Annotated in this window: 46 protein-coding genes and 2 tRNA genes; 12 read left to right on the top strand and 36 right to left on the bottom strand. The window is 60.1% G+C overall.

Annotation, left to right across the window (positions count from 1 at the left end; translation table 11 throughout):
- Window positions 1-110: 110 nt before the first annotated feature.
- The 9 genes from AC07OT_RS30010 to AC07OT_RS29970 form a co-directional block, all read right to left on the bottom strand.
- A complete protein-coding gene (locus AC07OT_RS30010; RefSeq protein ID WP_495109781.1) occupies window positions 111-2,516 on the bottom strand; it encodes a TonB-dependent siderophore receptor in 2,406 nt (801 codons plus the stop codon).
- 122 nt (window positions 2,517-2,638) lie between these two features.
- Complete coding sequence (locus AC07OT_RS30005; protein ID WP_495109780.1) at window positions 2,639-4,249, bottom strand: gamma-glutamyltransferase family protein; 1,611 nt, start codon at window positions 4,247-4,249, stop codon at window positions 2,639-2,641.
- 22 nt (window positions 4,250-4,271) lie between these two features.
- Window positions 4,272-5,051, bottom strand: a complete 780-nt coding sequence (locus AC07OT_RS30000; protein ID WP_053129053.1) for an amino acid ABC transporter ATP-binding protein — start codon at window positions 5,049-5,051, stop codon at window positions 4,272-4,274.
- Between the two features lie 2 nt (window positions 5,052-5,053).
- Window positions 5,054-5,830 carry an amino acid ABC transporter permease gene (locus tag AC07OT_RS29995; RefSeq protein WP_015884889.1) on the bottom strand — a complete coding sequence of 259 codons (777 nt, stop codon included), beginning with the start codon at window positions 5,828-5,830 and terminating at the stop codon, window positions 5,054-5,056.
- Between the two features lie 12 nt (window positions 5,831-5,842).
- Entirely contained in the window at window positions 5,843-6,649 is an 807-nt protein-coding gene (locus AC07OT_RS29990; protein WP_495103189.1) for an ABC transporter substrate-binding protein, read from the bottom strand.
- 64 nt (window positions 6,650-6,713) lie between these two features.
- Window positions 6,714-7,382: a GntR family transcriptional regulator gene (locus tag AC07OT_RS29985; RefSeq protein ID WP_065927276.1), complete on the bottom strand. Its 669-nt coding sequence runs from the start codon at window positions 7,380-7,382 to the stop codon at window positions 6,714-6,716.
- Between the two features lie 255 nt (window positions 7,383-7,637).
- Entirely contained in the window at window positions 7,638-8,075 is a 438-nt protein-coding gene (locus AC07OT_RS29980; RefSeq protein WP_495109779.1) for a hypothetical protein, read from the bottom strand.
- Window positions 8,076-8,132: 57 nt separating this feature from the next.
- Complete coding sequence (locus AC07OT_RS29975) at window positions 8,133-9,416, bottom strand: HAMP domain-containing sensor histidine kinase (RefSeq protein WP_495109778.1); 1,284 nt, start codon at window positions 9,414-9,416, stop codon at window positions 8,133-8,135.
- Complete coding sequence (locus tag AC07OT_RS29970; RefSeq protein WP_065940329.1) at window positions 9,413-10,096, bottom strand: response regulator transcription factor; 684 nt, start codon at window positions 10,094-10,096, stop codon at window positions 9,413-9,415. Before AC07OT_RS29970 ends, AC07OT_RS29975 begins: the two co-directional genes overlap by 4 nt.
- Window positions 10,097-10,292: 196 nt before the next feature.
- Here AC07OT_RS29970 and bamA point away from each other — a divergent pair, with 196 nt between their 5' ends.
- Window positions 10,293-12,659 carry an outer membrane protein assembly factor BamA gene (gene bamA, locus AC07OT_RS29965; RefSeq protein WP_495109777.1) on the top strand — a complete coding sequence of 789 codons (2,367 nt, stop codon included), beginning with the start codon at window positions 10,293-10,295 and terminating at the stop codon, window positions 12,657-12,659.
- Window positions 12,660-12,848: 189 nt separating this feature from the next.
- Here the strand turns inward: bamA and AC07OT_RS29960 are convergent, their stop codons facing one another.
- From AC07OT_RS29960 to thrS, 10 genes are all read right to left on the bottom strand, one after another.
- A complete protein-coding gene (locus AC07OT_RS29960; RefSeq protein ID WP_495103187.1) occupies window positions 12,849-13,409 on the bottom strand; it encodes a cytochrome b in 561 nt (186 codons plus the stop codon).
- A 204-nt stretch (window positions 13,410-13,613) separates the two neighbouring features.
- Window positions 13,614-13,690, bottom strand: a tRNA-Pro gene (locus AC07OT_RS29955).
- Window positions 13,691-13,780: 90 nt separating this feature from the next.
- Window positions 13,781-14,137: a MerR family transcriptional regulator gene (locus AC07OT_RS29950; RefSeq protein ID WP_003174972.1), complete on the bottom strand. Its 357-nt coding sequence runs from the start codon at window positions 14,135-14,137 to the stop codon at window positions 13,781-13,783.
- Window positions 14,118-14,420 (bottom strand): integration host factor subunit alpha, encoded by a 303-nt coding sequence (gene ihfA, locus AC07OT_RS29945; RefSeq protein WP_002553164.1) that lies wholly within the window; start codon window positions 14,418-14,420, stop codon window positions 14,118-14,120. The genes AC07OT_RS29950 and ihfA overlap by 20 nt, the downstream gene beginning before the upstream one ends.
- 3 nt (window positions 14,421-14,423) lie before the next feature.
- The gene (gene pheT / locus AC07OT_RS29940) at window positions 14,424-16,802 is read right to left on the bottom strand and encodes a phenylalanine--tRNA ligase subunit beta (RefSeq protein ID WP_495109776.1); all 2,379 of its coding nucleotides are present in this window, start codon (window positions 16,800-16,802) and stop codon (window positions 14,424-14,426) included.
- A 26-nt stretch (window positions 16,803-16,828) separates the two neighbouring features.
- The gene (gene pheS, locus AC07OT_RS29935) at window positions 16,829-17,845 is read right to left on the bottom strand and encodes a phenylalanine--tRNA ligase subunit alpha (protein ID WP_017737822.1); all 1,017 of its coding nucleotides are present in this window, start codon (window positions 17,843-17,845) and stop codon (window positions 16,829-16,831) included.
- Between the two features lie 109 nt (window positions 17,846-17,954).
- Window positions 17,955-18,311, bottom strand: a complete 357-nt coding sequence (gene rplT, locus AC07OT_RS29930) for a 50S ribosomal protein L20 (protein ID WP_003174975.1) — start codon at window positions 18,309-18,311, stop codon at window positions 17,955-17,957.
- Window positions 18,312-18,341: 30 nt separating this feature from the next.
- The gene (rpmI, locus tag AC07OT_RS29925; protein ID WP_002553160.1) at window positions 18,342-18,536 is read right to left on the bottom strand and encodes a 50S ribosomal protein L35; all 195 of its coding nucleotides are present in this window, start codon (window positions 18,534-18,536) and stop codon (window positions 18,342-18,344) included.
- A 60-nt stretch (window positions 18,537-18,596) separates the two neighbouring features.
- Window positions 18,597-19,148 (bottom strand): translation initiation factor IF-3, encoded by a 552-nt coding sequence (infC, locus tag AC07OT_RS29920; protein ID WP_015884933.1) that lies wholly within the window; start codon window positions 19,146-19,148, stop codon window positions 18,597-18,599.
- On the bottom strand, window positions 19,148-21,070 hold the full coding sequence (thrS, locus tag AC07OT_RS29915) for a threonine--tRNA ligase (RefSeq protein WP_048719014.1): 1,923 nt from the start codon (window positions 21,068-21,070) through the stop codon (window positions 19,148-19,150). Before thrS ends, infC begins: the two co-directional genes overlap by 1 nt.
- Before the next feature lie 367 nt (window positions 21,071-21,437).
- Between thrS and AC07OT_RS29910 the strand changes: the two genes are divergently transcribed.
- A complete protein-coding gene (locus tag AC07OT_RS29910; RefSeq protein ID WP_027604109.1) occupies window positions 21,438-21,752 on the top strand; it encodes a hypothetical protein in 315 nt (104 codons plus the stop codon).
- A 289-nt stretch (window positions 21,753-22,041) separates the two neighbouring features.
- Window positions 22,042-22,254: a cold-shock protein gene (locus AC07OT_RS29905; RefSeq protein WP_003234260.1), complete on the top strand. Its 213-nt coding sequence runs from the start codon at window positions 22,042-22,044 to the stop codon at window positions 22,252-22,254.
- 73 nt (window positions 22,255-22,327) lie between these two features.
- Here AC07OT_RS29905 and AC07OT_RS29900 read toward each other — a convergent pair whose 3' ends face one another.
- Together AC07OT_RS29900 and AC07OT_RS29895 are read right to left on the bottom strand one after the other, a co-directional pair.
- Window positions 22,328-22,648: an I78 family peptidase inhibitor gene (locus AC07OT_RS29900; RefSeq protein ID WP_027604108.1), complete on the bottom strand. Its 321-nt coding sequence runs from the start codon at window positions 22,646-22,648 to the stop codon at window positions 22,328-22,330.
- Between the two features lie 143 nt (window positions 22,649-22,791).
- Window positions 22,792-23,097 carry a hypothetical protein gene (locus tag AC07OT_RS29895; RefSeq protein WP_065927262.1) on the bottom strand — a complete coding sequence of 102 codons (306 nt, stop codon included), beginning with the start codon at window positions 23,095-23,097 and terminating at the stop codon, window positions 22,792-22,794.
- Window positions 23,098-23,251: 154 nt separating this feature from the next.
- Here AC07OT_RS29895 and AC07OT_RS29890 point away from each other — a divergent pair, with 154 nt between their 5' ends.
- Window positions 23,252-23,464: a hypothetical protein gene (locus AC07OT_RS29890; protein ID WP_065940349.1), complete on the top strand. Its 213-nt coding sequence runs from the start codon at window positions 23,252-23,254 to the stop codon at window positions 23,462-23,464.
- A 26-nt stretch (window positions 23,465-23,490) separates the two neighbouring features.
- On the opposite strand, the gene AC07OT_RS29885 is transcribed toward AC07OT_RS29890, so the two are convergent.
- Genes AC07OT_RS29885 through AC07OT_RS29855 form a run of 7 tightly spaced genes read right to left on the bottom strand, consistent with a single transcriptional unit; the run spans window position 23,491 to window position 30,458 of the window.
- Entirely contained in the window at window positions 23,491-24,519 is a 1,029-nt protein-coding gene (locus tag AC07OT_RS29885) for a nucleoside hydrolase (protein WP_027604105.1), read from the bottom strand.
- Window positions 24,520-24,545: 26 nt separating this feature from the next.
- On the bottom strand, window positions 24,546-24,950 hold the full coding sequence (gene rbsD, locus AC07OT_RS29880; protein ID WP_065940351.1) for a D-ribose pyranase: 405 nt from the start codon (window positions 24,948-24,950) through the stop codon (window positions 24,546-24,548).
- Entirely contained in the window at window positions 24,947-25,864 is a 918-nt protein-coding gene (gene rbsK, locus AC07OT_RS29875) for a ribokinase (RefSeq protein ID WP_495109775.1), read from the bottom strand. The genes rbsD and rbsK overlap by 4 nt, the downstream gene beginning before the upstream one ends.
- Window positions 25,865-25,887: 23 nt before the next feature.
- Complete coding sequence (locus AC07OT_RS29870; protein WP_495109774.1) at window positions 25,888-26,910, bottom strand: LacI family DNA-binding transcriptional regulator; 1,023 nt, start codon at window positions 26,908-26,910, stop codon at window positions 25,888-25,890.
- Between the two features lie 3 nt (window positions 26,911-26,913).
- Window positions 26,914-27,891 (bottom strand): ABC transporter permease, encoded by a 978-nt coding sequence (locus tag AC07OT_RS29865; protein WP_065927257.1) that lies wholly within the window; start codon window positions 27,889-27,891, stop codon window positions 26,914-26,916.
- Window positions 27,888-29,441: a sugar ABC transporter ATP-binding protein gene (locus tag AC07OT_RS29860; RefSeq protein WP_141155572.1), complete on the bottom strand. Its 1,554-nt coding sequence runs from the start codon at window positions 29,439-29,441 to the stop codon at window positions 27,888-27,890. The genes AC07OT_RS29865 and AC07OT_RS29860 overlap by 4 nt, the downstream gene beginning before the upstream one ends.
- 57 nt (window positions 29,442-29,498) lie before the next feature.
- Window positions 29,499-30,458, bottom strand: coding sequence for a sugar ABC transporter substrate-binding protein (locus tag AC07OT_RS29855; protein WP_141155573.1), 960 nt, complete (start codon window positions 30,456-30,458; stop codon window positions 29,499-29,501).
- Between the two features lie 552 nt (window positions 30,459-31,010).
- On the opposite strand from AC07OT_RS29855, the gene AC07OT_RS29850 reads away from it, so the two are divergent.
- From AC07OT_RS29850 to AC07OT_RS29840, 3 genes are all read left to right on the top strand, one after another.
- Window positions 31,011-32,099, top strand: coding sequence for an asparaginase (locus AC07OT_RS29850; RefSeq protein WP_010209102.1), 1,089 nt, complete (start codon window positions 31,011-31,013; stop codon window positions 32,097-32,099).
- 191 nt (window positions 32,100-32,290) lie between these two features.
- The gene (locus AC07OT_RS29845) at window positions 32,291-32,542 is read left to right on the top strand and encodes a DUF1654 domain-containing protein (RefSeq protein ID WP_174562738.1); all 252 of its coding nucleotides are present in this window, start codon (window positions 32,291-32,293) and stop codon (window positions 32,540-32,542) included.
- A gap of 4 nt (window positions 32,543-32,546) precedes the next feature.
- Entirely contained in the window at window positions 32,547-33,236 is a 690-nt protein-coding gene (locus tag AC07OT_RS29840; protein WP_115486936.1) for an endonuclease, read from the top strand.
- A 30-nt stretch (window positions 33,237-33,266) separates the two neighbouring features.
- Here the strand turns inward: AC07OT_RS29840 and AC07OT_RS29835 are convergent, their stop codons facing one another.
- Window positions 33,267-33,632, bottom strand: coding sequence for an SPOR domain-containing protein (locus tag AC07OT_RS29835; RefSeq protein WP_193603556.1), 366 nt, complete (start codon window positions 33,630-33,632; stop codon window positions 33,267-33,269).
- A gap of 263 nt (window positions 33,633-33,895) precedes the next feature.
- On the opposite strand from AC07OT_RS29835, the gene csrA reads away from it, so the two are divergent.
- The 3 genes from csrA (at window position 33,896) to AC07OT_RS29820 (ending at window position 34,945) form a co-directional block, all read left to right on the top strand.
- A complete protein-coding gene (csrA, locus tag AC07OT_RS29830; protein ID WP_003192511.1) occupies window positions 33,896-34,090 on the top strand; it encodes a carbon storage regulator CsrA in 195 nt (64 codons plus the stop codon).
- Between the two features lie 211 nt (window positions 34,091-34,301).
- A complete protein-coding gene (locus AC07OT_RS29825; protein ID WP_115486934.1) occupies window positions 34,302-34,547 on the top strand; it encodes a hypothetical protein in 246 nt (81 codons plus the stop codon).
- 101 nt (window positions 34,548-34,648) lie between these two features.
- Window positions 34,649-34,945 carry a DUF1652 domain-containing protein gene (locus AC07OT_RS29820; RefSeq protein WP_253491470.1) on the top strand — a complete coding sequence of 99 codons (297 nt, stop codon included), beginning with the start codon at window positions 34,649-34,651 and terminating at the stop codon, window positions 34,943-34,945.
- Window positions 34,946-34,964: 19 nt separating this feature from the next.
- Here the strand turns inward: AC07OT_RS29820 and AC07OT_RS29815 are convergent, their stop codons facing one another.
- The 5 genes from AC07OT_RS29815 to AC07OT_RS29795 form a co-directional block, all read right to left on the bottom strand.
- Complete coding sequence (locus AC07OT_RS29815) at window positions 34,965-35,642, bottom strand: HAD-IA family hydrolase (protein WP_495109773.1); 678 nt, start codon at window positions 35,640-35,642, stop codon at window positions 34,965-34,967.
- Between the two features lie 133 nt (window positions 35,643-35,775).
- Window positions 35,776-36,222, bottom strand: a complete 447-nt coding sequence (locus tag AC07OT_RS29810; protein WP_065927252.1) for an anti-virulence regulator CigR family protein — start codon at window positions 36,220-36,222, stop codon at window positions 35,776-35,778.
- Between the two features lie 63 nt (window positions 36,223-36,285).
- Window positions 36,286-36,891 (bottom strand): pyroglutamyl-peptidase I, encoded by a 606-nt coding sequence (gene pcp, locus AC07OT_RS29805; protein ID WP_495109772.1) that lies wholly within the window; start codon window positions 36,889-36,891, stop codon window positions 36,286-36,288.
- A gap of 7 nt (window positions 36,892-36,898) precedes the next feature.
- Window positions 36,899-37,849: a DUF979 domain-containing protein gene (locus tag AC07OT_RS29800; RefSeq protein ID WP_065927250.1), complete on the bottom strand. Its 951-nt coding sequence runs from the start codon at window positions 37,847-37,849 to the stop codon at window positions 36,899-36,901.
- A complete protein-coding gene (locus AC07OT_RS29795) occupies window positions 37,846-38,562 on the bottom strand; it encodes a DUF969 domain-containing protein (protein ID WP_495109771.1) in 717 nt (238 codons plus the stop codon). The genes AC07OT_RS29800 and AC07OT_RS29795 overlap by 4 nt, the downstream gene beginning before the upstream one ends.
- Before the next feature lie 348 nt (window positions 38,563-38,910).
- On the opposite strand from AC07OT_RS29795, the gene AC07OT_RS29790 reads away from it, so the two are divergent.
- On the top strand, window positions 38,911-40,338 hold the full coding sequence (locus AC07OT_RS29790; RefSeq protein ID WP_495109770.1) for a DHA2 family efflux MFS transporter permease subunit: 1,428 nt from the start codon (window positions 38,911-38,913) through the stop codon (window positions 40,336-40,338).
- Window positions 40,339-40,379: 41 nt separating this feature from the next.
- Here the strand turns inward: AC07OT_RS29790 and AC07OT_RS29785 are convergent, their stop codons facing one another.
- The gene (locus AC07OT_RS29785) at window positions 40,380-40,814 is read right to left on the bottom strand and encodes a hypothetical protein (protein WP_495109769.1); all 435 of its coding nucleotides are present in this window, start codon (window positions 40,812-40,814) and stop codon (window positions 40,380-40,382) included.
- A gap of 157 nt (window positions 40,815-40,971) precedes the next feature.
- Window positions 40,972-41,048: transfer RNA gene (locus AC07OT_RS29780), tRNA-Val, on the bottom strand.
- Between the two features lie 184 nt (window positions 41,049-41,232).
- Here AC07OT_RS29780 and AC07OT_RS29775 point away from each other — a divergent pair.
- The gene (locus AC07OT_RS29775; protein ID WP_115486921.1) at window positions 41,233-42,516 is read left to right on the top strand and encodes an NAD(P)/FAD-dependent oxidoreductase; all 1,284 of its coding nucleotides are present in this window, start codon (window positions 41,233-41,235) and stop codon (window positions 42,514-42,516) included.
- Window positions 42,517-42,747 lie beyond the last annotated feature (231 nt).

Genomic DNA, 42,747 nt, shown 5'->3' with positions numbered 1-42,747 from the left:
GGGGCTGCTGCGCAGCCCAACGCGGGGCAAGCCCGCTCACCACAGTTACAGTGTTCCTCCTTAACTGACTGGCATTGCGGCAAGCCCCCTCCCACCTTTTTAATCCGCGTCTAGAAGTCGACGGTGGCAGACAGCAGGTAGGTGCGAGGGGTCGACAGGGTCAGCCCCGGCTCGCTGTCATCCGACGCGCCGGCCGAACTCCAGTAGCGCTTGTCGGCGACGTTCTCCACGTTCGCCCGCAGGGTGATGTGCTTGTCATCGACCTTGAACGCGTAGCGGGCGCCGACGTCGATGCGGTTCCAGGCGTCGATTTCCTTGACGTTGGACTGGTCCAGGTATTGAGAACTGGAGTGGATGCCCCGGCTGGTCAGGGTCAGGCCTTGGAGGGTCGGTACGTCCCACTCGGCACCGAGGTTGACGTTGTACTTGGGCGTGGCCGGCGCGCGGTTGCCGTCCCAGGCGCCATTGGTGGTGTCCTTCAATTTACTGTCGATGTACATCACGCCGCCGAGCAGGCGCACGCCCTTGAGGGGTTCACCGAACACGCTCAGCTCCGCACCGGTGTTCTGGCGTTTGCCATTGGGACCGAACAGCCGCGACGTGGCGTTGGTCTCGTAGGCCGGTTGCTTGATGCGGAACACCGCGGCGGTCACGGCGAAGGCGCCGGCGTCGTACTTGGCGCCCACTTCCACCTGGCGGCTGATAAACGGCGGGAAGATCTGGTCTTCGTTGCGCGACGTGGACGGGGCGATCTTGCCCTGGCTCAACCCTTCCATGTAGTTGGCGTACAGCGACAGCTTGTCGGTGGCTTTGAACAGCAGGCCGCCCGAAGGCGAGATCTTTTCTTCGTCGTAGTTGGTGTCGCCTTTGATGCCGTCGCTCCAGTCGTCCACGATCACGCGCTGCCAGCGCGCACCGAGGGTGAGCAATAGGCGGTCATCGAAGAAACCCAGCGTGTCGGACAAGGCCACGCCACTGAACTTGTTCTCGGTATAAACCTTCGCATCCTGGCGCGTGGCCACCGACGGCGTCGGGGTTTGCACGGGGTTGTAGAGATTGCTCGATGCGTTGGCATAACGCGCACCGCCGTTGGTGAAGTCCATATAGAAGTAGCTGGCGGCCAGGTTGACCTCATGGCTCACCGGCCCGGTGTGGAACCAGTTACGCACGCCGGCCGTGGCGGTACGGACGTTTTCATCGCGGGTGAAGTCCCGAGGCTGCACGGTGAAATCACCGGCCGCATTGGCCACCGAAACAGCATGGCGCAGGAACTCGTGGTTGCTTTTGCGCGCGCCCACACCGCCGTAGAGCATCACCGAATCGCTGAGGTCATATTCGGCATTCAGCGTACCGAAGGTGTCCTTGGTGCGGGCCTTGCTCCAGGACTGCGCATAGTTGCGGCGCACATCGTTGGCACTGGGCACCGGCGCGGCAGCCGCGACTTGCACGCGCTCCTGCGGCGCATCGGTGTCACGCTCGGTGCGGCCGATATCGGTGGAAAGGCGCAGGCGCTCGCCACGAAAATCCAGGCCCAGCACGGCCATCTCACGGTCGACGCTCTGGTGGTCCCATTCGGTATCGCCGGACTGCTTCACGCCGTTGAAGCGCAGGCCGAACTTGTTGTCCTCACCAAAGCGTCGGCCCACATCCACGGCGCCACCGGCCTGGCTGTCGGAGGCCCAGGTGCCGGTGAACGAGGTGATGTCCTTGTCGGTGGCGCGCTTGGGCACCACGTTGATCCCGCCGCCCACGCTGCCGCGCGGCGAGATGCCGTTGATCAACTGGGTGGGGCCTTTGAAGATGTCGACGCGGTCGGCCATCTCCATGTCGATGGTGTAGGTCGGCAGCACGCCGTAAAGGCCGTTGTACGACACATCACTGTTGAACAGGCTGAAGCCGCGAATGGTGAACTGCTCATACCGCCCGCCGGCCGGGTTGGTGGCGCGTACCGACGGGTCGCTGGCGATCAGGTCGCCGAGGGTGCGCGCCTGCTGGTTTTTCACCGCGTCCTGGGTGTAGGTGGTCATGCTGAACGGGGTTTCCATGAAGTCCCGGGTGCCCAGCAGGCCTTGCGAGCCACGCCGCGCCACCTGGCCACCGGCGTAGGTGTCGCCGTCGTACAGGCCGGTGGTACCGAGAATCGACGTGGGCGCCAGCTCCAGGCTGCCGCCCTCCGGCACCGGCACCAGCATGTAGGCTTGCTCACCCATGGGCTGCAATTGCAGGCCGGAGCCTTGCAGCAAGCGGGCAAACCCTTCTTCCACGCCATATTCGCCGGATAAACCGCTGCTGCTGCGCCCGCTGACCAGCGCCGGGTCCACCGACAGGTTGACCCCCGACAGCCCGGCAAAACGGGTCAACGCCGCACTCAGGCTGCCGGCCGGCACCTGGTAGCTGCGGCGCGCGGCGCTGTCTTCGGCATAGCTGACGGGGACGAACAAGGGGCTGGCGCTGAGGCTCAGCATCAGGCTCAGTTTGAGCAACGGGCGCAAGCGCAAGGGGTGGACTGCGGGCATTGGAAGAAGCTCTCGATTTTGTTCACTTGCCTGGAATGACAGGCGAGGTGAAAAAAGGGGACAGGCTTCGACCAACTTTTTTCAAAATGGCAGGGCAATGGCGACGCCATGCCCTGCCCTGGTTACCATACCGCGATATGCGAATCCGCACGCGGTTCGGTGCCGCCGCACAGCACGCCGCTGACCGGGTCGCGCAGGATGATCTGCCCACGGCCGTAGTCGGTGAGGTCGCTGGCGATCTGCACCTGGTGACCACGCCGGGCCAGGGCATTGGCCAGGTCGCGGGAGGCGCCCTGCTCGATGCCGACCTTCATGTCGCCCAGCCATTGCCAGCGCGGTGCATCCAGTGCGGCCTGGGGGTTGAGGCCGAAGTCCACCAGGTTCATCACCATCTGTACGTGACCCTGGGGCTGCATATAGCCGCCCATCACGCCGAACGGGCCCAGGGCCTGGCCGTCCTTGGTGAGGAAACCGGGGATGATGGTGTGGAAGGTTTTCTTGCCCGCCGCCAGGCAGTTGGCGTGGCTCGGGTCGAGGCTGAATTCCTGCCCACGGTTCTGCAACGCAATGCCGCTGTCGGGCAGTACCACGCCGGAGCCGAAGCCGTGGTAGTTGCTCTGGATGAACGAGACCATATTGCCTTCGGCGTCCGCCGTGGCCAGGTACACCGTGCCGCTGGCGTGCGGGTCACCGGGCTTGGGCGCCTGTGCCTGCTCGCCGATCTGGCTGCGACGGCGCGCGCTGTAGTCGTCGCTGAGCAGGTCGGCCACTGCCACGCGCATGTGCAGCGGGTCGGTGATGTAGTGCAGGCCGTCGCTGTAGGCGAGCTTCATGGCCTCGAGCTGGCGGTGCCAGGTCTGTTGGCTGTCGCGGTGATCGAAGGTGAAGCCTTCGAGGATGTTCAGCGCCATCAGCGCCACCAGGCCCTGGCCGCTCGGCGGAATTTCCCAGACGTCGACACCGCGATAATTGATGTGGATCGGGTCCACCCACTGTGCGCGGTAGTCCTTGAGATCACTGGCGCGCAGGTATCCCCCGGTGGCCCGTGAGTGGGCGTCCAGGCGTGCGGCCAGGGCACCGCGATACAGGCTTTCGCAACGGCTGGCGGCGAGTTCTTCCAGGGTCCGCGCCTGGGCCGGGTTGCGGAAGATCTCGCCCGCTTGGGGTGCGCGCCCATCGATGAGGAACGTGTCGAACCAGGCTTGCAGCACTTCATCGCGATGCGGGCTGAATTCGTTCAAGGAGATCTGCCATTGGTGGGCAACCACCGGTGACAGCGGGAAACCCTCGCGGGCCAGGCGGATGGCCGGTTGCAGCAACTCGGCAAACGCCAGCTTGCCGAAGCGTTGCGACAGCTCCGCCCAGGCCGACGGGCAGCCGGGCACGGTCACCGGGGTCCAGCCGTACAGCGGCATCCGATCGTGCCCGGCAGCCTTGACCGCCTCGACACTCAAGGCGCCCGGGGCGTGGCCGTTGCCGTTCAGGCCATGCAACTGGCCCTTGCACCACACCTGGGCAAACGCATCGCCGCCCAGGCCGCAGCCGGTGGGCTCCACCACCGTGAGCGCGGCCGCCGTGGCGATGGCCGCGTCGATGGCGTTACCGCCCTTTTGCATGATCTCGATACCGGCCTGGGCGGCCAGGGGCTGGGACGCCGCGACCATGCCACGGCGGGCAAATACGCTCTGGCGCTGCGACGGATAGGGATACTCGTGAGCAGAAAATTTCAACATGGCAGAGGCTCTTCAAAAAAAGTCATAACACACGGCTGAGAAACGCCCGGGTCCGGGGATGACTGGGGTGGCTGAAGATCTGTTCCGGCGGCCCTTGTTCGATGAGTTCGCCCTGGTCGAGAACCACCACGCGGTCCGCCACTTCACGGGCAAAGCCCATTTCATGGGTGACCACCACCATGGTCATGCCCTCCTCGGCCAGCTCTTTCATCACCTGCAGCACTTCGCCGACGGTTTCCGGGTCGAGGGCGCTGGTGGGTTCGTCGAACAGCATGGCCTGGGGTTTCATCGCCAGGGCGCGGGCGATGGCGACCCGTTGCTGCTGGCCGCCGGAGAGCATCGACGGGTAGTGGCTGGCCTTGTCCGCCAGGCCGACCCGCGCCAACAGGCCACGGGCCTGTTCCAGCGCTTCGGCACGTGGTGTGCCGAGGACCTGGATCGGCGCTTCGATGATGTTTTCCAGCGCCGTCATGTGCGGGAACAGGTTGAAACGCTGGAACACCATGCCGATGTCGCGGCGCTGGCGGGCGATGTTGCGCTCCGAATCACGCACCAGGCTGCCGTCGCTGCGCTCGCGATAGCCCATGGCGCGGCCGTTGACGCGGATGCGCCCGCCCTGGATGTCTTCCAGCAGGTTGATGCAGCGGATAAAGGTGGTCTTGCCCGAGCCCGAGGCGCCGATCAGCACCACCACTTCGCCGCGCCGTACTTGCAGCGAGATACCCTTGAGGATCTGCAACTCGCCGAACGACTTCTGAATATCCAGTGCCTCAATGATCAGCTCTTCACTTTGGTGCGCCATGGTTATCGTCCCCTCAGCAGTTTCAGGGTGCTGCGCCCGAACATGCGGCTGGCTGCCGGTGGTGGCGCGGAAGGCCGGTCGGACTGGCTGAAGCGGGTTTCGAGCCAGCGCTGGAAAAAGCCCCAGAGCGTGGTCAGCGTCAGGAAGTACAAGGCAACCACCAGGTACAGCTCGAACACCCGGAAGGTGGCCGAGGTGATCATCTGGGTGCTGAGCAGCAGTTCCTGCACACCTATCACACTGACCAGGGTGGTGTTCTTGAGCATCACGTTGAACTCATTGCCCAGCGGCGGCACGATCACCCGGAACGCCTGGGGCAGCACGATGCGCCGCATCAACTTGGCGAAGCCCATGCCCAGGGAGCGCCCGGCTTCATATTGGCCCTTGTCCACCGCGCCGATGCCGGCACGGATGATCTCGGCCATATAGGCACCTTCGTTGAGGCCCAGGGCAATGATCGCCGCCTGGATATTGCCGGGGACGATCAGGCCGAACAATTCGATATCTTCGAAGCGGAAAATCCCGCCCGCCGCCAGCGCCGTGTACAGAAACACGATCTGTACCAGCAAGGGCGTGCCGCGCATCAGCCACACGTAAAAACGCACCGGCAGATGCAACAGCGGGTTCTTCGACAAGCGCAACAACGCCGCCGCCAGCCCCAGCGCGCAGCCCAGCAGCATCGCCAGTACGCTGATCAGGCAGGTCAGCCACAGCCCCGTGAGGTAAACCCCACTGGGCTGCAGCAGGTACTGCCAGAACACATCCCAATTGAAATTCATTGTTGTAGAACCTCAGTCGAGTGTGTCGCTGCTGACATGCCATTTGTTCAGCAACTGCACATAGCTGCCATCGCTGCGCATATCGCTGATCACCTGCTGCACGGCGGCGGTCAGTTGCGGGTCGTCCTTGCGTATGCCCAGGCCGGTGAGGATGCGGCTGAACGCCGGCACGCCTTCCTGGAACAGGTCCGGGGCCATTGCGGCGTAGTAACCGGCGGTTTCCACGGTGGTGCCGTAGGCGTCGACCTGACTGATGCGCAGGGCCTGGAACGCGTCGGTGTCGGTGTTGTAGACCACCAGTTTCATCGGTGGCTTGCCGGCCTTGGCCAGGCTTTCATTGTGGGCATCGAGCAGGGTCTTGATGGTTGAGCCGTTGAGCACCGCGACCTTGTGCCCGGACAGGTCATCCAGCGCCTTGATACCCTTGGGGTTGCCCTTGGGCACCACCACCGACTGGCTGGAATACATGTAGTTGACGATGTCGATCACCTGGCGCCGCTCGGGTTTGTCGAACAGCTGGTCGACGATCATGTCGCACTGCTGGGCGAGCAGCGCCGGCACCAGGCCAGAGAACGGGATCACCCGCCATTGCACTTGCTTGTCGCCCAGGCGCCTGGCGATTTCCAGGCCCAGGTCGACGGTCAGCCCGCGGGGTTTCTGGGCTTCGTCGAAGGACACCAGGGGCGGGGAATCCATCCCCGAGCAATAGACCAGTTTGTCGACTTTTTGCAGACGATCCGGCACTTGAGGCGCAGCAAAGGCCCCTTGTGCACAGAGACCGAAGGAGACAGCCACCAACAAGGCGCGGCATTTATGCATGACCAGACACTCCAGTTCGTTGAATAACGGGGCAGGACTAAAGTCAAAACACAGCGGGTGTTTCTTATTGTTCGGTTTGCAGGAACTGGATCAGTGCCGGCACGGTGCCTTCGATGTGTTCGCGCACCACGGCTTCGGCGCGGGCGGCGTCACCGGCACGGATCGCATCGAGGATCACTGCGTGTTCCTGGCGGGCGCTGAGGGGTTTTTCACCGTGCTGCAGCCACAAGCGCATAGGCGCCTCGACCAGCGAGTACAGCGCCGAAATCTGCTTCATCAGGCGCGGGCGGCCGCTGAGGCTGCACAGGTATTCATGGAACGCGCGGTGCCGACTGACCCACGCGGCGCCTTCGTCACGGTAGTCGTCCATCTCATCGAGCATGCGCTCCAGGGCCGCCAGTTGACGCTCACCGATACGGCCGACGGCCACGCGCACCGCCAGGCCTTCGAGGGCGCTGCGCATCTCGAACACTTCGTGCAGTTCATCGATATCCAGACCGCTGACGACTGCGCCACGGTTGGGCCGCAGGGTCACCAGGCCCTGGGCGTCCAGGCGGCGAAAGGCTTCGCGCACCGGCATGCGGCTCATGCCGATCTCGCTGGCGATGTCTTCGGCGATCAGCCGGTCACCCTTGCGGTAGCGGCCGCCGCAAATGGCATCGAGCAGAAAGTTGTAGGCCTCCTCCTCGGCGGTGAGGGGCTGGCGGTCAACGTAAGCGGGAGCGAATTGCATCGGCAGCACCTTTTGAATTTTTGTATCCAATTATCCACGGATGCAAAAAAGCAGGATGCGTGCCAACGGCCTGGAACAGGAGCCAAGTGATTGATTCAGATCGGATAGAAGGGAAAAAGCTGGCGCTGGCGTTGAAACGTCGCGTGGGAATTTGCTACCCAATGGCGCAGAAGATGCCCCATTGGTGGGTGGAAGTAACAAGCAGGACGTGGGCGAGATGCTTTTGCTTGAGGCGAATCCACCCCACCGTTGGCGTTATGGCTCGGCCGAATAGATGACGGTTTGCGCGCTGTTTTCGCCGACCGCCTGGCGGGTGAAATAGGTGTCGCCTTCGTCGGTGAGGATCTCGTAGTCGGCCTTGCGGGCCGGACTGGCGTGCTTGATGATTTTCAGCACGCGCTGGAACTTCACGCTTTGCGTGCCGTTCTGGTTAGGCCCGGTGAGCACATTGACGCTCTGAAACCAGCCGGCATGCCGCTGGTTGCTCACCAACGCGTGGCTCATCGCCTCGAAACGTTCCAACCGCGTGAAGCCCCACAGGGTCTGTTCTTCGACGGTGGCGCCCGGCGTAGCGGCGCCGGTGAACACAAACAGATTGATCGCCGGGCTGTCTTCGCAAAAGAAGTCGTAAGGGACCAGGCCGTCGACCATTTTCCTGCCGGGCACGAAGCCCTTTTTATGCACCTGAAACATCGCCACCTCCACTCAATCAATGGCGATAAGTCTAATGAGGCGCGACGTACAGGGCGGTCAAGCCAATGTAATGTCGTGTAAAGATCGCGCGCTGTGCAGGGTGATCTCCACTGTCAGCCCACCGCCCGGCTCGTTGCGCGCGAGGATGTGGCCGCCGTGCATCTGGACGGCCCTCGCAGCAATGGCCAGCCCCAGGCCAAACCCCACGCTGGCATCGCCCACACCACGTTCGAACGGCTGGAAAATGCTGTGCAGCCGGTCATTGTCGACGCCCGGCCCCTGGTCGGTGATCTGTACCGTGAGGCGGTTCGCATCGTGGTTGACCTGCGCCGACACGCACACGGTGGTGTCCGGCCGGGTGTAGCGTACGGCATTGCGGATCACGTTCTCGAAGCAGCGGTACAACAACTCACCGCTGACGCAGGCGATAAACGGCGGGCACGCCTGCAGGTGCACGCGACAGCCTTTGATGCCGGCTTCGAACTGCGCATCTTCAACGATCATCGCCAGCAATTCGACAATATCCACGGGCTCGCGCTCGATACTTTCCGGACGGCCTTGCAGGCGGGCCAGGGTCAGCAACGCCTCGATCAGGGTGTCCATGCGCTCGGATTCGCGCTCGATGCGTTCGAGCATTTCCAGGCGGGCGGCGTCCTGGCGCAACAGGCCGATGGCCGCCTGCATGCGCGTCAGCGGGGAGCGCAGTTCATGGGAGATGTCGTGCAGCAACTGCTGCTGGGCCTCCACCAGCACCTTCAACTGGTTGGCCATGCGATCGCAGTCTTCCGCCAGGTCGACGATCTCGTCGCGACGCTTGCCCATGGCCGGCTTGACCCGGGTTTCGAAGCGTCCGTGGGCTGCATCGCTCATGGCGCGCTTCAGGTAAGCCAGGGGCCAGGCCAGGTAATAGGCCATGTAGCCGCTGAACAGCGCACTCATCAACGTGCCGATGATCAGCGGAATCTGGTGCCAGGGCCGGCCGGGCGGGTTACCGGGCGCGTGGGTCGACCTGATCGACAGCGCCAGGCCTTCCTTGCTGACGACCGCTCGCTCATAGGCCGGCTGCGTCACCGGCCCACCTATCAGCAATTGCCCGGCACTGTTGTAGACGCCGATGGCCTCATCCGCCGGGCGCTCCCACACCGCCAGGAGCTGGCCGCCCGCCTCGACACCGAACGTTTGCAACAGCTTGTCTTCGGCCGCCAGCATGGCTTCCACATGCGGGTCATTCGGCTGGAAACGGCCCAGTTCAAGCACGCCGACGCCCACCAGGAAGGTCAAGGTGGTCGCCAGCCAGAAGGCCAGGAACAGTTTCCAGAACAGCAGGCTGGGCCGGGTCATTCGGCAATCAACAAATAGCCGAGGCCACGTACGCTCTGGATCCAGGCCTTGGCGTCCGGGCGCGGCCCGAGTTTTTGCCGGATGCTGCTGATATGCACGTCGATGCGCCGGTCGTAGCGGGTCAGCGGGCAACCGAGGGCATTGAGTGACAGATCCTTTTTACTCACTACCTGGCCGGCACTGCGGGCCAGCTCTTCCAGCAGGCTGAACTCAGTGCTGGTCACGCCCAGCTCGAGGCCGTTCCACAGGGCCTGGCGCTTGCCGGGCCACAACACCAGCGCGCCGGTCGTGATCACTTCGGTGGTCGGCTGGCCCACCGGCTGCACCCTGCGCATGATGGCGCGCAGGCGCGCGACCAGTTCGCCGGGGGAGCTGGGCTTGGGCACGTAATCATCGGCGCCGAGTTCCAGGCCGGTGATGCGGTCGATGTTGTCGCCACGGGCGGTGAGCAGCACTACGGGTACCTGGCTGACGACGCGGATGCGCCGGAGCACCTCGATGCCCGAGCGCTGGGGCAGCATGACGTCCAGCACCACAATGCTGTAGCGCCCCGACAGCGCCTCCACCTCGCCCTCCTCCCCCGTGTGCACGGCCGTGGCCTCAAAGCCTTCGCGCGCGAGGTATTGGCTCAGCATGTCAGTCAGTTCCTGGTCGTCGTCGACCAACAGTACGCGGATCATCTCGGGCTCGTCGGTGGGGGGTTGCGCATTATCGGCCCGGCATCGGCATCCCAGGCCAAACTTTACCTAACTTGACATTCGGTTAACCGCACCAAACGCCCCTCGCTCGTATGCTGGATGTTCACCAGTCCGGCCGCGCGGCGAGTTGTCCATGCGTGCCGGCGCTGCTTGTCGATGTGTTCTGGAAAAGATCTTGATGAATTTTTCGCGCCTGCTCTGCTCGGTTGCGCTGCTGCTCAATGCCTCACTGGCACTCGCCCAAGGCTTCAAAATCTCGGATATTCGAATCAACGGCCTGCAACGGGTCTCTGCGGGCAGCGTGTTCGGGGCATTACCCCTGAACGTCGGCGACGAAGCGGATGACCGGCGCCTGGTGGACTCGACCCGCGCGCTGTTCAAGACCGGTTACTTCCAGGACATCCAACTGAGCCGCGAAGGCGATGTGTTGATCATCAATGTAGTCGAGCGTCCTTCGGTTGCCAGTATCGAGTTCGAGGGCAACAAGGCGATTGCCACCGATGACCTGATGAAAGGCATGAAGCAATCGGGCCTTGCCGAGGGCGAAATTTTCCAACGCGCCACCCTGGAAGGGATACGCAACGAGTTGCAGCGCCAGTACGTTGCCCAGGGCCGTTACTCGGCGTCGGTCGACGCGCAGGTGGTGGCTCAGCCGCGTAACCGCGTGGGCTTGAAAATCAAGATCGACGAAGGTGAAGTGGCGTCGATCCAGCACATCAACGTAGTGGGTAACACGGTGTTCCCCGACGATGCCCTGATCGACCAGTTCACCCTCAAGACCAGCAACTGGCTGTCGTTTTTCAAGAACGACGACAAATACGCACGGGAGAAGCTGTCGGGCGACCTTGAACGCTTGCGTTCCTATTACCTGGACCGTGGCTATATCAACATGGATATCACCTCGACCCAGGTCTCGATGACGCCGGACAAAAAGCACGTCTACATCACCGTGAACATCCAGGAAGGCCAGAAATACACGGTGCGGGAGGTGAAGCTCAGTGGTGAGCTGAAAGTCCCGCAGGACCAGGTCCAGTCCTTGCTGCTGGTGCAGAAGGGCCAGGTGTTCTCACGCAAACTGATGACCACCACCTCGGAGCTGATTACCCGTCGCCTGGGCAATGAAGGCTACACGTTCGCCAACGTCAACGGCGTGCCGCAGGCCCACGATGAAGACCACACGGTTGACGTCACGTTCTCCGTCGACCCCGGTAAGCGGGCCTACGTCAACCGTATCAACTTCCGTGGCAATACCAAGACCGACGACAAGGTGCTGCGGCGGGAAATGCGCCAGATGGAAGGTGGCTGGGCGTCGACGTACCTGATCGACCAGTCCAAGGTGCGCCTGGAGCGCCTGGGGTTCTTCAAGGCGGTGAACGTCGAGACGCCTGCGGTGGCGGGCATCGACGACCAGCTGGATGTGAACTACGCCGTGGAAGAACAGGCGTCCGGTTCGATTACCGCCAGTGTCGGCTTTGCCCAGAGTTCGGGCCTGATCCTCGGCGGCTCGATCACCCAGAACAATTTCCTCGGCACCGGCAACTACGCCAGCCTGGGGCTGACCCGCTCGTCCTACCAGAGCAAGTACAACATCGGCTTCACCGATCCCTACTTCACCACCGACGGGGTGAGCCTGGGTTACAACGCGTTCTACAGCAAGACCGACTACAACAAGTACTACGATGACGGGGTTTCCTATTACGCCATCAATAGTTTTGGCTTGGGCGCCACCCTCGGTTACCCGATCAATGAAACCTCGCGCTTGAACTTTGGCCTGACGGCGCAACACGACAGCATCGAACCGGGCACCTACAGCGCCGACGAGATCTACGACTTTATCGAGCGCGAAGGCAAGGAATTCACCAACTTCAAGGCCAACCTTGGCTGGTCGGAATCGACCTTGAACAAAGGCGTGCTGGCGACTCGCGGGCATTCGCAAAACCTCAACCTGATGGTGACGGTGCCCGGCAGCGACCTGAGTTTCTACAAAATCGACTACACGGGGCAGACGTTCCTGCCTGTCAGCAACAACACATCACTGCGCTTTCACACCAAGCTCGGCTACGGCAGCGGCTACGGCTCCACGGACGGGCTGCCCTTCTATGAAACCTACACTGCCGGCGGCGAAGGCACGGTGCGCGGCTTTGAAAGCGGCACCCTCGGCCCGCGCAACACCCCGGCAACCGGTGCCTACGCCAGTGCCGGGCAGGCGTACTACTCGGACCGGGACACCGAGTCGCTGGGCGGCAATATCCTGATAACCGGCGGCGCGGAGTACCTGTTCCCGGTGCCGTTCATCAAAGACAACAAATCCGTGCGAACCTCGTTGTTCTGGGACGTAGGGACGGTGTATTCGGACAAGTGCTACCTCAGCACGACCCAGGGCTGCGGCAGCGTGGACCTGGGCCAGATGGCCAGTTCGGTGGGAGTTGGGGTGACCTGGTACAGCCCGCTGGGGCCGCTGAGTGTGAACTTGGCGTATCCGATTCGCACGCCGGAGAACGCGGACAAGCAGGTGTTTCAGTTCTCCATGGGGCAGACGTTTTGATTGCGCGCCTATGTATCCTTTTTTGTAAAGAAACGCCGTACCAGAGCACCTATGCGGTGATGTAGACAATTGGCACTCAGCGCATGTTGAGCCTGATGAAAACACTGCCCCGAGCCCCTCTAGAGCATGCATCAGCGTCAGGCCCTATCGTGCGAGCCGTTCCGAAACCTGAACGGTCAATCGCTGCGATCAGCTTGGTGCATCAGTCGCACGCCCGGGCAGCATGCCCGCGAGCACCCTGTCTTTGTCAATAAAGTGATGTTTCAGGGCCACGATCACGTGTCCACCTACAAGTACTCCGCATAGCCAGGCGGTGTAGGTGTGAATCGACTTCGCCAGGTCGTACAGGCTTTGATCAGGCTCCACGAGTGTCGGCAGCAAGAACAAACCGGCGACCAGGATGGGTTTATCTGCGACCGAACTCCAATACCAGCCGGACATCGGCAGCCCCACCAGCGCGATGCAGTACAGCAACAGATGGCCAGCGAAAGCGCCCCGCTTCATCAGTGGGCTCATTGTCGCGGGCATGGCGGGGGAAGGATGGGTAAGACGCCAGACAACGCGCAGGACGATAAGGAATAGAAGCACGCTGGCCATCGCCTTATGGAGAAAGGTGAGCTGGTGCTGAGGGTTGAATTCGTCACGCCAATGAACCGCCACGATCCCGACAAGCCAGGCGACCATCCAGATCAACGCCATTCCCCAGTGCAACCACTTTGCGGTAGCTGTGTAGCTTTCTACGTTCGACATCAGCACATACCTCCCGTTAAGAAGCCACGATTATGGTCAACAGTCATTTTGGAAAAACCGCAAAAATCCGATGATTACCATCGAGTTTTTTGGTTTTCGGGGGCGAAGATGAAAGGGGGAATATGAGCGTGAGAAAAAGCGGTGGTATTTTTCAGGCATGAAAAAGCCCAACCTTTCCAGATTGGGCTAAGTCATTGAATTATATGGTCGGGACGGAGTGATTCGAACACTCGACCCCTAGCACCCCATGCTAGTGCGCTACCGGACTGCGCTACGCCCCGACTAGGCGTGTTACTGGGTTCGCTCCGCAACGAAGCGATCAGGAATATACCGCAAGCTTTTGAAATGTGGAAGTATTTTAAAAGCCTGAATCATTTCTTCAAAACCACCAGCACATCTTCCAGTTCGGAGATCATCTGGCGGATCAGTTGCTTGTACTGGGTGGTGTCGTCTTTGGCTTCATCACCGGACATACGCTGGCGCGCGCCGCTGATGGTGAAACCCTGGTCATACAGCAATGCACGGATCTGTCGGATCATCAGCACATCCTGGCGCTGATAATACCGACGGTTCCCAGTGCGTTTCACGGGGTTGAGTTGAGGAAACTCCTGCTCCCAATAGCGCAGCACGTGCGGTTTTACCGCACAGAGCTCGCTGACTTCACCAATGGTGAAGTAGCGTTTGCCTGGGATGACGGGTAGCTCGTCGTTATGACTTGGTTCCAGCATAAGCCTCAACTCGGGCCTTCAACTTCTGCCCTGGACGAAAGGTGACCACACGGCGAGCCGTGATCGGGATTTCTTCTCCCGTTTTTGGATTGCGGCCAGGCCGCTGGCGTTTGTCCCGCAGGTCAAAATTGCCGAAACCGGACAATTTGACCTGTTCGTTGTCTTCCAGAGCGTGTCTGATCTCTTCAAAAAACAGCTCGACCAATTCCTTGGCCTCGCGCTTGTTCAGACCCAACTCTTCGTACAGACGTTCCGCCATCTCAGCTTTCGTCAAAGCCCCCATACGTCACTTCCTTAACGTGGCGTTCAACCTTTGTTCGAGCGAGGTGAGGATATTTTGTGTCGTGGCATTCACCTCATCGTCATTAAGAGTGCGCGATGGATGCTGCCAGGTCAAGCCAACTGCAAGGCTTTTTCTATGCGGATCAATGCCTTTACCCTGATAGACGTCAAATAGCCTGAGGTCTGTCAGCCATTCCCCTGCATTTTCACGGATTACATCCAGAACAGCAGTAGCGGCGACTTCACGATCGGCGATCAGGGCCAGGTCACGACGCACTTCAGGGAAGCGCGACAACTCGCTGAATTTAGGCATCTTGCCCGAGGCCACTTCAGCCAGGACCAGTTCGAAGACGAAGACCGGGCGGTCGAGCCCAAGGGTTTTCGACAGTTCCGGGTGGATGGCGCCGACGAAGCCCACCAGGCGACCTTCGCGCTCGATACGCGCAGTCTGACCTGGGTGCAGCGCCGGGTGGTTGCCTGGCACAAATGTGAAGTCGTCCAGTGCACCGGCAAAACCCAGTACCGCTTCCACGTCCGCTTTAACGTCGAAGAAGTCCACGGCATCCCGGCCTTGCGCCCAGCCTTCCGGCAAGCGGCTGCCGCAAACAACACCGGCCAGCATCGGCTCTTGCTTCAGGCCGTCGAGTTGACCGACAAACCGCAGGCCGCTTTCAAACATGCGCACGCGGTCTTGCTGACGGTTCAGGTTATGGGAAAGGGCTTTCACCAGGCCTGGCCACAGGGATGAACGCATGGCGGCCATGTCGTTGGAGATCGGGTTGGCCAGCAGCAGCGGCTCGACGCCCGGATTGAACAGCTCGAACTGCTTGGGATCGATGAAGCTGTAGGTCACCGCTTCCTGATAGCCACGAGCAACCAGCAGGCGACGCAGCTCAGGCAAGTGCGCACGTGCTTCTGCCTTGGGTTGCGGTGCCAGGCGCGCTTGCGGGTAACGAACCGGCAGGCGGTTGTAACCGTACAGGCGAGCCAACTCTTCGATCAGATCGACTTCCAGGCTGATATCGAAGCGGTGGCTTGGCACTTCAACACGCCACTGCCCTTCCCCACCCGCAGAAATGTTCAGCCCGAGGGCCGACAACAATTGCTCGATTTCAGCCGGTGCGATGACCAGGCCAAGCATTTGCTCGACACTTTTGGCGCGCAGGGTAATTGGCGCAACGGACGGCAGGTACTGTTCGTTGACGGTTTCAGTGATCGGGCCAGCTTCGCCACCGGTGATTTCCAGCAGCAGGCCAGTTGCGCGCTCCATGGCTTCACGGGCGAGCTTCCAGTCCACACCACGCTCATAGCGATGCGAAGCATCGGTATGCAGGCCGTAGGAGCGGGCCTTGCCAGCGATGGCAATCTGGTCGAAGAACGCGCTTTCAAGGAAGACATCGCGCGTGGTCGCGGACACACCGCTGTGCTCGCCCCCCATCACACCGGCAATCGCCAGGGCGCGGGAATGGTCAGCGATCACCAGGGTGTCGGCGCGCAGGCTGACTTCCTGGCCGTCGAGCAGAACCAGCTTCTCGCCTTCTTCGGCCATGCGCACGCGGATGCCGCCATTGATTTCAGCGAGATCGAAAGCGTGCAGCGGTTGGCCCAGTTCAAGCATCACGTAGTTGGTGATGTCGACGGCCGCGTCGATGCTGCGCACGTCGGCGCGACGCAGGCGCTCAACCATCCACAGCGGGGTTGGCCTGGACAGGTCGACGTTGCGGATCACACGCCCCAGGTAACGCGGGCAAGCGCTTGGCGCCAGTACTTCGATCGGACGTACTTCATCATGCACAGCAGCCATTGCGGCCACCACTGGACGCGTCACGGGAGCGTTGTACAGCGCGCCCACTTCACGTGCCAGGCCAGCCAGGGACAGGCAGTCGCCACGGTTCGGAGTCAGATCAACCTCGATGCTGGCGTCTTCCAGCTCCAGGTAGACGCGAATGTCCTGGCCCACTGGCGCATCGCCCGGCAGTTCCATCAGCCCATCGTTGCCCTCGCCTACTTGCAGCTCCGCCTGGGAGCACAGCATGCCGTTGGACTCGACGCCACGCAGCTTGGCTTTCTTGATCTTGAAGTCGCCCGGCAGTTCGGCGCCGATCATGGCGAACGGGATCTTCAGACCCGGGCGCACGTTGGGCGCTCCGCACACGACCTGGAACGTTTGTGCGCCATTGCTGACCTGGCACACACGCAATTTGTCAGCATCGGGGTGTTGCTCGGTGCTCAGCACTTCGCCCACCACCACGCCACTGAAAACACCGGCGGCCGGCGTAACGCTATCGACCTCAAGACCGGCCATCGACAGACGCGCAACCAGCGCATCGCGATCTACCTGCGGGCTTACCCAGCCGCGCAGCCATTGTTCACTGAATTTCATCCTGCTCTCCTAAAGATTCGTTACGACTAGCGAAATTGCGCGAGGAACCGCAAGTCGTTGTCGAAGAACAGACGCAAGTCGTTCACGCCGTAACGCAGCATGGCCAGACGCTCAACGCCCATGCCGAAGGCAAAGCCCGAGAACTCTTCCGGATCAATCCCGGACATGCGCAGCACATTGGGGTGAACCATGCCGCAGCCCATCACTTCCAGCCAGCCAGTCTGCTTGCAGACGCGGCAGCCTTTACCGCTGCACATCACGCATTCCATGTCGACTTCTGCGGATGGCTCGGTGAACGGGAAGAATGATGGACGGAAACGCACCGCCAGCTCTTTCTCGAAGAACACTCGCAGGAACTCTTCGATGGTGCCCTTGAGGTCGGCGAAGTTGATGTCGCGATCAACCAACAGGCCTTCGACCTGGTGGAACATCGGCGAGTGGGTGATATCTGAGTCGCTGCGGTACACACGGCCTGGGCAGACAATGCGGATCGGCGGCTTGTTCGCTTCCATGGTGCGGACCTGTACCGGGGAGGTATGGGTACGCAACAGCATGTTTGCATTGAAATAGAAGGTGTCGTGCATCGACCGGGCCGGGTGATGGCCTGGGATGTTGAGCGCCTCGAAGTTGTGATAGTCGTCTTCGACCTCAGGGCCTTCGGCAATGCCGTAGCCGATGTGGGTGAAGAACTGCTCGATACGTTCCAGAGTCCGGGTGATCGGATGCAGACCGCCCGAGGCCTGGCCACGGCCAGGCAAGGTAACGTCAATGGACTCGGCGGCGAGTTTGGCCGCGAGATCGGCCTCCTCCATGGTCGCCTTGCGCGCATTGAGCACCTCTGTGACACGCTCCTTGGCAACGTTGATCAGCGCACCGACTTGCGGGCGCTCTTCAGCCGGCAAATTTCCCAGGGTCTTCATCACCTGAGTCAATTCACCCTTTTTGCCAAGGTAGTGAACCCGGATTTGCTCCAGGGCATTGATATCTTCAGCGCTTTGCACAGCCTCAAGAGCTTGAGCGACGAGCGCGTCCAGGTTTTCCATGTACAGACTCCAGATACAAAATAGGGGAAGAGCTTGAAGGCTCTTCCCCTATTTATGACGTTTACCACCTTGGGCTACAGGCGCAGCCCAGGGTGACTGTCGGGGGTACTTAAGCCAAGGTGGCTTTAGCTTTCTCGACAATCGCAGCAAACACCGCTTTTTCGTTCACGGCCAGTTCAGCCAGAACCTTACGGTCGATTTCGATGGACGCTTTTTTCAGGCCAGCGATGAAACGGCTGTAGGACAGACCGTTAACACGTGCACCAGCGTTGATACGAGCGATCCACAGAGCGCGGAACTGACGTTTTTTCTGACGACGGTCGCGGTAGGCGTATTGGCCTGCCTTGATTACCGCTTGCTTGGCAACACGGAATACGCGTGAACGCGCGCCGTAGTAGCCTTTAGCGAGTTTCAGAATTTTTTTGTGACGTTTACGGGCAATGACGCCACGCTTTACACGAGCCATGAGTTACTTCCTCTATTCTTGATCCAAAAATTAACGAAGGCGCAGCATGCGCTCGACTTTTGCCACGTCAGACGGATGCAGCAAGCTGCTACCGCGCAGTTGACGCTTACGCTTGGTCGACATTTTGGTCAGGATGTGGCTCTTGAAAGCGTGCTTGTGCTTGATACCGTTAGCAGTTTTCAGAAACCGCTTAGCAGCACCACTTTTAGTCTTCATCTTTGGCATGTTCGGATACTCCGCATTCAGTTGATAAACATAATCAGAAGGCCTGCCGTGCCCTGTTGATTACTTCTTCTTTTTCGGGGCGATGACCATGATCAGCTGGCGTCCTTCCATCTTAGGATGCTGTTCGACCGAACCGTACTCGAGCAGGTCAGCTTCAACCCGCTTGAGGAGTTCCATCCCCAGCTCCTGGTGGGCCATCTCACGGCCGCGGAATCGCAAGGATACCTTGGCCCTGTCCCCATCACTCAGGAAACGTACCAGGTTGCGCAGTTTTACCTGGTAATCCCCTTCCTCCGTCCCTGGACGAAACTTGATTTCTTTTACTTGAATCTGCTTCTGGTTCTTCTTCGCCGCGGCAACCTGCTTCTTCTTTTCGAAGATCGACTTGCCGTAGTCCATCACCCGGCAAACGGGTGGGATTGCATCGGCGGAGATTTCCACCAGGTCCAACTTGGACTCTTCTGCAATACGAAGCGCTTCATCAATCGAGACGATGCCAATCTGCTCGCCGTCAGCGCCAATTAACCGAACCTCGCGTGCCGAGATATTCTCGTTGATCGGGGCTTTCGGTGCAGCTCGTTTATCTTGTCTCATTTCACGCTTAATAATAATTACTCCGAATCTGGGCGACCACGCCGGGAAACCGCTTGCGCGAGGAACTCAGCGAACTGGGCGACGGGCATCGAGCCCAGGTCAGCACCTTCACGAGTACGCACAGCGACAGTCTGCATCTCGACTTCCCGATCTCCGATAACCAAAAGATAGGGAACCTTGAGCAAAGTATGCTCGCGGATTTTAAAGCCGATCTTTTCATTTCTCAAGTCGGACTTGGCACGAAATCCGCTTTCGTTGAGAGTTTTTTCAACTTCAGCAGCAAAATCCGCCTGTTTATCAGTGATATTCATGATCACTGCCTGAGTCGGAGCCAGCCACGCAGGGAACGCACCCTCGTAGTGCTCGATCAGGATCCCGACGAACCGTTCGAATGAGCCGAGGATCGCCCGGTGCAGCATAACCGGGTGTTTACGACTGTTATCTTCGGAGACGTATTCGGCTCCCAAACGGATCGGCAGGTTAAAATCGAGCTGCAAGGTACCACATTGCCAGACACGGCCAAGGCAATCTTTCAACGAGAACTCGATCTTCGGCCCGTAGAAGGCCCCCTCACCCGGCTGCAGATCGTACGCAAGGCCCGCACTGTCTAGCGCTGCGGCCAGGGCCGCTTCGGCGCGATCCCACAGCTCGTCGGAACCGACGCGTTTTTCCGGACGAGTGGACAGCTTCATCTCGACTTCGGTAAAGCCGAAATCACGATAAACGTCCATGGTCAGCTTGATGAACGCGGCGGATTCGGCCTGCATCTGCTCTTCGGTACAGAAGATGTGGGCGTCGTCCTGGGTGAAGCCGCGTACCCGCATGATGCCGTGCAACGCACCCGATGGCTCGTTACGGTGGCAGGCACCGAACTCGGCCAGGCGCATCGGCAACTCGCGGTAGCTTTTCAAGCCCTGATTGAACACCTGCACGTGGCATGGGCAGTTCATCGGCTTGATGGCGTAGTCGCGGTTTTCCGACTGGGTGGTGAACATGTTGTCGGCGTAGTTGGCCCAGTGTCCGGATTTCTCCCACAGGCTGCGATCAACGACCTGCGGGGTCTTGATCTCCAGGTAACCGTTGTCGCGCTGAACCTTGCGCATGTACTGCTCGAGCACCTGGTACAGGGTCCAGCCGTTCGGGTGCCAGAACACCATGCCCGGCGCTTCTTCCTGGAGGTGGAACAGGTTCAGGCGCTTGCCGATCTTGCGGTGGTCGCGCTTTTCGGCCTCCTCGATGCGCTGGATATAGGCGGCCAGCTGCTTCTTGTCAGCCCAGGCAGTGCCGTAGATGCGTTGCAGTTGCTCGTTCTTCGCGTCGCCGCGCCAGTAGGCACCGGACAGCTTGGTCAGCTTGAAGGACTTGAGGAAGCGCGTGTTCGGCACGTGCGGGCCACGGCACATGTCGACGTATTCTTCGTGGTAGTACAGGCCCATGGCCTGCTCGTCCGGCATGTCTTCCACCAGGCGCAGCTTGTAGTCTTCGCCACGCGCAGTGAACACGTCGATCACTTCGGCGCGCGGAGTGACTTTCTTGATGACGTCGTAATCTTTTTCGATCAGGGCGTGCATGCGCTGTTCGATAGCGGCCAGATCGTCCGGGGTGAAAGGACGCTCGTAGGCGATGTCGTAATAAAAGCCTTCGTCGATGACCGGGCCGATCACCATTTTCGCGGTGGGATACAGTTGTTTGACCGCATGGCCAATCAAGTGCGCGCAAGAGTGGCGAATGATCTCCAGCCCCTCTTGATCCTTGGGCGTGATGATTTGCAGGCTGGCATCGGAGGTGATCAGGTCGCTGGCGTCAACCAGCTTGCCATCGACCTTGCCGGCCACGGTGGCCTTGGCCAGGCCAGCACCAATGGATGCGGCGACCTCGGCTACGGAAACCGAATGATCGAATGAACGTTGACTGCCGTCGGGAAGAGTAATAGTTGGCATGGCGCCTCCTCTCCTAGTGGTGACCCCTACCAAAGGTCACGTGGGTTGGGATGAGCCAGTACAAGATCCAACACCAGGCCGTTCAGTGATGAACGCCTGCCTTACAGCGGCAGGAGCCTTTCGGCCAACCGATAATCGAACCACAGTGACTGGAGTGAGCTGAAAAGAAACATGGCAAGGCGGCAAATGGCGCGCCCGGAATTAGCCAGGCCGAAGATGCTAGCACAGATGAACGGTCATCGCGCCGACAGTATCCGCCGCAAAGACAAATTCCAGCCTTTATAGCTGCAAAAGTGAACTTGAGCTGTACGCCACACCTCAAACCCACTGAGAATCGCCGTTCGTCCTCGAATCAAAGGAGCATCCCATGATGCGTTTTACCTCGACCCTCGCTTTCGCCGCTACCCTGAGCCTCCTTTCCCTCGGCGCGCAGGCTGCCGCTCCATCCAATTGGCCAGCCGGTGCCCGTGACAGTTTCGTCAGCGACTGCAGCGCGGCCGCCAGCCAGAACGTAGACGTCAAGACTGCCAAGGCCCACTGCGAATGTGGCGCCGACAAGATCAACGCCGAATTGAGCACTGCGGAAATCAAAGAGCTCATGACTAACCAGAACGCCAGCCCGGAGCTTAAAAACAAGGCAGTCGCGGCTATTTCGTCCTGCAAAGTCGTGAAGAAAAAGTAAGACCGACCTGGGACCAGACGACCGTTTTGCCAGGAAAACAGCCCGAAAACTGCCATTTCGCACAAATTACGCAGCTTTTACGGCTTTTTTTACCAGCTGATATTTCGCGCCGAAGCCCCGTAGATCGGGGCTTTCAGCCGACACAAGTAGCAAACACAACGCTATTGATTAGCAAACAATGCCTTGGGGGGGCTCCCAAGCCGAACATTTCGACTATGATAGCCCAGTGTGCCCAGTTGGCCTGAGCAGCACAGCACTACTGAAAATATATGTTTCTTGGAGATACACCATGTCTAATCGCCAAACCGGCACCGTTAAATGGTTCAACGATGAAAAAGGCTTCGGCTTCATCACTCCTCAAGGTGGCGGTGACGACCTGTTCGTACACTTCAAAGCTATCGAAAGCGACGGTTTCAAAAGCCTGAAAGAAGGCCAAACCGTTTCCTTCGTGGCTGAGAAAGGCCAAAAGGGTATGCAAGCTGCACAGGTTCGCGGCGAGTAATTCTCCGCTGAGCTAAAAAAACCCCGTCCATGTGACGGGGTTTTTTATGGGCGTTGCAAAAGCCTGGAAACGATCAGCCGCAATTAACGCGCGTGATCACCAGGTTGTCATCAGTGTTCAGGTTCAAGCGGTCGGAGCGGTATTCCAGCGTGATCATATCGTTGGGCTTGAGGATCCGTGCGTTCTGTGCGCCTGCGCGGGTACGGGCCTGCTCCAGCAACTGCGGCGAGGCTTTCTGGCCAATGCTGAATTCGGCGGCCTTCGACTCACAGCGGCTATGACCGGCATCGGTCACGGCGGCGTCTTTGGCTGGCTCAGAGGCACCCGGGGTGCTGCAACCCGCCAACGCGAGTGCTGCCAACAAAGTACCGAATGATGCGAGCTTCCAAGGCATGAAGCCTCCTAATTGAAAAATGGACAGAGATCGTGCGACAGCGGTCAGGCTGATAGGTTTCAAAACGTAAACCGCCGCCAGGTAAGTCTGCCCGACTATCAGCAGGCATTCGCCCGATCAATCGTGACCAAATATGAGCGCAATCAGTAGACGTCGATGTAATCAAACGGCGGCTTCGGCCAGTTCTGCTTCAGCGCATTGAAAATCTGTGTAACCCAGACCTCGTCGCTGGCCGCGACATTGCCGACATAACCGGAACCCTTGGCCCAGGTCTCCAGGCGGAACAGCAGGCCATCGATGTCAGTACCTCCCACCACCCCAGAAGATATGTAGGCAATTCCCGCCCTGGTTACACGCAACTGGGTATGCTCGTCATCACTGGCACTGGCGATCAGTTGACGCACGGCGGCCAGTGTCAGGTTCTCGGGGTTATTCAAATCGATCTGCACGCGGGGTCCCCCGGCAATTAAACAGGGAGACAGTGTCGCACAGCACCTGCTTCATGCCTAAGTAGCAGTGCCAAACCCCGCGCAAAATGATTAACTGCGCCGGTTAGAGCCGCGTTCCAGCGCATTGCCCAGCATTTCAACCCGTGAGACTTCCATGACCACCGTAACGCTCCAAGCCGACATCAAAGCCAAATGGCCCCAAGGACAAAGCTCCTACAGCCCAGGAAGCCCGGAAGAACTGGCAATCATCGGTATCGACCTGCTGGTCAAGGAACTCGGCACCCAGGCGGCACAGGCATTCATCGGCCAGGTATTCGAAAAATACCCGGCCGATCACATGGGGGCATCAGACCCCGAGCGTGAATAAGAACCGGCTGGCGAACGTCGACCGGGTTACTTCAGGCGTGCCAGGCGCTCGGTGAGCAGATCGAAGAAGCCCTGGGCGTCACCGTTCTCAACCCAGAACACATTTTTTGTCTGCTTCAGGCCGTCGTACCAATCAACGATGGTCTGACCGAAGGTCGGGCCTTCGCGGCTGTCTACCACCATATTGGCCTGACGCCCGGTGAACAAAGACGGCTTGAGCAGATAGGCGATGACAGTAGCGTCATGTACCGGGCCGCCCGGGATGCCGTAGTGTTCCATATCGCCCTTGACGTATTCATTGAGAATATCGCCGACGACCTTGCTCGCGTTGTTGTTGATGTCGGCGATCTTCTTCAGGCGCGCCTCGCTGGTCAGCACCTTGTGGGTCACGTCCAGCGGCAGGTAGGTCAGCTTGACGCCACTCTTGAGCACAATCTCGGCTGCAATCGGATCGGCGAACAGGTTGAACTCGGCAACCGGGGTGATATTGCCGCCGTTGAAGTGCGCGCCACCCATCACCACCACTTCCTTGATGCCTTGGGTGATTTCCGGGTCCTGGGTCAAGGCCAGCGCCAGGTTGGTCTGAGGGCCGAGCATGGCAATGGTAATGCTGTGAGGCTTGGCCGCACGCAGGGTCTTGATCAGGTAATCAACGGCGTTGCCTTCAGCCAGGCCCTTTTTAGGCTCATGGACGGTGACGCCGGAAATACCTTCTTTGCCATGGATGTTCTCGGCATAGATCGGTGTGCGCAACAGCGGCTTGGGTGCGCCGGCGTACACCGGGATTTCTTCACGCCCGGCCCACTCGCGGGCCAGGCGCGCGTTACGCGAGGTCTTGTCCAGGCGCACGTTGCCGGCGACGGTGGTCAGCGCACGAATGTTCAATTCGTCCGGGGAAGCCATGGCGAAGAGCAAGGCCACCACGTCGTCGGCACCTGGGTCGGTGTCGATGATCAAGTCGATTTTTTCCGCCGCTTGGGCGCTGGCAGCAGTGAGTGCGGACAAAAGCAGGACACTCCGAAACAGATTTTTCAGGGTTGGCAGACCACGTTGCATAAAACACTCCTTGTCGTTGGGAAACTCTAGAAGGTGACGCCGGAGACCAGCGCGATATTGCAGTAAGGCTGGCACTCGCCGGTACGCACGACAGCGCGCGCGTTACGGCTCAGTTGCTTGAATTGTTCATGGCTGAGCAGCCTTCGCTCGCCGAGGGCGGCCTGTTCAGCCAAAGCGTTCAGCTCCGTCAGCGCGGGCGGCTGCTTGAGCAGGATTTCTTCCGCCAGCACGTGGCTTTCCACCTGCATTTCACTGAGCACGATACGCAAGGTGCTGATGAAGTCGGGAATGCCCTGGGTCAGCGCCAGGTCGATTAACTCGACCCCGGGCGGCACTGGCAGGCCGGCGTCGCCGATCACCAGGATGTCACCATGGCCCAAGGATGCGATCAAACGCGACAAGGCGATATTGAGCAGCGGGGTCTTTTTCATAAAAGCACAAAACCTTGAACGTCATGCAGCGTAGGAATGGAGGGTTGCGCACCGGCACGGGTGACTGACAAGGCTGCCGCGACCTGGCCGAAACGGATGGCCTCGGCTTCACTTTTGCCACTGGCCAGTGCTGCGGCAAAACCACCGACAAAGGTATCGCCGGCAGCGGTGGTATCCACCGCCTTGACCTTGGGCGCCACCAGGTGCTCAAAGCCCTGGCCATCGGCAAACAACGCACCTTGGGCACCCAGGGTGATGATGACTTTGCCCGCCCCCGCCTTGATCAGGTGGGTCGCCGCGACCTTGGCACTGTCGAGGGAGTCGACTGTCACGCCGCTCAGTGCACTGGCTTCGCTTTCGTTGGGAATCAGGTAGTCGACCGAGGCGTACCAGTCGGCGGGCAACGGGCCGCTGGCCGGCGCCGGGTTGAGAATCACGGTCTTGCCCAGTTCACGACCGCGCTTGAGGGTGTAGCCCACGGTATCCATCGGCACTTCCAGCTGGCAGATAATCACGTCGGCCCCCTGCAGCACCGCATCGGACGCCTGCAGTGAGGCGGGTGTCAGCTCGCCGTTGCTGCCGGCAACGATCACAATCGCGTTCTGGCTGCTGTCGTCCACCACAATCAAGGCCACGCCACTGGAACCGTCCACGGTGCTCACCGCCTGACAATCGATACCTTCCACCAGCAAGGCGCCACGCAGTTCAGTGCCATAGGCATCGCTACCGACACAGCCGATCATTGCCACATCGGCTCCCAGTCGCGCCGATGCCACGGCCTGGTTGGCGCCCTTGCCGCCAGGGACCGTGGAAAACGTCTGGCCGATCAGGGTCTCACCGGCACGGGGCAGCCGACTCGCGCGGGTGACCAGGTCCATGTTCAAGCTGCCTATTACCACTACTTTTGCTGGCATACATCAGTACTCATCAATTCGGTTCAGCGGTATTGGGCGAACACACCGGCGACTGGCGCCGTCGATTCACGCAACACGATGCTCGGCGTCACGATGCGTTGATCGATCGGCAGTTGGGGGGTTGCAATTCGTCGCAGTAAAAGCTCGGCCGCGGTCTCGCCCAGCTGCAGGATCGACTGACCGACCGTGGTCAGCGCCGGGTACACGTAGCGGCCCATTTGAATGTCATCGAAACCGATCACCGACAACTCGCCGGGTACGCGAATATTACGCTCCGCCGCCGCGCGCAACACGCCGAAGCCGATCATGTCGTTGCTGGCAAAAATCGCGCTGGGCGGGTTCTGCGCCAGCAATTGCACGGCAGCAGCATAACCGCCGGTGCTGGTGAAGTCGCTTTCCTGGACGCGATTGGCCACCACCGCCACACCGGCTTCATGGAGCGCACGCTGGTAACCCGCCAGGCGCATTTGCGCGACGCGGGTGTGGCCCGGGCCGCCGATGCAGGCGATGTCCCGATGCCCCAGCTCAAGCAAGTGCCGGGTCGCCAGGTAGGCGCCCTCCTCGTGGTCGATGCGTACCAGGTCGACATCGATACCATCCAGCGCCCGGTCGACAATCACCATGGGCGTGCGCACGGCGCTCAACCCCGCGGCGAGGCCGCTGTCATCCCCGCCTACCGAGGTCACGATCAAGCCGTCGATGCGTTTTTCCAGCAACACCCGCAAATAGCTGCGTTGTTTTTCCGCGTTGTCGTCGGAGTTGCAGAGAATCACGCAGTAGCCGTTACGCTCACAATAATCTTCGATGCCCCGGGCCAGCTCGGCAAAATACGGGTTGAGGCTGTTGGGCACCAGCAATCCGATGGTGGCCGTGGTCTTGGCCTTGAGCGAACGCGCGACGGCACTGGGCACGTAGTCGAGCTGCTTGATCGCTGCTTCAACCTTGATCCGTACCGGCTCGCTCACCGGGCGCGTCTTGTTCACCACATGGGACACGGTGGTGTAGGAAATACCTGCAATCGCGGCCACATCCTTGATCGTTGCCATGGTTCAGCCTCGCCGACTGGCGCGACGGCTGCGATAAGTATCCAGGACCACGGCGATCACGATCACGGCACCGGTGATGATGCGCTTGGTGGGTTCCGTGGCACCGATCTGCGCCAGGCCGGCGGCCAATACCGAAATAATCAACACACCGAAGAAGGTACTGATCACCGAACCACGCCCGCCCATCAGGCTGGTGCCGCCGATCACCACTGCGGCGATCACTTGCAGCTCAAGGCCGGCACCGGCATTCGGGTCTGCCGCTTCCAGACGCGAAATCTGGAACAGCGCCGCCACACCGGCCAGCAGGCCCATGAGGCTGAACACCAGGATCTTGTACGGCTTGGGATTGATCCCGGCCAGGCGTACGGCTTCTTCGTTGGTGCCGATACCGATCAGGTAACGACCGAATACGGTGCGGGTCAATACCAACTGGGCGGCAATGATCACCAGCAAAGCGATGATAAACGACGGCGAAATACCGAAGGCGATCGGGTTGGACAGCCAGGCAAACGAATCGCCGATATAGGCCGTGCGCGAGCCGGTCATCTGGTACGCGACGCCACGGGCCATTTCCAACACGCCGAGGGACACGATAAACGATGGAATGCGCCAGGCCACCGTGATCGAGCCGGTAATAGTGCCGGCCAACGCGGCGCAGCCCATGCCGAGCAAGGCAGCCGGCAAGACACTCCAGCCCCACCCGAGAATCGCCACGCTGACCGCCGATGCCGCCAACGCCAGCACCGAGCCCACCGACAGGTCGATACCGCCGATGATCAGGATGAAGGTCATGCCCACCGCCAGCACCATCAGGTCAGGAATCTGGTTGGCCAGGGTGCTGAACGTGTCATAGGACAGGAAGTGATCACTGAGCACCGAAAACAGCGCGATCATCGCCAGCAATGCACCGGCCAGCCCCAGGTAGGTGCCCAGGCCGTAAAAGTTGCCGCCGGTTTTACCGGGGGAAGTTGTTAGTTTCATGGGGTATCCCTAAGCACTGCGTCGTTGAGCAGCGCATCACGTTTCTGATAGCCGGCAAAGGCGGCGGCGAGCAATTCGTCCTGGGTCCAGCTGTCGCGCTCGAAGGTTTCGATCAAGCGCCCGGCGGACAGCACGCCGATGCGGTCGCAGATCAGCATGAGTTCACGCAGGTCGCTGGACACCACCACCAGCGCCTTGCCCTGGCGAGTCAACTCACCCAGCAAGGCATAAATGTCGAACTTGGCACCGACATCGATGCCGCGGGTGGGCTCGTCGAACAGCATCACCGAGCAGTCACGCTCCAGCCAGCGGCCGATCACGACTTTCTGCTGGTTGCCACCGGACAGTTCGGACACCAATTGCGCCGGGCTGGAACTGCGGATCCGCATGGCATCGATCTGGCGCTTGGCCAAGGCAGTTTCATCGCGGCTATTGACCAGGCCGCCAGCGGAAATTTCCGGCATGTTGCCCAATGCGATATTCGCACTGATCGACTGGGTCAGCAGCAGCCCTTCGCCCTTGCGGTCTTCGGTGATCAGGGCAATGCCATGACCCACGGCATCCACCGGCGAGCGAATACTCACCACCTGGGCCGGCGAACCCAGGGCCACAGTGCCGCTGTCGGCCAGGTCGGCCCCGAAGATAAGCCGCAGTAGCTCTGTACGACCGGCGCCGATCAGGCCGGAGATGCCATAGATCTCACCGGCACGCACTTCAAACGATACGTCGCGGACCTTGTCCGAGCGCGTCAGGCCTTTTACGGTCAGGGCCGGGCCGCCGAGGCTGCGCGGTCCCAGGTCGATGTGTTCACCCAACTCCCGGCCCACCATCAAGGTGACCAGTTGTTCACTGTTGTAATTGGCCATCGGCTCGACGCAGACCAGCTTGCCGTCGCGCAGTACCGCAATGCGCTGGGCGACACGGGCCAGTTCTTCGAGCCGGTGCGAAATATAAATGATCGCCACGCCCCGGGCCTGCAGGCGGGCGATTTGCTCAAACAGCATCTCGACTTCGCGGGCCGTGAGCATCGCGGTGGGCTCGTCGAGGATCAGCACATGGCAGTCGCCGATCAGGTTGCGGGCGATCTCGACCATCTGTTGATGGCCGATACCGAGGCTGCCGACCAGGGTGTCCGGGTCGATGGCGTCCAGGCCGACTTGAGCCATGGCCTCGATCGCAGCCTTGCGCAATTGCTTGCGGCTGATCCAGCCACAGTGGCTGGGCAGGTTATCCAGAAACAGGTTTTCGGCCACGGTCAGCGTCGGCAGCAGATTGAGTTCCTGCATGACCATGCGCACGCCCAACGCTTCAGCCTGGGTACGGCTGGCCGGACGGTAATCCTGCCCCTGGAATTGCATGTGCCCGGTGGTCGGGGTAACCAGCCCACCGACGATCTTCGACAAGGTACTCTTGCCCGCGCCGTTTTCACCGGTCAGCGCCAGTACCTCACCCCGGTTAAGCGTGAGGGTAATGTCGGCCAGAACCGGTTGGGCATAGGTCTTACCGATACCGCTGACCGAGAGGACAGCGTTCGGGGCGGAAGATGACATAGGAAAATCTCCAGGCGTCCGCCCAGGACGGGCGGACGCTGTTGGGTGCTGCCAGGATTACTTCTTGAGGACGAGCTCGACCGGGGTTTCGATCATGCCGTCCTTGGCATCGACTTTCTCACCCTTGACCAGCTTGAGGGCGTTCTGGATACCGAACACCGCTTGCTGCGCAGCCGCCTGGTCGGCGGTCGCCAGCACACGACCGTCCTGCAGCATCGGCTTGATGGCTTCGATGTTGTCGTAACCCACCACCAGGACCTTACCGGCCTTGCCTGCAGCACGTACGGCGGAGACGGCACCCAGGGCCATGTTGTCGTTACCGGCCAGCAGCGCCTTGAGGTCCGGGTGTTCGCTCAGCATGGCCGAGGCCACTTTCTGGCCTTGGTCAATTTCCCAGTTGCCGGATTGGGTGGAAACTATCTTCATACCGGCAGCACCCATCGCATCCTTGAAGCCTGCGGTGCGCTGCTGGGCGTTGGTGGTGGTCGGTACACCTTCGATGATGCCGACCTTGTCGCCGGCAGCAAGCTGCTTGGCCAGGTAGTCGCCCACCAGTTTGGCGCCTTTGCGGTTGTCGGGGCCGACGAAGGGGATATCGAGTTTTTTGCTTTTCAGCACGTCCGGGTCCAGGCGGTTATCGATGTTGACGATCTTGATCCCGGCCTTAGAGGCATCTTCCAGCACTTTTACCAGTGCCTTGGAATCAGCAGGCGCGATAACGATGGCATTGACTTTGGACAGGATCATCTGCTTGACGATACCGATTTGCGCACTGGTATCGGTTTCGTCCTTGATGCCGTTGGTGATCATGTCGAAATCGGTGGCATGGTCTTTCTGATACGCCTTGGCACCGTCCTGCATGGTCACGAAAAATTCGTTGGCGAGGGATTTCATCACCAGGCCGACCTTGGGTTTGGCGGCAGCGTCAGCAGCGAATGCAGGGGAGAAAGGTAAGGCGGCGGATGCGGCAGCAAGCACAGCGACAGCAAGAAGACGTCCAGCGAATGGCAGCTTCATGGTTCACTCCGATCTTATGATTATTGTGAGCAACGCGTGCACCAAAGTGTACTTCGGCGGCCCTCCCACCCGGGTGGCTGATACGAGCTGACAGGAGACTCTGACGAGAGCCTCATGAAACATCTCGCAAACGTTTGCGTTGATCAAACTATGAGAACCTTGTCGAGATTTGTCAACGGTAGAACATGGCCTTTCATGCAAGACCTACAGTCCCGGCTCTCCCGTCCTGCGAAGGCCGCTCCTAAACATCTGCCACGTTCGGTCGTTCTCTGAAACGACAGGTTTGGCGCGGCACTCAGGATTCTTTCGTCATAACTTTCGGACAACCGAACGCCACACCCCAGGTTGTTCGGAAAGCCGGACATCCAGCAAGCAAAACCTCATCGTTCAATCAGTAAAAATTTATATATATCAACAAGTTAATTTATATGCTCGAACATATTCGGCATGGTACAGATCCTGCTCCTACACAGCGCCTGGAGGCATTCAGCAATGCCCAGGTGTTCTAGATGAACCTGCTACAGCACTCATCAAAAACCAGAGAGAAAAATAATGAAATCTGCATTGAAGAACTTTGTTCCGGGGGCGTTGGCCCTTCTGCTGCTGTTCCCCGTTGCCGCCCAGGCAAAGGAGGTTGAATCCAAGACCAAACTGTCCAACGTGGTGATCCTCGCCACCGGCGGCACCATTGCCGGCGCGGGCGCCAGCGCCGCCAACAGTGCGACGTACCAGGCTGCCAAAGTCGGTATAGAGCAATTGATCGCCGGTGTTCCTGAGCTTAGCCAGATCGCCAATGTGCGTGGCGAGCAAGTGATGCAAATTGCGTCCGAAAGCATCAACAACGAGAACCTGCTGCAACTGGGTCGCCGCGTCGCCGAACTGGCCGACAGCAAGGACGTGGACGGCATCGTGATCACCCACGGTACCGACACCCTGGAAGAGACCGCCTACTTCCTGAACCTGGTGGAAAAAACCGACAAGCCTATCGTGGTGGTCGGCTCCATGCGCCCAGGCACCGCCATGTCGGCCGACGGCATGCTCAACCTGTACAACGCCGTAGCCGTGGCCGGCAGCAAGGATGCACGTGGCAAAGGCGTACTGGTGACCATGAACGACGAGATCCAATCGGGTCGCGACGTCAGCAAAATGATCAATATCAAGACCGAGGCGTTCAAGAGCCCATGGGGCCCGCTGGGCATGGTCGTTGAAGGCAAGTCCTACTGGTTCCGCCTGCCGGCCAAGCGTCACACCATGGACTCGGAATTCGACATCAAGAACATCAAGAGCCTGCCCGATGTTGAAATCGCCTACGGCTACGGCAACGTGAGCGACACCGCCTACAAGGCACTGGCCCAGGCTGGTGCCAAAGCCATCATCCACGCCGGCACCGGCAATGGTTCGGTGTCGTCCAAAGTGGTTCCCGCGCTGGTGGAATTGCGCAAGCAAGGTGTGCAGATCATCCGCTCTTCCCACGTGAATGCCGGGGGCATGGTGCTGCGTAATGCCGAACAGCCGGACGACAAGTACGACTGGGTCGCCGCCCTCGACCTGAACCCGCAGAAAGCGCGGATTCTGGCGATGGTCGCCCTGACCAAGACCCAGGACAGCAAAGAACTGCAACGGATGTTCTGGGAATATTGATTCCTGTTGGCATCTCTGTAGAGGCGGGTTTACCCGCCTCTACCTCCTGTGTAAATCCCGCAACCAACACCTCCCCGCCTTACACCAACTCGCCTAAATCGCCGTCAGACGAACTTATTGAATTTTAAGCAGTTGCGAATTTGCCTACAGTTAAATACTGTATGCACGTACAGCTTATTAAGGAACACTCCGTGGCAAAGTCCTCTTCCGCAGCCCTAACCCCACCTGATGCCTACGAACGCCTGGCCATTCGTGTGCAAAAGATCATCAACTCCACCAACGCTCAAAAAGCCAAGGCAGCCTTGATCTTCCGCTTGCCGGACGAGCCAGAAGACGAGTGGCAGCGCTTGCTGGAGGAAATCGCGGAGAACGACAACGTCACCCTCGCCTATCGGGATGACGGCGGCGTGCAGATTTTCTGGGTTGTGCCGAAGGAAGATTGATTCAATGAGCGCCCGTTTTATTGCTGTGTGCTGCCTGCTTTTTGCTGTCACTGCCCATGCCCAGGCGCCCCGTACCTTCAGCGAAGCCAAAAAGGTTGCCTGGAAGTTGTACGCGCCACAATCCACCGAGTTCTATTGCGGCTGCAAATACACCGGCAACCGCGTTGACCTGAAAGCCTGCGGCTACATCCCACGCAAAAACGCCAACCGTGCCGCGCGCATCGAGTGGGAGCACATTGTTCCGGCCTGGCAGATCGGCCATCAGCGCCAGTGCTGGCAGAACGGTGGACGCAAGAACTGCACCCGCCATGACGACGTATTCAAGCGTGCCGAAGCGGATCTGCACAACCTGGTGCCGAGCATCGGCGAGGTCAATGGCGATCGAAGTAACTTCAGTTTTGGCTGGCTGCCGGTGCAAAGCGGGCAATACGGCTCGTGCCTGACCCAGGTGGATTTCAAGGCCAAGAAGGTCATGCCGCGCCCGTCCATTCGCGGGATGATCGCACGCACGTATTTCTACATGAGCAAGCAGTACGGCTTGCGCCTGTCGAAACAGGATCGCCAGTTGTACGAAGCCTGGAACAAGACCTATCCGGTACAAGCCTGGGAGCTCCAGCGGAACCAGACGGTGGCGTGCGTGATGGGGCGCGGCAATGAGTTTGTCGGCCCGGTTAACCTGAAAGCCTGCGGTTGAACAGGGGCGGCACTGCCGCCCGATCTGCTGTTACTGCGCGGCCTTGTGCTCGATGATCTCGGACACCGTGTCACTTTTCTTGGCCCGCGCCATCTTCTCGTTGAGCAGCGTCTGCTTGGCCTCGGCCTCGGCCCTGGTTGCAAATGGCCCCAGCAGCACTTCGTCCTTGCCGTCGACCTTCACGATATAAAAACTGAACCCGTGTTCGAGCAACCAGGCGGTCAGGTCGGTGATTGCCTGCAGCTTATGGTCCGGCGGGCCTACTCGCAGGTCCCATTCCTGGGCAGCAATCGCGCCGGTTTGTGGCTGGCTTTCGGTTACGGCAGGCTTGGCCTTGGGGGCATCGACGCTTTTGCCTTCACCGCAACCGGCCAATACCAACACCGCAATTGCCATCGCTACTTTACGCACTGCCCTGCTCCTTCAACGGATAAAGAGGCGACTTTATCATTCACTGTCTATTCTGGCCGTCATAAACGTTGGCTTAAACAATGCGAATGATGTATCCCAGACCTGTATGATGCCGCCATGGGAATTAATGTCGCCTCTATGCGTCCTAAAAGAGGCAGTCACAGGGACGCGCTTAGCAGTAAGCTACACACATACGACACCTGCCCTGTCTGAAACATGTGTCCTTAAAAGTAATCAAGGAGAAGTCCATGCTTATACTCACCCGCAAAGTCGGTGAAAGCATAAACATCGGTGATGACATTACGATCACCATCCTGGGCGTCAGCGGCCAGCAAGTACGAATCGGCATCAACGCACCCAAGGATGTTGCCGTGCATCGCGAGGAGATTTACCAGCGCATCCAGGCCGGCCTGACCGCTCCGGACAAAAACCAGACGCCTTGAAGCGCCCTCAGTAGCCAGCCCTTTCGTTCACTGTAACGGCTGGCGAAAACCTCCTCGGACTGCTTTTGTCTGTGTTGCGCGAAGCGCTTTTTGCCGCATGTGCATCCATGCTCAAGATGAAACTATCTTCACACCTGGAACTTATTGCCCCCCCTGCAACCGAATCCTCTGACTGATATCCCACCATCCGTGTGCACTCAGGAGCACGTCGATGATGCCAGGCAGCGCCCAGCCATTTTTTTCCAGATCCTGGATGATCGCCCTGCTGACGGGACTGGTCTTTGTCGGCTTGGAATATGGCCTGAAGCTTGAAATAGAGGGCGCCGAAGCGCCCCGTTCGCGACTGGACCTGGTACTCCTGCTGTGTGGCTACCTGTTCATGTTCTGCCTCAAGCCCATCCAGATGGCCGTGCAGCGCAAGTTGTGCCAACGCATCGTGCGCAAAACCGTACGCTGACGCCCGCCCCTGACTCGCTATCAGATCGCTGGTATTTACAGCCTTGCAACAAGACCTATTCTTGGGTGTGTTTGCACAGTCAGTAGAAGGTGCCGGTACAGATGGACACGCTCACTAAAACCCAAATCGAATCTGAATTGGCAGCCCGCCTGCCCAGCTACACGGTCACCTGTACGCTGCACGCTGACGGTACCCTCTCGGCCGTGCTCAGCGGTCCGGAGACGGACCACTTCGCAATCACCGGAATCGTGCGCGCGCATTATCGCGGTGCCGAAGCGATTGCCCGGCTCGCCAACGAGATTCTCAGGGAGATGGTGCTGTCACGCCAAGGCATGCGCAGTGATCGAATGCAGGCGTCGCCTGACCCAGCCACCCGCGAAGCAGGCCGAGGCCGGTAGCCGGCTCGGTTTTGCTGCTTCAGCCCGTCGCGCGCGCCAAGTAGAGCAAGCCATCAGCGCTGCGCTGCACCTGCAGCTGTTCATACCCATCGATCGAAGGATGCTCCGTCGCCATGGGCTTGAGGTGCGTCGAAGTCACGACCATCACATCCGCTCCCGCCGCCTCCCCTGCACGGATCCCCACCGTCGCGTCCTCAAACACCAGGCAATCCTGCGTCGACACCCCCAGGCGCTGCGCACCGAGCACATAACACGCAGGGTTCGGCTTGCCGATAGCCACGTCTTCAGCCGTGACCAGCACCGCTGGCGGCGTAATACCCGCCGCTTGCAGTCGACGCAACGCCAGTTCCCTGGGTGCAGAGGTGACCAACGCCCACTGATCGCCGGGCAAGCGGTTCAGAAACTCGACGGCCCCGGCAATCGCAACGACACCTTGCACATCATTGATTTCAGCCTCGGTAATCCACTGCGCTTCAACCTCCGGGTCGACGCCGGGCAACGCCTGACGCGTGATGGTGTCGATCGCCCGGGCGCCATGGATGGTGGTCAGAAACGTCGCCACCTCCAGCCCATGGCGTTCAGCCCAAATACTCCATACCCGCTCGGCGGCGGCAATCGAATTGAGCAGAGTCCCATCCATATCGAACAGAAAGGCGCGGTAAGGGCGGGCAAATACGGCTGAACCTCGGATGGACACTGCGGGGTTTCCTCGTGAGCTGAAACGAATAATCGACGCAATGCAATCTACGGATCACCCGGCGGCTTGTAAACGCCAACGACGCCGGCAATAACACGGCGGCGTAGAGCGCCATGCGGTCGACACCGTCAGCTCAATCAAGGGCGCCATTGAGGACTTCGTAGATGATGCCCGTCGCGATGGCCACCAGTATCAAGTCGGTGCCCGCCTGCTGCCACTCGTACCCATCGTAATGGGGCAAGCGGCCCAACAAACGCCCGTCCAGCTTCTTGGCAATGCCCGGCGGCAGCGGCTTGCCGCGGGCCAGGTTCTTCTGGATACCAGGCGGCAAGGCGGGCCCCGGGCTCCAGTAGTCGCGATAACCGCCCAACACATTCAGCACGCTGCCACGGTCGACGCTGGGGCCGCGACTGCCTGCTGCACCTTTGCCCTTGGGCTTGTCATGCCCCTGCCCGCCGTGACCATTGCCTTTATCGTTGCCTTGCCCCTTGCCATTGCCTGGATCAGCCAAGGCCATACCGCCAGCAGCAAACAACACAAGCGAAAGCGCAACAGACACGAATTTCGGGCACTTGATCATGGCGATGATCCAACACAGGAATGTAGCTGAACTGTAGTCGAGGTTATCGCACCCCGTGGGACGTCAACTCACCTGACCGCCCACTTCCAGCACATCCACCGGGGTATTCCACGCCGTCGACACCGCGATGCGCAGCCCATCGACCAGGCCCGCTCCCAGCTGGTTCGGCACGTGGATAAAACCACTGCGTACACCGGTGCCCGCGAGTTCGTGCTGCAGGCGGTAGAACACCTGGTTGCACACGAATGTACCCGCCGTCTGCGATACCGACACCGCAATCCCTGCTTCGCGCACCGCCCTGGCCATGGCCTTGATCGGCAGCGTCGAGAAGTACGCCGCCGGGCCGCCGACCACCACCGCCGTGTCGATGGGCTGCTCCCCCAGATTATCGGGGATGCGTGCATCGTTGATGTTGATCGCCACTCGCTCGAGGGATATTTCGCTGCGCCCGGAGGCCAACCCAGTGGCGACGACCATCGCCGGGCGCAGTTCATTGATCAGTTGGAGCAGGCACTCACCCGCCGTGGCAAACGCACAGGGCAATCGGCGCGCAACAATGCGCACATCATCGTCGAGTTGCACGCCATCCAACTGGCGCACCGCCTCCCAGGAAGGATTCACCAGGTCTTGATCAAAGGGCTCGAACCCCGTCAGCAATACAGTTCGCATCTTGGCCTCACATCAGCACATAAAGCAGGACAATATTGACCACCAGCATCATCAACGCGGTCGGCAGTTGCGCCTTGATCACCGCGTTCTTGTCCGGCAACTCCAGCAACGCCGCCGGCACGATATTGAAGTTGGCCGCCATCGGCGTCATCAGCGTACCGCAGTAGCCGGAGAACATACCGATGGCGGCCATCACCGCCGGGTTACCGCCGTAGATACCCACCAGCACCGGCACGCCGACGCCCCCGGTCATCACCGGGAACGCCGCGAAGCCATTGCCCATGATCACCGTAAACAGCGCCATGCCCAGCACGTACACCATGACCGCCACCAACTTGAAATCCAGGTTGATGTAGGTGGTGGTGACATGGGCGACAGCCGTGCCGACACCGGCCTCATTGAACAGCAGGCCGAGCATCGCCAGCATCTGCGGCAGCACCATGGCCCAGCCCAGGGCCTCGGTGAGTCGCCGGGATTCGCGCAAGGCTTGCACCGGGGTATCACGGGTCAGCCAGCACGCCAGGCCGAGGGCGATCAGACAGCCGATGCCTAGGGACACAAAGGTGGTGTTTTTCGGATCCAGCAGCGGTACGCCGCCAATCTCGGTGTGCTTGAGCAAGACCGAACCGATCACGGTGGTCAGGGGGATCGCCAGCGCCGGGATAAACAGCTTGTGCCCGAGGCGGCCGGCACTGGCGCGCGAAGCCTTGTCATGCAACTCAGCATGGGTGCCACGGCCGACGCCGCCCAGGCCGGCGATCAGCGCCATCACCACCACTCCCGCACCGACCACCACCGAGGGCAGGCGCTCCCCTACCAGGAACGGGATGGCGAACAGCAGCCAGAACAGTGCGCTGGACCAGCGCTTGGGATGGGTTCGATCCAACAGGATCATGCCGGCGGTGATCAGCAGCAGGACCCCGGCGAGCCAGTACAGGTATTGGATAGAGATGATCATTGCGCGGCCTCCACTGGGGTCACGGCGGTCGTCATCTCGCGGGTCAGTCTTCGGTCAAACCGATGAAGTCGGAGCGCGTGAACGATAAAGGCGCAAATCGCCGTAGGAATGCCCCACACCGCAATATGCAGCGGCTCCACATCAATCCCCGAACCGAGCAGGAAGGTATGCATCAAGGCAATCGCCCCAAAGGCGACGAAGATGTCCTCACCAAAAAACAGGCCGACGTTATCGGTGGCCGCACACATGGCCAACACCTTGTGACGCAGTTTGTCCGGCAGTTTGCCGTAGCGCTTTTCCGCCGCGCCTTCGGCCATCGGCGCCAGCAGTGGGCGCACCATCTGCGGGTGCCCGCCGAGGCTGGTCAAGCCCATGGCTGCGGTGGATTCGCGTACAAACAGATAGATGATCAGCAGGCGTCCGACCGTGGCGCGCTCAAACCGCGCAATCCAGTTCTGCGCGTGCAGGCGCAAGCCGTGGCGCTCCAGCAAACCGATGACAGCGAGGGGCAACAACAGGATCAATTGCAGGGCGCGAGTCTGTAGGAAACCATCCCCCATAGTGGCGAGGATTTTCTCCAGCGGGAAGTGGGCAGCGAGCCCGGTGGCGATAGCTGCGGCGGTGACCACCAACAGCGGATTGAAACGCAAAACAAAGCCAACCACGATCACAAGTACGCCGATCAACGGCCATAAGTTCACAACAGTTTGCATGGCGGAGAAGTCCTTAAGTGCGCGCTGCGGCGCCATTACAGCAGGATGTGAACAAAGGGTTCACAGCAGGAAGTGGCGTGCAGTCGGCTCGGTTTTTTATTGTTGGCCCGTCAGGGCGAGCGTCAGTGGCGGCAACTGTGCTGCCTGGGAGCAGGAGGTGTCCAACAAGAAAAATTGTTGCTGCAAACCAATAAATTTTGTGGGTAATTGAGCAGTCCACGAGTAACAAGACGTGGACAGACCATGAAGGATTCGCTCATCTTAACGCCGCCCGTTTATCGTGCGCGGCGCATCGGGCAGCTGGTCGGCCTTCTTCATCAAACCGTTCACTGAAAGAGGGCAGCACCGGTGAGCTCAGCCATTCCAGATTCCGCCGCGCAAAACCGCCTCAGTCTACACACCAGTCTGATCGCCCTGGTGGTCGCCGTAACCTTCTTCATGGAGAACCTTGACGCCACGGTCATCGCCACCGCGCTACCGACCATGGCGACCGCCTTCGGGGTGACACCGGTCGACATGAACATCGGCATCACCGCCTATATCCTCGCCGTGGCGATCTTCATACCGCTGTCCAGCTGGGTCGCCGACCGCCTTGGTGCGCGCCGGGTATTCGCTGGCGCAATCATTCTGTTCACCCTCGCTTCACTGCTCTGCGGGCTCAGCCAAAGTATCGAGATGTTCGTGTTCGCCCGCGTCCTGCAGGGCATCGGCGGCGCATTGATGGTGCCCGTAGGACGCTTGGCGGTGTTACGCAATACGGATAAGAAAGACTTGGTGAAGATGATCGCGATCATTACCTGGCCCGGCCTGGTCGCGCCGATTCTGGGGCCGCTGGCCGGTGGGTTGATCGTGACGCATGCATCGTGGCCATGGATCTTCTACGTGAATCTGCCGCTGGGTGTGTTGGCATTGGCCGCCGCACTGTGGCTGGTACCGGAAGACCGTGAAGCCAGCGTGCGCCAGTTCGATGCCAAGGGTTTTGCACTGCTGGCAGGCGCCTGTGTGGCCCTGCTGGGTGGGCTGGAATGGCTGGGTAACCAGACCGGTGAACGCCTTATTCCAGGCGCCGTGCTGGTCGCGGCAGGCATCGCGCTGGCAGTGTGGGCCATTCACCATTGCCGCCATGCCAGCGACCCGTTATTGCCGCTCGAGACCCTGTCCATCGATACATTTCGCGTGAGCATCTATGGCGGCTCGCTGTTTCGCCTGGCCATCAGCGCCCTACCGTTCCTGCTGCCGCTGCTGTTTCAAATCGCCTTTGGCTTGTCCCCGGTGGACGCAGGCTTGCTGGTGCTGGCGGTATTCGCTGGCAACCTGGCGATGAAGCCGTTCACCACGGCCATCATGCGCCGCCATGGGTTTCGCCGGGTCTTGCTGGTGAACGGGATAATCGGCGTGGTGTCGATAGCCGCTTGCGCGCTTTTCACGGTGCAGACCCCATTTGTACTGATCGCGGCCGTGTTGTTTGTGGGAGGATTGTCCCGCTCGATGCAGTTCACCTGCTACAACTCGATCGGCTTCGCGGATGTGCCCAAACCGCGCATGAGTGAGGCCTCGGCGCTGTTCAGCATGTCATTCCAGCTGGCCATGGGGATGGGCGTAACGGTGGCGGCGCTGCTGCTACGGGCATCCATGACCCTGCAGGGGCATGAGATGCAGGCACAGGTCGGGGATTTTCGCGTGGCGTTCGTTGGCGTGGCGCTGCTGGGAGTATTCGCGCTGGCGGATGTTTATCGGTTACCTGTGGGAGCAGGGGAAAGTGTGCTGAGCCGATGACAGACACCGCGCGGCTCGCCACTCAACACACTTTCCGGTACTCAGGCGGTGGTACTGACCATCGACCCCGAGCTGCTGCTGCCCTCGGCAGTGACGGCTTGCAACAGAGCCGAAGTCACCGTCTGCAACGCCGCAGAAGTAGCGGCGATTTGCGCTTGAGCCGCCGCCACAGCCGCAGCCTTGGCCTCTGCGTTCTGGTTGCTGGCCTGCGCTTCCTGCAAGGCTTGTTGCTGCTCTTGAAGCTGCTTTTGCAACTGTTCGATCTGCTTCTTCAACTGTTTGACAGTATCGGACTCCTGCGAGCTCGATGACGCCTGGCCCCCCCCAGCTACGCCTGCCGCACCCTTAGTATCAGCGCGGGTACTGACGGCAGCGCTGCTTGTGCTGCTTGCGCTTTCGGTGACAGCGGGACCACTCGGGCTGACAGTGTTTGGAGTGCTTGATAAGGAGGCTGTATTGCTAACAGTGATAAGCATGCCAGATACCCAAGGATTAGAGATTTGCGACTGCATCGGCCTATCGATGAATTACTTTAGAGCGGCACTGCATTTTCAACAGTAAAAAACGCAGGCAACAAAAAGGGCCCACCTTTCGGTGAGCCCTTCCAGACCGCCCAGCAGAGCGGATTTTGTTTGGTAGGCGCGATTGGACTCGAACCAACGACCCCCACCATGTCAAGGTGGTGCTCTAACCAACTGAGCTACGTGCCTGCTGTGAGGCGGCATTCTACGGAATTCCGGAGGGGTGTCAACATCTTTTTTGCAGCTAACCCTATGAATATGCGAATTATTTATTTGCAGTCGGCGCACCGCACTTTTTGGGGTGGCTGGCAGGCAATTTTCAACTCAGGTAGGATCAGGGCACTCGTAAAAAATATAAAACAGAGGTTCCAGGATGGCGAACACCCCCTACCCCCAGTCGTATTACGCCGCTTCCGCAAATGCCGTGCCGCCGCGCCCAAGGCTGCAAGGCGACGTCGAAACCGATGTGTGCGTGATCGGCGCCGGCTATACCGGCCTGTCCAGCGCGCTGTTCCTGCTGGAGAACGGTTTTCGCGTGACGGTACTGGAAGCCGCCAAGGTGGGTTTTGGCGCGTCAGGCCGCAATGGCGGGCAGATCGTCAACAGCTACAGCCGTGACATTGACGTAATCGAGCGCAGCGTCGGCCCCCAGCAGGCGCAGTTGCTGGGGCAGATGGCGTTCGAGGGCGGCAGGATCATCCGCGAGCGGGTCGCCAAGTACCAGATCCAGTGCGACCTCAAGGACGGCGGCGTGTTCGCGGCACTCAACAGCAAGCACATGGGCCACCTGGAGTCGCAGAAACGCTTATGGGAGCGCTACGGCCATACACAGCTGGAGTTGCTGGACCAGCGCCGCATTCGCGAGGTCGTGGCCTGTGACAACTATGTCGGCGGACTGCTGGACATGAGTGGCGGCCATATCCACCCACTCAACCTGGCACTCGGTGAAGCCGCCGCCGTGGAGTCCCTGGGCGGGACGATCTACGAACAATCGGCGGCGGTGCGCATCGAGCGTGGCGCCAACCCGGTGGTTCACACCGCCGAAGGCAAGGTCAGGGCCAAGTTCATCATCGTCGCGGGCAATGCCTACCTGGGCAACCTGGTGCCGGAGCTGGCGGCCAAATCGATGCCCTGCGGCACCCAGGTGATCACGACGGCGCCACTCGGGGATGAGCTGGCCAGGACACTCCTGCCGCAGGATTACTGCGTAGAGGACTGCAACTACCTGCTCGACTACTATCGCCTCACCAGTGACAAGCGCCTGATCTTCGGCGGCGGCGTGGTGTATGGCGCGCGCGACCCGGCGAACATCGAAGCAATCATCCGCCCGAAGATGCTCAAGGCCTTCCCGCAACTCAAGGATGTGAAGATCGACTACGCCTGGACCGGCAACTTCCTGCTGACCCTGTCGCGCTTGCCGCAGGTCGGTCGCCTGGGCGACAACATCTACTACTCACAGGGCTGCAGCGGCCATGGCGTGACGTACACCCACCTGGCGGGCAAGGTGCTGGCGGAAGCGCTGAGAGGCCAGGCAGAGCGCTTTGATGCGTTTGCCGACCTGCCGCACTACCCATTCCCGGGCGGGCAACTGTTGCGCACACCGTTTGCGGCACTGGGGGCCTGGTATTACGGGCTGCGGGATAAGCTGGGCTTCTGACAAATCAATGGGAGCCGGTTCGCCGGCTCCCGCAAAAAATTGCCAAATTGCAGACACAAAAAACCCCGGTCTTTCGACCAGGGTCTTTGCTATCGGATCAAAGTAGCCAGTGGCTTTCTTTGTGCTTCAAGGCGTTCAGTGGGCCTTGAGGCAGATATGGCGCAGCGGACGGGACTCGAACCCGCGACCCCCGGCGTGACAGGCCGGTATTCTAACCGACTGAACTACCGC

The sequence above is a fragment of the Pseudomonas sp. GW821-FHT09C10 genome, assembly GCF_059418085.1.
This window is presented reverse-complemented; position numbering and strand designations above follow the sequence as displayed.

Bases quoted from the DNA above. Each gene is read 5' to 3' on its own strand.
- AC07OT_RS29995 (WP_015884889.1), bottom strand. From the start codon at position 5,830: ATGAATTTCAATTGGGATGTGTTCTGGCAGTACCTGCTGCAGCCCAGT.
- AC07OT_RS29870 (WP_495109774.1), bottom strand. From the start codon at position 26,910: ATGGCAACGATCAAGGATGTGGCCGCGATTGCAGGTATTTCCTACACC.
- csrA (WP_003192511.1), top strand. From the start codon at position 33,896: ATGCTTATACTCACCCGCAAAGTCGGTGAAAGCATAAACATCGGTGAT.
- AC07OT_RS29800 (WP_065927250.1), bottom strand. From the start codon at position 37,849: ATGATCATCTCTATCCAATACCTGTACTGGCTCGCCGGGGTCCTGCTG.
- ihfA (WP_002553164.1), bottom strand. From the start codon at position 14,420: ATGGGGGCTTTGACGAAAGCTGAGATGGCGGAACGTCTGTACGAAGAG.
- AC07OT_RS29785 (WP_495109769.1), bottom strand. From the start codon at position 40,814: ATGCTTATCACTGTTAGCAATACAGCCTCCTTATCAAGCACTCCAAAC.
- AC07OT_RS29990 (WP_495103189.1), bottom strand. From the start codon at position 6,649: ATGCATAAATGCCGCGCCTTGTTGGTGGCTGTCTCCTTCGGTCTCTGT.
- AC07OT_RS29985 (WP_065927276.1), bottom strand. From the start codon at position 7,382: ATGCAATTCGCTCCCGCTTACGTTGACCGCCAGCCCCTCACCGCCGAG.
- pheS (WP_017737822.1), bottom strand. From the start codon at position 17,845: ATGGAAAACCTGGACGCGCTCGTCGCTCAAGCTCTTGAGGCTGTGCAA.
- AC07OT_RS29910 (WP_027604109.1), top strand. From the start codon at position 21,438: ATGATGCGTTTTACCTCGACCCTCGCTTTCGCCGCTACCCTGAGCCTC.
- rplT (WP_003174975.1), bottom strand. From the start codon at position 18,311: ATGGCTCGTGTAAAGCGTGGCGTCATTGCCCGTAAACGTCACAAAAAA.
- AC07OT_RS29775 (WP_115486921.1), top strand. From the start codon at position 41,233: ATGGCGAACACCCCCTACCCCCAGTCGTATTACGCCGCTTCCGCAAAT.
- AC07OT_RS30000 (WP_053129053.1), bottom strand. From the start codon at position 5,051: ATGGCGCACCAAAGTGAAGAGCTGATCATTGAGGCACTGGATATTCAG.
- rpmI (WP_002553160.1), bottom strand. From the start codon at position 18,536: ATGCCAAAGATGAAGACTAAAAGTGGTGCTGCTAAGCGGTTTCTGAAA.
- AC07OT_RS29970 (WP_065940329.1), bottom strand. From the start codon at position 10,096: ATGATCCGCGTACTGTTGGTCGACGACGACCAGGAACTGACTGACATG.
- pcp (WP_495109772.1), bottom strand. From the start codon at position 36,891: ATGCGAACTGTATTGCTGACGGGGTTCGAGCCCTTTGATCAAGACCTG.
- AC07OT_RS29900 (WP_027604108.1), bottom strand. From the start codon at position 22,648: ATGCCTTGGAAGCTCGCATCATTCGGTACTTTGTTGGCAGCACTCGCG.
- AC07OT_RS29975 (WP_495109778.1), bottom strand. From the start codon at position 9,416: ATGACCCGGCCCAGCCTGCTGTTCTGGAAACTGTTCCTGGCCTTCTGG.
- AC07OT_RS29855 (WP_141155573.1), bottom strand. From the start codon at position 30,458: ATGAAGCTGCCATTCGCTGGACGTCTTCTTGCTGTCGCTGTGCTTGCT.
- AC07OT_RS30010 (WP_495109781.1), bottom strand. From the start codon at position 2,516: ATGCCCGCAGTCCACCCCTTGCGCTTGCGCCCGTTGCTCAAACTGAGC.
- AC07OT_RS29835 (WP_193603556.1), bottom strand. From the start codon at position 33,632: ATGGCAATTGCGGTGTTGGTATTGGCCGGTTGCGGTGAAGGCAAAAGC.
- AC07OT_RS29860 (WP_141155572.1), bottom strand. From the start codon at position 29,441: ATGTCATCTTCCGCCCCGAACGCTGTCCTCTCGGTCAGCGGTATCGGT.
- AC07OT_RS29825 (WP_115486934.1), top strand. From the start codon at position 34,302: ATGATGCCAGGCAGCGCCCAGCCATTTTTTTCCAGATCCTGGATGATC.
- AC07OT_RS29820 (WP_253491470.1), top strand. From the start codon at position 34,649: ATGGACACGCTCACTAAAACCCAAATCGAATCTGAATTGGCAGCCCGC.
- AC07OT_RS29865 (WP_065927257.1), bottom strand. From the start codon at position 27,891: ATGAAACTAACAACTTCCCCCGGTAAAACCGGCGGCAACTTTTACGGC.
- AC07OT_RS29960 (WP_495103187.1), bottom strand. From the start codon at position 13,409: ATGTCGAACGTAGAAAGCTACACAGCTACCGCAAAGTGGTTGCACTGG.
- AC07OT_RS29950 (WP_003174972.1), bottom strand. From the start codon at position 14,137: ATGCTGGAACCAAGTCATAACGACGAGCTACCCGTCATCCCAGGCAAA.
- AC07OT_RS29840 (WP_115486936.1), top strand. From the start codon at position 32,547: ATGAGCGCCCGTTTTATTGCTGTGTGCTGCCTGCTTTTTGCTGTCACT.
- thrS (WP_048719014.1), bottom strand. From the start codon at position 21,070: ATGCCAACTATTACTCTTCCCGACGGCAGTCAACGTTCATTCGATCAT.
- rbsK (WP_495109775.1), bottom strand. From the start codon at position 25,864: ATGCCAGCAAAAGTAGTGGTAATAGGCAGCTTGAACATGGACCTGGTC.
- AC07OT_RS29885 (WP_027604105.1), bottom strand. From the start codon at position 24,519: ATGCAACGTGGTCTGCCAACCCTGAAAAATCTGTTTCGGAGTGTCCTG.
- pheT (WP_495109776.1), bottom strand. From the start codon at position 16,802: ATGAAATTCAGTGAACAATGGCTGCGCGGCTGGGTAAGCCCGCAGGTA.
- AC07OT_RS29980 (WP_495109779.1), bottom strand. From the start codon at position 8,075: ATGTTTCAGGTGCATAAAAAGGGCTTCGTGCCCGGCAGGAAAATGGTC.
- AC07OT_RS30005 (WP_495109780.1), bottom strand. From the start codon at position 4,249: ATGTTGAAATTTTCTGCTCACGAGTATCCCTATCCGTCGCAGCGCCAG.
- bamA (WP_495109777.1), top strand. From the start codon at position 10,293: ATGAATTTTTCGCGCCTGCTCTGCTCGGTTGCGCTGCTGCTCAATGCC.
- rbsD (WP_065940351.1), bottom strand. From the start codon at position 24,950: ATGAAAAAGACCCCGCTGCTCAATATCGCCTTGTCGCGTTTGATCGCA.
- AC07OT_RS29850 (WP_010209102.1), top strand. From the start codon at position 31,011: ATGAAATCTGCATTGAAGAACTTTGTTCCGGGGGCGTTGGCCCTTCTG.
- AC07OT_RS29905 (WP_003234260.1), top strand. From the start codon at position 22,042: ATGTCTAATCGCCAAACCGGCACCGTTAAATGGTTCAACGATGAAAAA.
- AC07OT_RS29890 (WP_065940349.1), top strand. From the start codon at position 23,252: ATGACCACCGTAACGCTCCAAGCCGACATCAAAGCCAAATGGCCCCAA.
- AC07OT_RS29795 (WP_495109771.1), bottom strand. From the start codon at position 38,562: ATGCAAACTGTTGTGAACTTATGGCCGTTGATCGGCGTACTTGTGATC.
- AC07OT_RS29810 (WP_065927252.1), bottom strand. From the start codon at position 36,222: ATGATCAAGTGCCCGAAATTCGTGTCTGTTGCGCTTTCGCTTGTGTTG.